The following is a 55563-nucleotide window of genomic DNA, read 5'->3' as shown; positions in this document are numbered from 1 at the left end:
CTCGCGCACCGGCTTGTAGGAGGTCGAAGCGCCGTGGCGCACCGAGACCAGATAGCCTTCGCCGACGAAGATGTGGGTCTCGCCGAAGGCGATGCGGCCCTCGATCAATTGCGCGGTGCGCGCCACGATGAACAGTGCCTCGCCATATTGCTCGATCTTCGGCCGCTGATGGGCGTGGTTGGCGTCCTCGATCGCGAGCTCGTGCAGGTCGAACTGCTTCTGCACCGCGCTGAGCAGCGCCATGTCGGGCTCATGTAGGCCGATCCAGACCACGTGGCCGGGCTTGGCGCGCCAGCTCGAGGCCTCGCTGATCGCGACATTGGCAACGCGCCGGCCGTCGACATAGGCGCCGGCCGCAACGACGCCCTCGGTGGAGACCGGCTCGGCGAGGGAGGCGGGCAGCGACGGGACGTTCATGGCTTCAATCCCGGGCAATCGAACGGCCGAACGGCGTGCCGCCGGCCAATGTGCATGGCCTGTGTACAAGGCCTTCTGCCGAGGCTAGCACTGGTAAAATCCCCGTCAAATGGTTATGTCTCTTCACGAAATGGCCTGTTGGCCAGCCCGATTCCCGTCACCGTCGGAACCTCTGTCATGAAAGCCGCCATCCTCGTCTTTCCCGGAATCAACCGCGAGCGCGACATGGCGCGCGCGCTGAAGCTGATCTCCGGCAGCGAGCCGGCGATGGTGTGGCACGCCGAGACGTCGCTGCCTGCGGGGACTGACCTCGTGGTGGTGCCGGGCGGCTTTTCCTATGGCGATTATTTGCGCTGTGGCGCCATCGCGGCGCGCGCGCCGGTGATGGACGCGGTGCGCGACTACGCGGCCAAGGGCGGCCTCGTGCTCGGCGTCTGCAACGGTTTTCAGATCCTCTGCGAGTCCGGCCTGCTGCCGGGTGTCCTGATGCGTAATGCGCGGCTGAAATTCATCTGCCGCGACGTGCACCTGCGCGTCGAGCGCTCCGACACGCCGTTCACCCGCGGCTACAATGCCGGGCAGGTGATCCGGGTGCCGGTTGCCCATGGCGAGGGCAATTACGAGGCGGATGAGGAGACCATCAAGCGGCTCGAAGGCGAGGGGCGGGTGCTCTATCGCTATTGCTCCGCCGCCGGCGAAGTCGACGATTTCAACAACATCAACGGCGCGGCGCATTCGATCGCCGGCATCGTCAACGACAAGGGCAACGTGCTCGGCATGATGCCGCATCCGGAAAACCACGTCGAAGACATCATGGGCTGCACCGACGGCCGCGGCCTGTTCGCCGGCCTCGTTCAGCATCTGGAAAAGGCCGCGTGATCTCGTTCGCGCTGAAGCGGCTGTCGGTCGCTGTCGCCGCCGTGGTTTTCGCGACGGCCGCGTTCGCCCAGGACTATCCCAAGCGTCCGATCACCATGATCGTGCCGTTCGCGGCCGGCGGCACCTCGGACGTGATCGCGCGCGCGGTGGCCGAGCAGATGGGCATCGCGCTCGGCCAGACCATCGTGATCGAGAACGTCGCCGGCGCCGGCGGCTCGACCGCGCTGGCGCGCGCCTCCCGCGCCGAGCCCGACGGCTACACCATTGCGATCGGCAATGCCGGCACCAATGCCGCGACCTACACGATCTATCCAAAACTGCCGTTCACGCCTGAGTCCTTCGTGCCGATCGCCATGGTGGCGAAGACGTTCGGCATCATCGCGCTGCGCAAGGACTTTCCGGCGAAGGACCTCAAGGAGTTCATCGCCTACGCCAAGGCCAATCCGGGCAAGATCAATCTCGGTCATGCCGGCGTCGGCTCCTCGAACTATTTGATCTGCAAGAGCTTCGTCACCGCCGCCGGGATCGACGCGACGCTGGTCGGCTATCGCGGTGCCGCGCCTGCGCTGACCGATGCCGTCGGCAGCCAGATCGACGGCGTCTGCGACGCGGCGGCTTCCGTCTCGCAGTCGATCAACGAGAAGCTGGTGAAGGGTCTGGTGGTCGGCTCGACCGTGCGCCTCGCCACGCTGCCCGATCTGCCGACCTCTGCGGAAGCGGGCCTGCCCGAGTTCGAGGCGCAGGGCTGAAACGGCCTGTTCGCGCCCAAGGGCACGCCGCCGGCCGTGATCGCCAAGCTGAACGCCGCCGCGCGCACGGCGGTGGAGACCGACGCGGTGAAGAAGCGCCTTGCCGATCTCTCGACCGTCGCGCCCGATGCCAACGAGCACGCGCCGGAAGTGTTGCAGAAGCTCGTGACGCGCGACGTGGAAAAATATCGGAAGATGCTGGCGGATGACGCCAAGTAGTAGCTAGCGCAGCTTTAGCCGCTCCGCCGGCACCGTCATGGCCGCAACGCCGGCCATGACCAGCAGCAGCCCCAGCGCCAGGTTCGACGGCAGGCTCTCGCCGAGCAGCAGCACTGACAGGCCGACGCCGATCGGGATGCGCAGATAGCCTTGCGCGTTCGTGGTCAGCGTGCCGAGCCGGCCGAGGCAGACGTAGAACAGCATCAATCCCAGCGCGCTCGAGACGATGCCCATGACGATGGTGGCAACGATCGCCGTCGGGGTCGGGTGCAGCGTCCAGGGCTGGTCGATGATCAGCGATGGCGGCAGCAGGATGATGCCGCCGAACAGCAGCGAGCCGGCGGCCACCACCATGGGGTCGTAGTCGGACAGGCGCAGACCGAAGATCGTCGCGCAGGCAAAGGAGATGGTGGCGAGCAGGATCGCGATCTCCGCGACGATCTCGCTACTGAGGCCACGTAGCGCATCGAGGCCGACGATGGCGATGGTTCCGGCAAGGCCGAGGATCGCACCGGCGAGCTTGAGCAGCGTTGCCGGTTCGTGCCGCGTGATCAGCAAGGTGATCAGGAAGGCGAAGATCGGCGTCGTCGAGGCCAGCACCACCGTGTTCGACGCCGGCACATATTGCTGCGACCAGGTGATGATCAGGAACGGGAAGGTCGAGTTGATCAATTGCTGGGTCGCGAACAGCTTCCACGCCTTGGCGTCGGTCGGGACCTTGACGCCGCGCATCCACAGGATGGCGAACAGGAAGGCGGCTGCGATCAGCGAGCGTGCCGAGATGAAGGTGATGGGCGGGATGGTGGGAAGCGCGAGCTTGGCCAGCGGATAGGTCGAGCTCCAGCAGCAGGCGAGCGCGAGCAGCAGCGCATAGTCGCGCCAGTTGCGTGCCCCGGTGGCGACGGATGGCAACGGCGCCGATGCGGACGCCGCCGTGCGCCCTGCCTCCGATGTGCTCTGCGGCACCTTGTTCCTGCTCCCCGACGCCAAAAGCGCCTGCTGGGAAGTCTGGGCGAGGGCGCGCGAAAAGGGAAGGCACCGAGCTATGCGTTTGGCTGAGGGAGCGCCTTCCGCTTCATCCGCTTGATCGTGCCGGAAAAGGTCAGCAGCACCCGGTCCCCCGACGTCATCTTGCCGCGCAGGAAGATCAGCGAGCCCCCGGCGCGGGTGACCTCGCCGGTACATTCGATCAGCTCGCCCTCCCGTGCCGCGTCGAGGAATTCGCAGGCGAAGTTGGTCGTCACCGCCCGGCTGTCCAGGACACGGGTGGCGATCGCAAACAGGGAGTAATCGGCGAAGGCCATGTAGCAGCCGCCATGGACGTTCCCGGAGCCGTTGAGGTGCTTCTTCTCGACCCGGAAGGCGCTGCGGACGCTGCCGTCCGCCTCGATCCGGTGCCAGAACGGGCCGACATGGGCCTCAAAACTGTCGCGAATCCAGGTCCGCCAGCCCACAAATTCGCCCTCGGTGGCGATGTGGAGGTCGGGGCGGCGAGGCGGCGGCGCTTTGGTCAATTCGTGCAAGGAAATGGGCCTTCAATTGCGGGTCTTGAGCCCTTAAATCCGATCCGTCGGCGCCGTGCAATTCCTGTTCCCGCCGTCCCCGCCTGCAAAACGTGGGACAGCGGGAAAATGCGCCATAAAGGGCTTTTCCCGGCCCTCCGATCTTCCTAAGAACGGCCAAACGCCGCCGAAAGCCCCGAATCCATGAAGAACGAACCCAAGATCACCCCCGAACTGGTTGCCGCCCACGGGCTCAAGCCCGACGAGTATGAGCGCATCCTGAAGCTGATCGGGCGGGAGCCGACCTTCACCGAGCTCGGCATCTTCTCGGCGATGTGGAACGAGCATTGCTCGTACAAATCCTCGCGTATCCATCTGCGCGGCCTGCCGACGAATGCGCCCTGGGTGATCCAGGGCCCCGGCGAGAATGCCGGCGTGATCGACATCGGCGACGGCCAGGCCGTGGTCTTCAAGATGGAGAGCCACAACCATCCGAGCTATATCGAGCCCTACCAGGGCGCGACCACCGGCGTCGGCGGCATTTTGCGCGACGTCTTCACCATGGGCGCGCGCCCGATCGCGTGTCTCAATGCGCTGAGCTTCGGCGCGCCCGAGCACGCCAAGACCCGACATCTGGTCTCCGGCGTGGTTGCAGGTGTCGGCGGCTACGGCAATTCGTTCGGCGTGCCGACGGTCGGCGGCCAGGTGCGCTTCCACACCCGCTATGACGGCAACATCCTCGTCAACGCGATGGCGGTCGGCCTCGCCGATGCCGACAAGATATTCTATGCGGCGGCCTCCGGCGTGAACATGCCGATCGTGTACTTGGGCTCCAAGACCGGCCGCGACGGCATCCACGGCGCCTCGATGGCCTCGGCCGAGTTCGACGACAAGTCCGAGGAGAAGCGTCCGACGGTGCAGGTCGGCGATCCCTTCGCCGAAAAGCTGCTGCTGGAAGCCTGCCTCGAGATCATGGAGAAGGGCTGCGTCATTGCGATCCAGGATATGGGGGCGGCCGGCCTGACCTGCTCGGCAGTCGAGATGGGCGCCAAGGGCGATCTCGGCGTCGACCTCGATCTCGATGCGGTACCGACCCGCGAGACCGGGATGAGCGCCTACGAGATGATGCTCTCGGAGAGCCAGGAGCGCATGCTCATGGTGCTCAAGCCCGAGAAGGAGAAGGAAGCCGAGGCGATCTTCAAAAAGTGGGGCCTCGACTTCGCGGTGGTCGGCTACACCACGCCGAGCAAGCGCTTCGTGGTCAAGCATGGCGGCGACGTCATGGCCGACCTGCCGATCAAGGAGCTCGGCGACGAGGCGCCGGTCTATGACCGCCCCCACGTTCCCTCCGCGGCGCTGCCGATCGTGCATGCGCGCGAGGTGTCGGCGCCGATGAGCCTCGGGCTAGCGCTGGAGAAGCTGATCGGCACGCCCGACATGTGCTCTAAGCGCTGGGTCTGGGAGCAGTACGACCACGTCATCCTCGGCAACACCATGCAGCGCCCCGGCGGCGATGCCGCCGTGGTGCGCGTTGAGGACGGGCCGAAGGGCCTCGCGCTCACCGTCGACGTGACGCCGCGCTACTGCGAGGCCGATCCGTTCGAGGGCGGCAAGCAGGCCGTCGCCGAAGCCTGGCGCAACATCACCGCGGTCGGCGGCAAGCCGCTCGCGATCACCGACAATCTCAATTTCGGCAACCCTGAGCGGCCCGAGATCATGGGCCAGTTCGTCGGCTGCTTGAAGGGCATCTCGGAAGCCTGCCGCACGCTGGACTTCCCGGTCGTCTCCGGCAACGTCTCGCTCTACAACGAGACCAATGGCCGTGCGATCCTGCCGACACCCTCGATCGGCGGCGTCGGCCTGCTCGACGATTTCACCAAGTCGGCTTCGCTCGCCTTCAAGGCCGAGGGCGAAGCGATCCTCCTGATCGGTGAGACCCATGGCTGGCTCGGCCAGTCGGTCTACCTGCGCGACATCTGTGGCCGGGAGGAGGGCGCCCCGCCGCCGGTCGATCTCGCTGCCGAGAAGCGCAACGGCGATTGCGTGCGCGGCATGATCCATGGCGGCACCGCAACTGCGGTGCACGACCTGTCGGACGGCGGCCTCTTGATCGCGCTCGCCGAAATGGCGATGGCCGGCGGCATCGGCGCAAAACTGCTGGCGGCGCCGACGTCGCTGGTCTCGCAGGCCTATTGGTTCGGCGAGGACCAGGCGCGCTATATCGTCACCGTGCCGGAAACGGAAGCCGGCCGCGTGCTTGCCAAGATGCGCGGCTGCGAGGTGCCTTGCGTGCGGATCGGCACCACCGGCGGCGATGCGATCACAATCGCGGGCGAGGCGCCTGTGGCGATCGACACGCTGCGGACGTCGTACGAGCGCTGGCTGCCGGAATATATGGGCGGCAAGGCGGCCTGAGGCGCTGCCACACACCCCGTCATTGCGAGCGAAGCGAAGCAGTCCCGAGTCTCACCGAGGAGGCAGTCTGGATTGCTTCGTCGCATCAGCGCAAAATCGCTATGCAATTTTGTCGCGAGCTCCTCGCAATGACGCGCGGAAAGAGCTCGGTCTCACAACACGTGCGAGGCCCCCGGAATCCTCCGCAATGCCGCCGTCAGACCCCAGCTCAGGATCACCGTGAGCACGAAGCCGATCGCGGCCTTCAGGATCGCCGGCAGGGTGTAGTCGAACAGCCAATACTGGATCCACAGCGCGATCGGATAGTGCACCAGGAAGATGCCGTAGGCATCCGCCTGCATGCGGTCGAGCAGGGTCGGCCCCGGCGCCTTCGAATGCAGGAAGAAGGCGAGGATCGTGAGCAGGATCGAGGCCGAGAACAGCACCAGGAAGGTGCCGTAGAACACATGGTACCAGTGCGGCAGCGGATCCGGATTGCCGAGGATTTCGCGCTTGATGTAGATCATGCCCCACATCAGGCCGTAGGGGATCAGCGTGACGACGAGCCATAGCCAGCGGTTTTTCGGCAGCTGGCCGTCGGCGCTGAGGATGCCGCGATCGAAGTTCGCCGAGCCGACGCTGGCGCCGATGAAGAAATAGCTGAAGTAGAGCAGGATGCGGCTCGCCTGCACCGAGAACGGCCCGAACTCGAACCATTTGTTGGCGCCGAAACAGACCAGCGCCGGCACGTAGACGAGGCCGCTGATCGCGGCGAGCACCAGCCAGAACGCGGCCGGTTGCTCGAAACCGCGAAGCGAGACGCGGTTGACCGGATCGACCAGATGCGCCGAGACGCGGTAGAGCAGGCTCGCGGTGAGATCGAAGGCGAGCAGCACCCACACGAACCAGATCGGGCCGCTCGGCCACGGGCCCGCCGTCACCGTCTTCCACCAGAATGCCGCGAAGGTCAGCTCGGGCTCGGCCCGCAGCGCGATGGCGTAATAGGCGAGCGGGATGACGGTGAAGGCCGCGATCGCGAACGGCAGCCCGAGCCGCAACAGGCGGTCGCGCAGAAAGACCGACGGTGCCTTGCGCGCGATGCCGGGCCAGGTGAACAGGCCCGACAGGAAGAAGAACATCGCCATGAAGAAGCTGTCGGTGGCGAGCACGATCATGTCGAAACCGGCAAAGGAGGCCGGATCGGTGTGACCGAAATGGGTGTAGGGGATCACCGCATGATGCAGCAGCACCACGAGCGTCAGGAAGGTGCGGGCGCGATCGAGCGAGAGATTGCGCGATTTGCTCTTCGGCGCGGCGTGCGCTTCCGCGCCGATCGTCGCTGAATGTGACATCGTGGTCATGGCCGCCCCGCGCTCCTGCTCCCCGGGCGGGACTGTGCCGCCGGGAACCGGATTCAGCAAGCCTCGTTTGAGCGGGTCTTCCGGCCAGAACAGGGTTAGGAACCAGTTCCGCGCAACGAAGTTAGCATCCGCGAAAAAGGGCGTGAGGGCCGCAGGCGAGCGGCATCAGTTTCGGAGCTGGCGATGACGATTCTGAAATGGGCGCTGATCTTTCTACTGGTTTCGATCGTGGCCGGCGTGCTCGGCTTCACCGGCATCTCGGCCGCCTCCGCCGATATTGCCCGCTTCCTGTTCTACGTCTTCGTCGTGATCTTCCTGGTGCTGCTGATACTGGGGTTGACGATCTTCAGGGCGTAGCCGGGGCTGGATCAGCTCACTCTGTTGTCATGCCCGGGCTTGTCCCGCCTGCGCGGCCGAAGCCGCTTCGGCGAGGCGAAGGCCCGGGCATCCACGTTCTTCTGTACCCGCGATTGGCCAAGAACGTGGATGGCCGGGACATAGGCGAGCGTAAGCGACGCCGTTCTTCGGACAGTTATGCCCGGCCATGACGGAAGCAGCTACCCTACTTCCTCGATCTTCACCTTGTCCGGATAGAAGGCGAGGTGGCCGGAAATTTCGGTCATCGCGGGGAAGGGCGTCTCGTAGGTCCAGATCGCATTCTCGAGCGTCTTGCCGCCGGCCTTGACGCTAAAATAGCTCGCATCGCCCTTGTAGGGGCAGTGGGTGGTGCGCTCGGTGCGCTCCAGCAGGGCCATATTGGTGTCCTCCCGCGGCACATATTGCACCGCCGGATATTTGGCCTCCTTCAGGGTCAGCGCCTTGCCGGTCTCGGCAATGACGATGTCGCCCGCGGTCACACGGACGCGCCGGGGATTTTGGGTGATGGTGATGGGGTGGTCCGGCCCTGGAAGCTTCATGATGTCACGCCTTTTCGATCGATCTGCCGCGCGCGGCACTTCGTCGTGCCTTTATCCTGATGGGATCAGGGATATAGTGCCGGAAGGCGTGACGCAGAAGGCCGTTCACGCTAAGTTTGGTCCTGCCGGCGAGGGGACCCCGGCAGCGATTCGAGCCGAGACTGACTAGAAGCAAGGAGCACGACCCGAATGCCCATGGACGCCCACGATATCGAGGCGATGATCAAGGCGGCGATCCCCGATGCCGAGGTGACCATCCGTGACCTCGCCGGCGACGGCGATCACTATGCCGCGACCGTGATCTCGGAATCCTTCCGCGGCAAGTCCCGCGTCCAGCAGCACCAGATCGTCTACCAGTCCCTGCGCGGCCAGATGGGCGGCGTCCTGCACGCGCTGGCGCTGCAGACCGGGGTACCTGGCGCACCCGGCACCTGATCTGACCAGCGTCACCGGGGGACGATGATGGCTGCGGACAATCCTCGCGGCGCGATGTTTCGCGTCATCGTGCCGGACCAGCACAGCCGCGTCACCAATGCCGAGCTGTTCTTCGACCTCGTCTTCGTCTTTGCCGTCACGCAGGTGTCGCACACGCTGCTGCACCATTTCACGCCGCTCGGCGCGGTGCAGGTCACGGTGCTGTTTCTCGCGGTGTGGTGGGTGTGGGTCTACACCGCCTGGGTCACCAACTGGCTCAATCCCGAGCTGACGCCGGTTCGCATCCTGCTCTTCGCGATGATGCTGGGTGGCCTCGTGCTGTCGACGACGATCCCGACCGCGTTCGAGGGGCGGGGCCTGTGGTTTGCGATCGCCTACGCAACCATGCAGCTTGGGCGGACGGCGTTCTGGCTGTTCGCAACGCCGCGGCATCGGACCGCGGTGCGCCACAACGCGATCCGCATCCTGACCTGGCTCTCGATCTCGGCGGTGTTGTGGATCGCAGGCGGCCTGTCCGAGGGCGAGACACGGCTATGGCTGTGGATTGCGGCCGTCACCTGGGAATACGTCTCGCCGGCGGCTCGCTTCTGGGTCCCGAAGCTGGGCTTCTCGTCGATTGAGGCCTGGGCCGTCGAAGGCGGCCACATGGCCGAGCGCTGCTCTCTCTTCGTCATCATCGCGCTCGGCGAAGCCGTCGTCGTCAACGGCGCGACCTTTGCCGAGCTGGAATGGACCGCGTCCAACATCCTGGCCTTCGTCTCCGCGCTGGTCGGCGCCATCGCGATGTGGTGGGTCTATTTCCACAAGGGGGCGGAGGCCGGCTCCAAACGCATCTCGAAGTCCACCGAATCCGGCCGGCTGGCGCGGCTCGCCTACACCTATCTGCACATGCCGATCATCGCCGGCATCATTCTGACCGCCGTGTCGGACGAACTGGTGCTGAAGCACCCGACCGGACACTCCGATATCAGGACGATCGTGAGCACGATCGGCGGTCCGCTGGTGTTCCTGGTCGGCACGATCCTGTTCAAGCACGCGATCCGTGGCTTCCTCCAGCTCTCACACGGCATCGGCATCATTCTGCTGCTGGCGCTGTGGTGGTTCGCAGCCGACCTCTCGCCGCTCTGGTTGTCGGTCGCGACGACGGCGATCATGATCGTGGTTGCGGTCTGGGAGTCGGTATCGCTGGGGTCGGAGCCGGAAGAGTAGGCGCGGAGGCCTATTCCGCCACCTCCAGAGCATGCACCGAAAACATCCTGGCCGCATCCGTCCAGCTTTCGCGCACGCGCCAGCCCGCACCCTGCGCCAGAGCGGCAAAGCGCTCGATGCTGTATTTGTAGCTGTTCTCGGTGTGGATGCTCTCGCCCGGGCGGAACGAGAAGCTGGTGCCGAGCAGACGCACGGTCTGGCTCTTCCTGCTGATCAGGTGCATCTCGATGCGGTGCCGCTCGCGATTGTAAATCGCGCGATGGGTGAAGGCGGACAGATCGAAATTGCCGCCGAGCTCGCGGTTGATGCGCACGAGAACGTTGAGGTTGAAGCGTGCGGTGACGCCGGCGGCATCGTTGTAGGCGTCGTGCAGCACGCGCTCGTCCTTTTCGAGATCGGCACCGATGATCATCTGGGCGCCGCGGCCGAGAATCTTGCGCGCGCTCTTGAGAAAGGCCTGCGCCTCATGCGGCTCGAAATTGCCGATGGTCGAGCCGGGGAAGAATCCGACCTTCGGCATGGACGCGACCTGCTTGGGCAGCTCGAACGGCGTGGTGAAATCGGCGGCGACAGGGTAAATGCCGAGCGAGGGAAAATCCCGCTTCAGGCCATTCGCCTGCGCCTTCAGGAAGTCGCCGGAGATATCGACGGGCACATAAGCCGCGAACTTGCAATGGTTCAGCAACAGGCGGACCTTCGTGGTCGCGCCGGCGCCGAACTCGACCAGCGCCGCATGCTCCGGAATGATCCTTGCGATCTCGTTGCCGCGCTCCTTCAGGATCGCAAGCTCGGTGCGCGTCGGATAATATTCCGGCAGCTTCGTGATCGCCTCGAACAGCTCCGATCCGGTCGCGTCATAAAAGTATTTCGGCGACAGCTTTTTCGGCTGCTGCGAGAGGTCCTCGATCGCCTCACGGGCGAAGGCGGTGGTCTGCTCGTCGGGAAGATGGGCTTCGGCCAAAGCGCTGGCGTGCACATTCATGATACTCTCCTGAACGCGCTGTCCGGCGCGCATTTGTCGTCGGATAATGTTTATTCGTAGTCGGCGAGCCGCAGCCCCGTGAACTGCCAGCGGTGGTGCGGATAGAAGAAGTTCCGATAAGTGATACGGCTGTGGTCTTCCGGAGTTGCAAGCGAGGAGCCGCGCAGCACCAGCTGGTTGACCATGAACTTGCCGTTGTACTCGCCGAGCGCGCCGTCGATGGCGCGGTAGCCGGGGTAGGGTGAGTAGGACGATCGCGTCCACTGCCAGACGATGCCGAAGGCATCGTTGAGCTGGCCTGTGCGCGCCGCAACCTCCCATTCCATTTCGGTCGGCAGATGCTTTCCGGCCCAGCGCGCGAAGGCGTCGGCCTCGTAATAGCTGACGTGGCAGACCGGTGCGTCGGGATCGACCGGCTTGAGACCGGCGAGCGTCATGACCTGCCATGCGCCATCGACTTCGCGCCAATAGCCGGGAGCCTGCCAGTCGTCCTTGCTGGCCGCGGCGAAGCCGTCCATCAGCCACAGCGTCGCACGCCGATAGCCGCCGTCGCGCATGAAGGCGAGCCACTCGCCATTGGTGACGAGATTGCGCGCCACCTTGACCGGGCCGACCAGGGCGCGATGCGCGGGCTTCTCATTGTCGAAATGGAAACTGTCGTCGACATGGCCGACCGTGTGGATACCCTCGTTGAGTTGCAGCCAGTCATCACCGGTGCGCGTCGCGGAGGGAAAGCGCCAGTCCGGGTCGTAGGCCGGATAGACCGGGTTCTGCGCAAAAGCGTGCAGGATGTCGGTGAACATCAATTCCTGATGCTGCTGCTCATGGTTCAGCCCGACCTCGACCAGCGGCGCGAGCTCGCGAAGCTTGTCCGCGTCCGCCTCGCGGAAGAATTTGACGACGGCCGCATCGACATATTTGCGATAAGCACCGACCTGATCGGCGCTGGGACGGGTGATGTCGCCGCGATGATTGCGCGCATGACGCGGGCCGGCGCTGACGTAATAGGAATTGAACAGGAACGCGAAATAGGGGTGGAAGGGCCGATAGCCCGCAGCGTGCTCGCCGAGGAGGAATTGCTCCCAGAACCAGGTGGTATGCGCCCGATGCCATTTCGTCGGGCTCGCATCCGGCATGGACTGGATCTGCTGGTCCTCCGGCGAGAGCGGGGCGGCCCGGCGTTCGGTCTCGTTGCGGACGGCAATGAACGCGTCCTGAAGCCTCTGGGCGACATCGCCCTGACCGGACGGTGACGAAAGCGGGGCGATGGCCGTAGCGGAGGCTTGTTTCGTCACGTTTTTCTCCAGACAGGACAAGAGAACGTTGTTGGCGTTGCCGGGTTCCCAAACCGAGGTTCGTCCTAGATAGGGGCTCCGTTACGGTATGAAAGTCCTCTCTGGCGATGATATTGATGTCATCAGCCTATGGACCCGGCTGGGGTCAAACCGGCCACCGGGGCGTGTCGCCGCCATTTTACTTTGGATGCACAACGGTTTGCGCTACATATATAGGCAGGTATCGGGTTAGATCGGCTGAGCCGGCCCGAGATGATTGGTGAGGGCTCCGCCCCGGAAGGACATGGAAATGAGCATTGAGGAATTCATCGCCAACGAAGTGAAGTCGAACGACGTGGTTCTGTTCATGAAGGGCACGCCGCAATTTCCGCAGTGCGGGTTCTCCGGCCAGGTCGTCCAGATCCTCGACCATATCGGCGTCGGTTATAAGGGCCTCAACGTCCTCGAATCCGCCGAACTGCGCAACGGCATCAAGACCTTCTCCAACTGGCCGACCATCCCTCAGCTCTATGTGAAGGGCGAGTTCGTCGGCGGTTGCGACATCGTCCGCGAGATGTTCCAGGCGGGCGAATTGCAGCAGCTCTTCTCCGAGAAGGGCGTCGTCGTCGCCGCCTGATCCGTGACCGTGCCGACGCGCCGGATTGGCGGTGCTGAGCTCGACGTCATTGTTGCCGACATCACGACCCTCGGCGTTGACGCCATCGTCAACGCCGCCAACACGTCGCTCCTTGGCGGAGGCGGCGTGGACGGCGCGATACATCGGGCGGCCGGCCCCGATCTGGTCGCCGAATGCCGTATGCTCCACGGCTGCAAAACGGGCGACGCCAAGATCACCAAAGGCTACCGGCTCAAGGCTGCCCATGTGATCCACGCCGTCGGGCCGGTCTGGAATGGCGGCACGCGGGGCGAGGATGACCTGCTCGCCTCCTGCTATCGCCGTTCGATGGAGTTGTGTGGGAAGCACGGACTAACCTCGGTGGCATTCCCCGCGATTTCGACCGGCATTTTCCGCTTCCCTGCCGACCGGGCCGCCGACATCGCCGTGCGCACGACAATCGAAGGGCTCTCTGCCGCGCCGTCCCTTGCTCGCGTGGTGTTCTGCTGTTTCTCCGAGCCGAGCGCCAGGCTGCATGCCGAGGCGATCGAGCAACACAGCGGCCCTTGTGCCTGATCACGCGGTCGGTACACTCCGCCGGACCATGTTCCGGGGAGGGGATATGATTTCACAGTCGGGACTGCGCGCGCTCGTCTGCGGTGCGCTGATGTCGTTCGGCGCGATGTCGCTGGCGCGGGCGGAAGGCACCTACGAGATTCCGGCCGGCGCGCATTTCAACCAGGACAAGCTCGCCAAGGTGAGCGAGTTCTTCAAGAACGAGGTCGCGACCGGCAAGATCGCCGGTGCAACCGTTCTGATCCAGCAGCATGGCAAGTCGGTCTATCACGAAGCCTTCGGCGTGCAGGACGTCGTCAGCAAGGCGCCGATCACCGACAAGACCATTTTCCGCCTGTTCTCGATGACCAAGGCAATCACCTCTGTCGTCGCGATGCAATTGATCGAGGACGGCAAGATCGAGCTCGATGATCCCGTCTCGAAATACATCCCGTCCTTCGCCAATGTGAAGGTCGGCGTCGAGAAGAAGGCCGAGGACGGCACCAAGTCGCTCGAGCTGGTGCCGCCCAACCGGCCGATCACGGTGCACGACCTGATGACGCACACCTCGGGCATCACCTATGGCTTCTATGGCGATAGCCTGGTCCGCAAGGCCTATCGCGAGGCCAACATCTATGCCGGCGATTTCGACCTCGCCGAGTTCGCCGAGCGCATCGCCAAGCTGCCGCTGCACAACCAGCCGGGCGCGCTCTGGCAATACGGCCATTCCACCGACATCCTGGCCCGTGTGATGGAGGTCGCAGCGGGCAAGCCGCTGATCGACATCATGCGCGAGAAGCTGCTCGATCCGCTCGGCATGGTCGACACCGGCTTCTTCGTCACCGTCCCCGAGAAGCAGAAGCTGCTGGCGCAGCCGGTGCCGAACGATGCCGATTTCCGCGTCGGCCGCATCAACGATCCGACGGTGGCCAAGAAGATCATGTTTGCCAGCGGTGGCATGGTCACGACTATGGCCGATTACCAGCGCTTCGCGCAGATGCTGCTCAATGGCGGCAGCCTGGAGGGCAAGACCATTCTCAAGCCCGAGACGTTCAAGCTGATGACGACCGACCAGATCGGCCCGGGCTCCGGCGTCGATCGCGATTATTTCTACTTTCCCGGCGACGGCTTCGGCTTCGGCCTCGGGCTCGCGGTCCGCACCGATCCCGGCAACGCCAAGCCGCCGCCACCCGGCGATCTCGGTGAACTGAAGTGGGATGGCGCTTCCGGCTGCTATTTCGTGATTGATCCCAAGCAGGACATGTTCTTCGTGCTGCTGGAGCAGACCCCGAGCGAGCGCCAGCGGGTGCAGCGGACCTTGAAGCAGCTGGTCTATGAAGCCATGGAGAAGTGACATGAGCGGGCGCCGCGCGTTTCTCGCGGCGCTCGTTCTTCTGCTCGGACTGGTCGGTGCGAAGGCCGGCTCCGAGGAACGCTCAGCCCGCACGCTCTCAGCCGAGGGCCTCGCAAAGGTCTCCGACTTCATCAGGAACGAGGTCACGACCGGCAAGATCCCCGGCGCCGTCCTGCTGCTGCAGCAACACGGCAAGCCGGTCTATTATGCGAATTTCGGTGTTCGCGACGTTGCCACCGAGCTGTCGATGAGTGCGGACACGATCTTCCGCCTCTATTCGATGTCGAAGCCGATCACGTCAGTCATGGTGATGATGCTGGTCGAGGAGGGCAGGCTCGCGCTCGAGGATCCCGTCGCAAAGTACATTCCGGCCTTTGCCGATATGAAGGTCGGCGTCGAGAGGAGGGGCAAGGAGTACAAGGTCGCGCTGACGCTGGAGCCGCTCGAGCGTCCCGTCACAATCAAGGACCTGTTGCGCCATACTGCCGGCCTGCCTTACGGTTCCTATGGCGGCAGCGCGGTGCGCGAGCTTTATGCCGCGGCCGACCTGTTCAATAGCGAGCTTTCCAATGCCGATTTCGTCGCGAAGCTCGCCACGCTGCCGCTTGCCGAGCAGCCGGGCGCGGTGTGGGACTACGGCTTTGCCACCGACGTGCTCGGCCGCGTCGTCGAGGTGGTCTCGGGCAAGACGCTGCTCCAGTTCGAAAAGGAACGGCTGCTCGATCCGCTCGGCATGACCGAGACGGCCTTCTACGTTGCCGACCCCGCCAGGTTTCCGCGCATCGCCGAGCCGATGCCGCAGGACCGCAACATCAGCCCGACGACGCAGGTGCGTGACATCAGACGCCCGACGATATGGGAATCGGGCGGCGCCGGCATGGTCGGCACGGTCGGAGACTATGCGCGGTTCGCTCAGATGCTGCTCAATGGCGGTACGTATGACGGTCGGCGCTATCTCAAACCCGAGACCATCCAATTGATGGCCTCGGATCATATTGGTCCCGAAACCAACATCGCGCGCGACCAGAACTATTATCCGGGCGCCAGTTCCGGCTTCGGCCTCGGCTTCGCCGTGCGCACCTCAGTGCCGCCGGGTACATCATGGCCACTGGGCGAATATCGCTGGGACGGCGTCGGCGGCACCTTTTTCTTCATCGATCCCGAAGACGATCTGCTCGGGATCTTCATGGTGCAGACCCCATCGCAACGCGGCCGGATTCAACTGGCGTTGAAGACGCTGATCTATCAGGCGATGGGGCGGTGAAGCGGCGGCAGTTTGTAGCCCCGATGAGCGAAGCGACATCCGGGATCGCTGCGCGCGAAGTCCCGGGTATCGCTGCGCTCACCGGGCTACGAACTCTCAGCTTACGCTCCGCGCACGATCTCGCGCACGTATCCGATCGTCTCCTCGACCTGGACCGCATTGACGTCGAGATGGGTGCAGGCGCGGATGCGGCCATCCATCATCGCGAGCGTCACGCCGCGCTGGCGCAGCGCCGCGACCATCTTGTCGCCGGCAATTCCGGCGCCGTCGGGCTTGAAGAAGACGAGGTTGGTCTCGGGCTCCTGCACCTCGACGCCGGAAATCTGCGACAGACCGCGGGCGAGCGCGCGCGCATTGGCGTGGTCGTCGGCAAGCCGATCGACATGATGGTCGAGCGCGTAGATGCAGGCGGCGGCGCAGATGCCGGCCTGGCGCATCGAGCCGCCGAGGCGCTGCTTCCATTGCCAGACCGCGTCGATGAAGGCGCGCGAGCCCGCGAGCACGCCGCCGATCGGTGCTCCCAGGCCCTTGGAGAAGTCGATCCAGGCCGAGTCCCAGCCCGCGGTCATGTCGCGCGGGGAGATGCCGCTGGCGACGGTGGCGTTGAGCAGGCGCGCGCCGTCCATATGGGTGACGAGGCCGTGCTGCTTGGCAATCGCGACGATCTCGTCGAGCGCTGCCTTCTTCCAGATCGTGCCGCCGCCGATATTGGCGGTCTGCTCGACGCTGACGGCGGTCTGCGGTGGCTGATAGCGCGTGCGCGGATGCAGAGCTTTCCGGAACGTCTCCGGCGTGAACTGGCCGCCCTCGCCTTTCAGCTGTGTCACCTGGAAGCCGCCGATCGCGGCATGCGCGCCGCCTTCGCGGGCGATGATGTGCGCGGTCTCGTGCGCGAGGATCTCGTCGCCGGGGCGGCAATGCACCAGCGTTGCGGTGACGTTGCACATGGTGCCCGAGGGCATGTAGACCGCCGCCTCCTTGCCGAGCAGATTCGCTACCCGCTCGCACAGCGCATTCACGGTCGGATCGTCGCCGACCTGCTCGTCACCGACCTCGGCGCGCGCCATCGCCTCGCGCATCCCTGCCGTCGGCTTGGTCTGCGTGTCCGAGAGCAGATTAATGCGCACCGGCGGCGCCTTGGGATCGATGGGGGGAGGGGTGTAGAGCATGGCTGATCTCGTCATTTCATCTAGTCGAACAATTGCGACGTATTGCGTGCGCGTTCTGATGACTTGTACTAGCCACGAGAACGTTGACTGACGCGCTGTCGTGCGGCGCGGAGGATTTCGTCTGACGCGTCGGCTGTGAAGATATTGCAATCAGGCAAAGCGAACAGTCCCTGATATCGGCAGATCTGCTCATCGCGGGAGAGGGTTTCCCATGCTCGAAGCGCGGCGTCGGTTGGCGCTGCCGAAGGCAGAGTGTTGGCGGATTGGTCGTCCATGCGAGACATTGATCATACGCTACCAAACAAAAAGGCCCCGGAAAACCGGGGCCTTTGAACGTCGTTCTGCCGAGCCTATCAGCGCGAATAGAATTCGACGACCAGATGGGGCTCCATCTGCACCGGGAACGGCACATCGGAGAGGCCGGGGATGCGGATGTACTTGGCGGTCATCTTGCCGTGGTCGACTTCGAGATAGTCGGGCGTGTCGCGCTCGGGGAGCTGGCTGGCTTCGAGCACATGGGCGAGCTGCTTGGAGGCTTCCTTGACCTCGATCACGTCGCCGAGCTTGAGCTGGTAGCTCGAGATGTTGACCTTGCGGCCGTTCACCTTGATGTGGCCGTGGTTGATGAACTGGCGCGCGGCAAAGATCGTGGAGACGAACTTGGCGCGGTACACGACCGCGTCGAGACGACGCTCGAGCAGGCCGATCAGGTTCTCGCCGGTGTCACCCTTGAGGCGGCTCGCCTCGACATAGATGCCGTGGAACTGGCGCTCGCTGATGTTGGCGTAGTAGCCCTTCAGCTTCTGCTTGGCGCGCAGCTGCACGCCGAAGTCGGAGAGCTTGCCCTTGCGGCGCTGGCCGTGCTGGCCGGGACCATATTCACGACGGTTCACGGGGCTCTTCGGGCGGCCCCAGATGTTCTGGCCCATACGGCGATCGATCTTGTACTTCGCCTCACTGCGCTTAGTCATCGCGTCCTCTTCGGTTGCATGGTTTGAGGAAACGCGCCCTCCTGTGTGACGGGATAGATCCCGGCACCGACAGGTCCGATCCCCAAAGCTTAAGGGAGAGGACCACGGGTCGCGAAACGCTTCGCGGGCCGAAATCGGCCCGCGAGCAGGCGGCTTTTAGGGGAGTTTGGGGCTCGCTGTCAATGCGAATGGCCCCGGAATCAGGTCCTTACCGCTCGGATGGACTTTGGGCCGGCCGTCCCCAATTCGGCAGCGATTTCAGTGTTCAGGACCTGTTCCAGCCGGGACAGGACCCGGGCGATCGGAGCGGCGTCGGTGACCCGGTGATCCCAGCGGATCACGACGTGGATGGTCTGGTCGGGCTCGACCACCCCATAGCTGACGATGAAGGGGCCCGGCGTGACCGGATGGAGCTCGCCGCCGCCATAGGCGGCCACCGAGCTGACCGCGAAGCTGCCGAACCAATTGCCGCGCTGCCGGCCGAAATTCAGGCCGATCGCCCAGGACAGGCGGCGCAGCGGCAGCGGCAGCCGGGTCGCCCGCATGATCTTGCGGAACATCGGGACGTCCTCGATCGGCGCCGTCTTGGCGCGCCGGATCTCCGCATCGACCGCGGCCAGCGCCATGGCCTCGGGGGCCGCGATTCGCTGCGGCATCACGCATTCCTCGCCATCCTCGACCCGGGCCACGGCCACCAGCGCCACGCTGCTGGGCAGCTCGTAGAGCATGGGACGGGGCCATTTGGCGTAGACGGTCCGCAGGATCGGCTCGTCCCTGGCGACCAGGGCGAAGGCCTTGACGAACATCGCGGCCCAGCCGGCGGGCGCCATCGCGCCCGTACGGGCCTCGAGCAGGGGGCGGATATTGAGCGAGCGGGAGAGCGAGACGAATGGCACATCCATCGAAGCGCGCATCAAGTCGCAAATCAGCCGGCGCGGCAGCGAAATGTTCTTGGGTTTCCCGCGCATCGCTCTTTCGGTTCCCGCGGATTAAAATATGTGCAGCGAGCGGGTCTTCCGCTCGCTGTCTGCTCTAGCACGAACCAACCTCGCTGGCGCCAGTCGGTTCGGCGCGCGGCAGAGACAAGCGGTCCGCGCCATAAAAAATTAAAATTACTACGCATTTGCAATTGCTTGGGCCGTTTTTCTTGTGCTGTTTGGCTCTGCTCAGCGCCTGATCCCGTCGAACGCCGCCATGATACCGCGCTGGAACAGCGACCAGTCGAAGCCGAGCGCGATCGCGCGGTAGCCGCGATCGATCAGGGCATTGGCCTGGTCGGCGGTGCGGGCCACGCCGCCAATCGGCACGCCGCTTCTGAGGATGCCGGCCTCGGCGCGGGCGATCAGTTCGAGCAGCTCCGGATCATCCATCTGGCCGCGCTTGTTGATGGACGTGGCGAGATCGCCGGGGCCGATGACCGCGACGTCGATGCCTGATGTCGCCATGATCTCGTCGATGCGATTGACGGCGTCGACATGCTCGATGGTGACCATGCAGATCAGCTCGTCGTCGGCGCTGGCCATGTAGTCCGGCATCGACTGGCCCCACCGGAACGGGGCATGGAAGGGGCCCCACAGCCGATCGCCGCGCGGCGGATAGCGCACGCTGCGCACCGCCTTCTCGGCGTCCGCGCGGCTGGTGATCATCGGGAAGTTGATGCCGAAGGCACCGATGTCCATCGGCGCCTTCGCAAGCCATGGCTCGTTGGCCGCGATCCGCACCAGGGGCGTGCATGGCGTGCCTGTGGTCGCAGCGATCATTGCATGCGCTTCGGTGAGGCCGATCGGTCCATGCTCGAGATCGACGATGATCCAGTCGAGTGAGCGCGCCATGATCTGCACCATCTGCACGCTCGGGATGGTCGCGATCGCGCCGAAGGCGGGGCGCCCCTCGCGCCAGAGCTGGCGAAGACGGTTGAGTGGCGTGGACGGGACCGACATGGAAAGGCCTGCAGCTAGGGGGCGACGGCAAAACCTAGCAGCGCGGCGCCAAGGCGCAAAGTCAGGCCAGCGCGCGGCCGCCGAAGAACGGCGTCAGCGTGGCCGAAAGGCCGTGTACGCGGTTCGAGGTGAAGATCATCTCGGCACCGGCCTGCGCGATTTTGCAGCTAGGCGCACCCAGCAGATCCGAGACGCGCCTGGCGATTGCCGGCGCCGGATCGATCCAGTCGACCGGCCAGGGCGCCAGCCGCTTCAGCCGGTCGAGCAGCAGCGGATAATGGGTGCAGGCGAGCACGACGGTGTCGGTGCGCGCGCCGGCGTCCTCGGCATCGCCGACGAAGCAGGGAGCGAGCTCGGCAAGGATCTCGCCGTCGCTGATTGGATGGCCGCCAAGCGCAGCCTCGGCGAGCGAGGCGAGCTCGGGCGAGCCGACCAGCGTCACCTCGCAGCCTTGCGCGAAATCGCGGATCAGGGCTTTGGTGTATTCGCGCTTCACCGTGCCCTTGGTGCCGAGTACCGAGACGCGGCGGGTCCTCGATTGTGCGCAGGCCGGCTTGATCGCCGGCACGGTGCCGACGAAGGGCACGGAATGAGCGGCGCGCAACTGAGACAGGACCAGGGTGGACGCGGTGTTGCAGGCGATGACGATGAGGTCGGGGTCATGCGTGCCGATCAGCTCCCCCATCAGCGGCACGACGCGGGCGATGATCTCGTCCTCGCTGTGGTGGCCGTAGGGGAAGAAGGCGTCGTCGGCGACGTAGACAAAGTGCGCGTCGGAGCGCGCGGCCACGACCTCACGGAGCACCGTGAGCCCGCCAAGGCCGGAATCGAACACCAGGATGGTCGGGGAATGGGTCACATGGTCACCTTAGAGCGCCATGGTTACCATTCGGTTTTTGGGGCGGTTTTGCGGCGGGGGCACCCGCAAAGACCCGGAGAGCTGACGGTCTCGTGTCCCGGACGCGTTGCAACGCCTCTTGGCGTTGCTGCGCAGAGCCGGGATCCACGCCGTGAGGTCGCTCTTGGAGGCATGGGCCCCGGCTCTGCAGCGCACCGCAAGAAGCGCTGCGCTGCGTCCGGGGCGCGAGAAATGGGCGCCGATTCACATCGCCTCGTCATATGGGCGTTACGTGGTCCCCCGGCGTTCACGCGATCCTGTTCGTCGTGGCTGCCCGCTCGGCGGCCAGTTGGTTCTGCAAGCGATCGATGTTCTGCAGGAGGCGCTGGCTGGTCAGCACCAGGAAATAATAGCCGAACTGCGGATCCTGGAAGTAGATCTCGAGCAGCCGGTCATAGGTGATCGTCAGCACCTGTCCGTCCTCGATGCATTCGATCGTCCCGGTGCGGCGGTTGTCCGGCGTCAGGAAGCCGAGCTCACCCATCAGTGCGCCCGGCCCGATCTCGACGTTGATCTCCTTGACCAGGAACTTGCCGGTGACCGTGAGGAGCATTTCCTTCGCGGGATCGCCCAGCTTGAACAGCGTGTCGCCGCGGCGATATCTGCGCTCGGTCATGAACGGCTTCAGCCATTCGATCGACATGTCGCCTTCGGCGGCATGGCGTGCCTTCTTGACCAGCTTGAGCATCTGCCGCAGGCGCAAGGCGTTGATCGGAAGCATCAGCAGATAGAGCAGGAACGTTGAGACGTTGGCGGAGAGCGCGCCGAAGATGGCAAAGAACGCGCAGCCGATCATGTTGGCGACGCGCAGCGGCACCATCGTCCGCATCAAGAGCGTGGCGACGAAGAAGACCGCCCCGACCACGGCGAACATATTGGCCAGCGTGATGTTGCTGACGAAGATCTCCAGCAGCCGGTTGAAGATCGCGTCGTAGGTGACGTTGTTGGGGTCGAGGCCCATCTGGACCAGGATCTTCGCGATCCTGAGATTGTCCGTGGCCGCGTCGAGAATGCGGTCGAGGATCGAGGAAATGTCTGCGCTGCCGGACGGCATGGTACTAACCCCGCGTAAGGCCTTCAGTCCTGTCGGTATGCTGGCACATATAGCCGTAATCGCATGACGTCCGCCTGAAATGAAGCCTTCGGCCGCCATGTCGCAAGAGGCAAATTTAGCCCGATCGGGCGTTTCGGCAATTGCCCGTTGGCTGCCCATCTGGCCGCGGCGCGGCCGTGATTCGGCCCCGGGGGCGGCGTCGCGGAGGGGGCTGCATGCCCAGGCGGGGGCAACGGACGATCTTCGCCTTACGGCTTGGCGGCGGGCTGCACGACCTGCTGCTCGACGAGGCCAAGATGTCCGGGCAGCGAGCCGGCGCGCAGCAGCATGGCGACGCTGCTCGCTTCCTCCAGCGTGAAGTTGCCGGAGATCTGGCCCGAGCCGGCGGTGATGGGCTCGCGGATCACGGGGGCGGAGATCACCTTGTCGTCGAGCACGATGGCGAACGGCCTTCCGACGTTCTCCGCGGTGATATGGGCGAAGCGCCGCGTGCCGCGGCCGTTGAAGCGGAACGAGGCGATCGGCTCCTTCGTGCCGCTCGCAAATCCGGGGCCTGCATAGCTGATGTCGTCGCCCTCGAGCGCGCTGTCCTTGGCGACGAGATAGGGCTTGTCGTCCTTGAAGCCGAGCAGGACTTCCGTGCCTGCGGGCGGCGTGCCGGATTGCGCCTGCTCCGCCGGCATCGAGAGATCGACCAGGCGGAAGCCGACCTTGACCTTCCTCGCGAAGATCGCGGTGATGCGCTCGGGCTCCGTGGCGCCCGGCAGGAAGATGCGGATGCGATCTGCCCCCTCGGGCTGGACGCTGGCGAGCGTGATGCCGGCATCCTTGAGGCGCTGCTCGATCATGGCGATGGAATCGTCGACCAGCTCGTGCAGCCGTGCGGCGGATGCGGCCTCGGTCGGCGCCAGCCTGATCGGCCCGTCGCCACTGCCGGTGACGGTGAGCGCGTGGGTGGGCAACCCCTCCGCCGCCGAGGCGAGCTTGCGCGTGAGCTGCTCGCGGCCCTTCGCGTCAGGGATATTCACCTCGACGCCGCCGTCGCGGATCGCAAGTCCGGAGAAGGCGATCCGGCCTTCGCGCAGGATCTTGTAGGCGTCGTCGCGCAGGTTCGCGACGACCGCCTCGCGCAAACCATCGCTGTCCACCTTGTAGACGATGCGCGATCCGCCCAGCTTCTCCATCTTGTCGGCGATGAAAGCCGCGATCTTGGCGCGCATCTTGTCGAGCTGAGCGTCGGCCGACGCCGCGCCCGGCATGGCGACCGTCGCTGCCACGGCGAGCGCTACGCTCAGCCGGGTGATGAAGTTGCTCCGATGCGCAGGCATGATCACCTCAAGTCTTGCGGCAGGACGCTGGCCGGCGAATCCGGCGCCAGTTCTTGGTCCCGGAATCGGGTGTGGAGGTTCAATTCTGGTGTCGATCGAGGCCGGCCGCCGCGGCGGGTAGGCCATGGACGAACGGCAAATCATCCCTCATTCTGCGCTCGCTCGACCGGCGATCGGTCGAGGCCTCGCCAAACAAAATGTCAAAAGACAGCGGGCGGGGACATGCATCTGAGGGAGGACGGAATTCCAATGGCGGGTATCCACGCGCTCGATCGGCTTATCGGCAACGACTATCCGGAACTTTTGACGGACGCGGACGTCCGCGCTTTCGAGCAGGTCCCTTATGCAGAGCGCGTTGCGGCCGAGAGCACCTATGACGCCATCAAGCTGGGTGCTGAGCGCAACCCCGACGGCGCGGCGATCCAGTTTCTGCAGAATGCCGATCCCGCCGACACGCCGGTCGTGGTCCCGTACCGCGACTTCATCGCGCGCGTCACGCAGGCCGCCAACATGTTTCATGCGCTCGGCGCAGAGAAGGGCGACGTCATCAGCTTCATGCTGCCGCTGGTGCCCGATGCCTTCGTGACGCTGTTCGGTGCGGAGGCCGCCGGCATCGCCAATCCCGTCAATCCGCTGCTCGAGGCGCACCAGATCGCGGAAATTCTGGAAGCTGCCAACACCAAGATCCTGGTGACGCTTGGCCCAATGCCGGGCAGCGACATCTGGCAGAAGGTCGAGCAGATCCGCCCGCAGCTCAAGCACCTCAAGGCGATCGTTCAGGTGTTCGGCGGCGGCGATCCGGACAAGGGCATCTTTGCCTTTGGCGACCTGATCAAGCAGCAGCCGTCGGACCGGCTTGTCAGCGGGCGCAAGATTCTCGGCAGTGACATCGCCGCCTATTTCCACACCGGCGGCACCACCGGCACACCGAAGCTGGTACGGCACACCCACGCCAACCAGGTCTACCAGGCCTGGGCGCTCAATCTGCTGCTGAAGGCGAAGCCCGGCGCCAATTTGCTGTTCGGCATGCCGCTGTTTCATGTCGGCGGCTCGCTGACGCAAGCGCTGCTGATGCTGTCGAGCGGCGGCTCGCTGGTCGTGCTGTCGCCGAGCGGCTGGCGCAATCCGAATGCGGTGAAGAATATCTGGGGACTGGTCGAGCGCTTCAAGCCCGAGGCGCTGTCGAGCGTGCCGACGGTGCTGGCCGCGGCGCTCGCGGTGCCGCCGGGCAATGCGGATATCTCCAGCCTGAAATATGCCGCCGGCGGCGGCTCGGCGATCCCGGTCGCCGTGGGCTCGGCGATCCAGGACAAGCTGAAGCTGCGCGTGATCGAGGTCTACGGCATGACCGAGACATCGAGCGTGCACACGCTCGCTTATCCCGGCCGGCCGATCCGGCTCGGCTCGGTCGGGCTGCCGATGCCCTATGCACGCGTGCGCATCGTGCAGCTCGATGCCGACGGCCGCCTGATCCGCGACTGCAAGCCGGACGAAATCGGCGTCGTCATCATGGCGGGACCCGGCGTGTTCAGCGGCTATCTCAATGACGAGCACAACAAAGGCGCCTTCGTCGACGAGGTCTGGGTCAATTCCGGCGATCTCGGCCGTCTCGATGCCGAGGGCTATCTCTGGATCACCGGCCGCGCCAAGGATCTCGTGATCCGCGGCGGCCATAACATCGACCCGGCACCGATCGAGGAGATCATGTTCCGCCATCCCGCGGTCGGTTTCGCCGCCGTGGTCGGCCAGCCCGACGCCTATGCCGGCGAATTGCCGGTGGGATATGTGCAGTTGAAGCCCGGCGCCAAGGTCGAACCGGGCGAGTTGGAGACGTGGGTGCGCGAGCGTACCCCGGAGCGCGCCGCCGTTCCGGTGCAGGTCATTCCGATCGATCCCATGCCGGTGACGGGCGTCGGCAAGGTGTTCAAGCCGCAGCTGCGCTGGGACGCCGCGGAGCGCGTTTTCACCAAGGTGCTGGCGCCGCTGGTCGAGCGCGGCATCGACTGCAAGGTCAAGGTCGGCGCGCACGGCAGTCACGGCTCGATCGCGATCGTGACGCTGACGGGGCTGGCGGAGGATCAGCGCGAAGTGGTCGCGGGCGAGGTGCACACGCTGCTTGCACCGTTTGTGATGCGCCACGAGGTGGTGCAAGTGTAGCCCCGCCAGAATCTGGCCTCGCTGAGTTGGACAGGAGGGCGACGCTTCGCACGTTATCCATATCGTCATCGACAGCCTCTATGTGATAGACATCACATAGGAAGGATTGGAAATCGGCGACGCTGGCGAATAGTCTCATGGGATTGCATCCGGGGGGACGCAAGTGATTCCGCTTCGGCTATTTGCTTTGTTGATGTTGGCGATGGGCTTTGCCTGTGGACCGGCGCATGCCGACCGGCGGGTGGCGCTCGTGATCGGCAATTCCGCCTACAAGAGTGCCCCGAAGCTCGGCAACCCTGCGAACGATGCCACCCTGGTGGGGGGCATGTTCAAGAAGGCCGGCTTCGATTCCGTCGACGTCCGGCTGGATCTCAATGCCAGCGAGATGCGGCGCACGTTGCGTGAGTTCGCCGGCAGGACGCGCGATGCGGAGATGGCGGTCATCTACTACGCCGGACACGGCATCGAGCTCGACGGAGCCAATTATCTCATTCCGACCGACGCGACGCTCGAGACTGACGGCGACGTTCTCGACGAGACCATTCCGGTCGAGCGTGCCTTGTTCGCGGTCGAGCCGGCCAAGCAGCTGCGCCTGATCATCCTGGATGCGTGCCGCGACAATCCATTCTCGAAGACGATGAAGCGCACGCTGGCCTCGCGCGCGATCGGACGCGGCCTCGCCAAGGTCGAGCCGACCAGTCCCAACACGATGATCGCTTTCGCGGCCAAGGCGGGATCGACCGCATCCGACGGCGATTCCCGAAACAGCCCGTTCGCTGCCGCTTTGGTCGAGCACCTGCCGAAGCCGGGCCTGGATCTACGCAAGGCCTTCGGCTTCGTGCGCGACGACGTGCTCAAGGCCACCAGCTACAAGCAGGAGCCTTATGTCTACGGCTCGCTTGGCGGCGACGACGTGCCCCTGGTCCCAGTCAAGCCGGCCGCGACCGGCCCGCAGGCCAATCCGCAGGAGGCCGTGCGCAGGGACTACGAACTCGCGCTGCAGTTGGCCACGCGCGACGGCTGGGAGGCGTTCTTAGGAGCGTATCCGGACGGATTTTACGCCAATCTCGCCAAGGGCCAGTTGAACAAGATCGCTGCCGAAGAGGCGCGCGCTGCGGCTGAGCAAAAGGCAAAGGCGGCCGAACAGCAAAAGGCGAGGTTGATCGCCGAGCGCGCCCAGAAGGCAGAGCAGGAGAAGGCCGCTGCGGCTGCTAAGGCCGCCGAGGAGATGCGGATCGCGGCGGAGAAACAGAAGCAGATCGAGCAGGCGAGGGCTGAGGCGGCCGAGCACCAGCGCAAGCTGGCCGAGGCGGCCGCGGCGAAAGCATTGGCCGAGAAGCAGGCGGCGGAGAAAGCAAAGGCCGAGCTTGCTGCAAAGCAGGCGGCCGAGAAAGCCGAGCAGGGGGCAAAGCCTTCGACCGATCGGCAAATGCCCGAAGCCGAGACCCAGAAAGTGGCCGCGCTCTCGCCTGGCCCGACCTCGACATTATCCGCAGCTGACCTCTCCAAGTCCGTCCAGAGCGAATTGCGCCGCGTCGGCTGCCTTGCCTCGGCGGCGGAGAGCGAGTGGACCTCGGCCGCGCAACGCTCGCTGACACTGTTCAACAAATATGCCGGCACGCAATTCGAGGCCAAGACCGCCAGCGTCGATGCGCTCGATGCACTGAAGGCAAAGCCCGGCAGGGTCTGTCCGCTCGTCTGCAATTTCGGCTTCAAGGCCGATGGAGACCAATGCGTCAAGATCACCTGCCGTGCCGGCTATCGCGTCGGCGACGACAACGAATGCGAGAAGGTGCCGGAGAAGAAGCCGGTTGCGGCGCGCGATGACGCGAAGAAGCGGGATGCTGAGCGTAAGCAGGGCGAGTCCTCGCCGCCATCGTCTCAAGCCAAGTCATCGGGACAAATCTACTGCAACAGCGCTGGCTGTCGTCCCGTTCGACCGGGCTGTCGTCTGCAGGCCGGCACTTCCCTTGCCACTTCGGCGGAAATGCGGATCTCCGGTGTAGAGATCTGCAACTGACCACCCGGGCGCTGGGCCCGTAGGATTAGTGAGCGTAGCGCAACCCACTACTTGTATAACCGCGGAGAGTAGAGGGGATATGCTGACGCTAACCACCTCACGAAGCTGACACACCGGACGACGCTAACCTGCCGGCATCCGCGTCTCAACCAGACGCACCCAGAACGACGCGCCGTGGCCAAGGATGTTGTCGTTGAAGACGTAGGCCGGGTGGTGGCACTCGTTGCCGTCGCCCATGCCGACCAGCACCATCGCGCCGGGACGCGCTTCCAGCATGAACGAGAAGTCCTCGGCGCCCATCATGGGGATGAACTTGTCGTTGACGCGATCAGCGCCGACGATGTCGCGGGCGACGTCGGCGGCAAGGCCGGCCTCGCGCGCATGGTTCATCGTCACCGGATACATCCGCGTGTATTTCGTCTCGGCCGAGCCGCCATAGGCGCGGGCGACGCTGTCGGCGACTTCGCCGATGCGGCGCTCGACGAGATCGCGCACTTCAGGGTCGAGCGTGCGCACGGTGCCGCCGAGCTCGGCGACCTCCGGAATGATGTTGAAGGCCGTGCCGGAGTGGAATTGCGTGATCGAGATGACGGCTGACTTCAGCGGATCGACGTTGCGGGCCACGATCGATTGCAGCGCACCCACGATCTGCGAGCCGATCAACACGCTGTCGACGGACTTGTGCGGACCCGCGCCGGCGTGACCGCCCTTGCCGTGGACCGTGATCTGGATGTTGTCGGAGGAGGCGAGCATCGCGCCGGGCGTGGTGGCGAAATGGCCTTCCGGCAGACCCGGCATGTTGTGCATGCCGTAGACCTCCTGGATGTTCCAGCGCGACATCAGCCCGTCCTCGACCATGGCCTTGCCGCCGCCGCCGCCTTCCTCAGCGGGCTGGAAGATCATGATCGCCGTGCCGTCGAAATTGCGCGTCTCGGCCAAGTACTTTGCCGCGCCGAGCAGCATCGCGGTGTGGCCGTCATGGCCGCAGGCGTGCATCTTGCCGGGGACCTTCGAGGCATAGGGCACGCCCGAGGTTTCCATGATCGGCAGCGCGTCCATGTCGGCGCGCAGGCCAATGGTCTTCCCGGAGGCGGATTTGCGGCCGCGGATCACCCCGACCACGCCGGTGCGGCCGATGCCGGTCACCACCTCGTCGCAGCCGAACTCGCGCAAGCGATCGGCGACGATGCCGGCAGTGCGGTGGACCTCGTAGAGCAGCTCCGGGTTCTCGTGGAAGTCATGGCGCCAGGCGGCCATTTCGTCGGAGAGGGCGGCAACGCGGTTGACGATGGGCATGCGGGTGGGGTCCGTTTTTGTTGTTGCTCGTAGGGTGGGTTAGCCCTGCAGATGCGCAACGCGCATCTGCTCGGCGTAACCCACCGCTGTTTGTCTCCGTGGACTCGAAAGAGGTGGGTTACGCCCAGCGGACTGCGCTTCGCGCAGCCGCAAGGCTAACCCACCGTACGATCCTAAGATTCCCCGAACACGCGCTTGAAGATCGTGTCGACATGCTTGAGGTGGTAGCCGAGGTCGAACAGCTCCTCGAGCTCGGCGTCGCTGAGATATTTCTTCACCTCGGTGTCCTTCTTCAGCAGCTGGAGGAAGTCGCCTTCGCCGCGCCAGACCGGCATGGCGTTGCGCTGCACGAGCTTGTAGGAATCCTCGCGGCTTGCGCCCTTCTGCGTCAGCGCCAGCAGTACGCGCTGCGAATGCACGAGGCCGCCGAGGCGGTCGAGGTTCTTCTGCATGTTGGCGGGATACACCAAGAGCTTGTCGATCAGGCCGGCGAGGCGCACCAGCGCGAAGTCGAGCGTCACGGTGGCATCGGGGCCCATCATGCGCTCGGCCGAGGAGTGCGAGATGTCGCGCTCGTGCCAGAGCACGACGTTCTCCAGCGCCGGCGTCACATAGGCGCGCACCATGCGGGAGAGGCCGGTGAGGTTTTCCGACAGCACCGGGTTGCGCTTGTGCGGCATGGCAGAGGAGCCCTTCTGTCCCTCCGAGAAGAACTCCTCGGCCTCCAGCACCTCGGTGCGCTGCATGTGACGGATCTCGACCGCGATACGCTCGATCGAGGAGGCGATGACGCCGAGGGTCGAGAAGTACATCGCGTGGCGGTCGCGCGGGATCACCTGGGTCGAGATCGGCTCGGGGACGAGGCCCATGGCTTTCGCAACGTGCTCTTCGACCCGGGGATCAATCTGCGCGAAGGTGCCGACGGCGCCGGAGATGGCGCAGGTCGCGACTTCCTTGCGCGCTGCGATCAGGCGCTCCTTGGCGCGCGTGAACTCGGCATAGGCGTAAGCGAGCTTGAGGCCGAAGGTCACCGGCTCGGCATGGATGCCGTGGCTGCGGCCGATGGTCGGCGTCATCTTGTGCTCGAAGGCGCGCTTCCTGAGCGCGGCCAGCACCTTGTCGAGGTCGGCGAGCAAGAGGTCAGCGGCACGGGTGAGCTGGACGTTGAGGCAGGTGTCGAGCACGTCAGAGGAGGTCATGCCCTGGTGGACGAAGCGCGCCTCGGGGCCGACGATCTCGGCGAGGTGGGTGAGGAAGGCAATGACGTCGTGCTTGGTCTCGCGCTCGATCTCGTCGATACGGGCGACGTCGAAGGTGGCATTCTTGGCCTTGGCCCAGACCGTCTTGGCGGCCTCCTTGGGGATGGTTCCGAGCTCGGCGAGGGCGTCCGCCGCGTGCGCCTCGATCTCGAACCAGATCTTGAACCGGGTCTGCGGCTCCCAGATCGAGGCCATTTCGGGACGGGTATAGCGGGGGATCATCGGGCGGCTCCAGGAAGGTGGGCGGGCAACCCAAGGAATGGTCCAAGGGGCGGCTCCGGCCAGAATGTTTTTTACGCCGTGATTTAACAGAGCAGGGAGAGCGAAACAAACGATCCGACCCACGGAGCGGGGTCCGGGGACGGCTAATCCACCGGTGGGGGCCGACCGGCCGGCGGATGGCGAAAAATTGGCTGTCAATCACGGATCATTGACTGACAGATATTGAAATCTGTCAGCGAGACGTGTATATCCGTTGTCGGACGCTCCGATTGGGCGTCCCGCGACAAGCCCCGGCGAGCCCGACATCCGAAGCGGATTGGAGGGCGGATTCAAGAGCGGGGAGCGCGGACGAATGGAGACTTAAGACGATGACGACCGAAATCCTCAATTTTACCGGCGCGATTGGGCATTGGCTCAATTTGCTGGTGGCGCGCCAGATCGCGGCGCAGGCTGCAAAACTGCCTCATTAAGGCATAGGCTTTCCGAGACGACCGGCCAGGGCGCTTCGGAAGCAGCCCTACTGCCGGGAGACTGAGCCCTGAACGGGAATGGTGCTGGCATGAATGAAGCTGTTGTCTTGACGCCGGAGCGGATCCTCGAAGTGACCGAGGACGTTCTCAGGCGCTTCGGACTTGCCAAGGCCACCGTGGTGGACGTCGCCCGTGCGCTCGATGTGAGCCACGGCAGCGTCTATCGCCATTTCCCGAGCAAGGCCTCGCTGCGCGAGGCCGTCGCCAAGCGCTGGCTGGACCGCATCGATGCGCCGCTCCTGGCGATCGCCAGGGAGCAGGGACCGGCGGCCGACAGGCTCGACCGCTGGCTGCGCACCCTGTTCGCCGCCAAGCGTTCGCGCGTGCTCGACGACCCCGAAATGTTCGAGACCTATCTAACCCTGGCGCGCGAGGCCTGTGCGGCCGTCAAGTGCCACAAGGACACCATGATCGACCAGATCGCGGCGATCCTGGCCGACGGCGTGAAGCAGGGCGTGTTTGATGTCGCCGACGCCAAGGTCACGGCGCGCGCGATCTTCGATGCGACCGTCCGTTTCCACCATCCAGCCCATGCCGACGAGTGGAAGGATGCCGATCTCTCCGCTCGCGTCGACGCGACGCTGGCGCTGCTGCTGCGCGGGTTGAAGGCGGCCTGAAGCCGCAGGGCTCAATCTATTCGCCGGCGGCCAATCAACCTCTCGCCTTGTGAAGAAGGGCACCGTCGCGAAGCGAGGGCGAGGAAGCCGAGTGTCTTCGCGCGTGAAACGCAGGATCAGACGACGGCACGACCGGCGGACTCTCCGGATAGACATTGACGGCGATTTCGACAGCGTCCTTTGACCGCTTGCGAAGATGGTAGAAGGTTAGCTCCTGATCGAGCATTGGACAGCGGAAGTGGACGACGGCTGTGTCCGGCAGGCGGCAAAGTTCGTCGATGAGCTCGCCGACAGTGATGATGGGGGGGATGGTCGACTGACTTGTGATGACCCTTACTCATGACCCTTGACTCCTTCACTGCCGTACTAACCGGCAGCGGACGAGCTCCGTTCCAATTTCGTTCGGCAGATTGAGTAACTTCGAGGAGGGCAGTGCGGCAGCTCTGCTGCTAGATCCTGGTCAGCCCGCACGTTGCGGCCAGCCGCACCAGCTGCGCATCGGTACGTGCGCCGGTCTTGGTCTTGATCAAATAGTGATAGTTCTGCACCGTCTTCACACTGAGGTTGAGATGCGCCGCGATCTGCTCGGTTGTGGCGCCACCGGCGAATTGGCGCAGGATCTCGATCTCGCGTTCGCCTAGTTGATCCAGAGCTGAGCCCGCCGACAAACTGTCCTCGGCCAGAATATGCGCGATGTCGTCGCTCATGGCGCGCTCGCCACGAGCGACGCTGCGGATCGCGGAGACGACGGCAGAAGGCTCGCTGCTCTTGGTGACGAAGCCGCTGGCGCCAGCGCTGAAGGCGGCTTTCACCAGCACGGCCTCGTTGTGCATGGTAAAAACCAGGATCCGCGCCCGCGGGCTGCGCGCGCGGATGTTGCGGATCGCCTCCAGCCCGCTCGCGCCGGGCATCGAGATGTCGAGCACGACGACATCGGGGTCGTGCGCCTTGAACGCGCCATAGGCGTCCGCGGCATTGTCGGCTTCCGCGACGACATGCAGATCGCCCTGGCTTTCCAGCACGCGCCGGTAGCCCTGCCGGACGATCGGATGGTCGTCGACGAGCAGCACGGAGATGCCTGTTGCTGCCACCTCGCTCATGTCGGCCTCACGCGGCGAGCGGGATGGTGGCGGCGACACTGAGGCCGCCGCGGGCAGGCAGGATCGACAGTGTTCCGCCGGCCGCCGTGACGCGCTCGCGAATCCCGGTCAGGCCGAAGCCGGTCGATTGCGCGACGCGCTCCGCATCGCCGCCGCCGTCGTCCTCGACGCGGATCAGCAAGGCGTTGTCGTCGCCGGCACGGCGTTCGATGCGCAAAGAGATCTCGCGCGCCGCACTGTGACGCAGCGCGTTAGTCAAGCATTCCTGTGCCACGCGATAGGCCGTGGTGGCGGCCGGGCCCCGCACGTCCGTCAGGTCACCCCTGAGGTCGAGCTGGATTGTCGGCCGCGCCGCGCTCTGCGAGCGCCAGCTATCAACCAGATTGACGAGGCTCGCCTCCAGCCCAAGCTCCTCGGGCAGGGGATTGCGCAGCCGCTTCAGCGCATCGCGGAGCGAGGCCATCAACTGATGCGTGGCCTGCGAGATCATCCGCGCATCCTGCGCGATCCCGTTATCCTTGTTCTGCTTCGCACTCGCCGTCTCGATCGTGTTGGCGAAGGCGAGAATGGCGGAGAGATTCTGCCCGAACTCGTCATGCAGCTCGCGGGCGAGCGCGCGGCGCTCATCGTCGCGGATTTCGATCAGGCGCCGCGTCAGCGCAGCGCGCTGCTCGGTGGCTTCCTCCAGGCGTCCGCCAAGCTCGCCGACGGCGCTGCCGATCATCGCCAGCTCCATCGAGCGGAAGCGCGGCAGTTTGGTGCGATACTGGCCGCGCGCCATGCGCTGCAAGGCGGTCACGATCGCGCGCGCTGGGGCCAGCGCATGCGCGATCGCCAGCGATGCCAACAGCGCGATCGCCGCCGCCATCAACAGCGCGACATCGATCACGTTGAGGATGTACTCCCAGGCGAGCGAGATCGCGGCCGCGGCATCCGGCGTCGCGACCACCGTGCCGGCAGAAGCGGCGCGGGGACTGACCGGTCGTACCACCTCGGCGTGGCTGCCAAGGAAGATTGGGACGATCGATGCGAACCAGCGCGGCGGCGTCTTGCCCAGCCCCTCGCTCTGGCCGCAAAGCGGCTTTTCAAACGCGATGGCCGGCTGGAACTCGACGCAGACGCCGGGCGAGATCAGCTTCATCGTCTCCAGCGTGCGCCAGTCCGGAACCGGCAAAAGCTGCTCGCGCGTTCTGCTGCTGCGCAACAAGAACTCATGCCAGTACAACGCCTGAAGCGCCTGCGCGACCCGCTGTGCGGACGCCGCAGTCGCTCTATCGACGTTGCGATAGGCGTCGAACGTGGCCCATATGGTTGCCGCGCCAAGGCAAAGTGCCACGATGAGCAGCAGACGGGCGACAAGCTGAAGCACGAGGCGCATGCGATCACCCCCGACGTTTGATAAGGTCAGCCTAACAACGCCGCCGCGCCTTGCCAATTGCCGGGTGTGGCAAGATTGCAGCTCGGGCAAATTTCCCAAGCCGGATTGGGCATGGGTCTTTGGACCTGATACGGCGGCTTTGATCTAATCGGGTGGAAATCTTTATGGGCCGATCGTTGCGGCCCGAGGAGCGGTGCGGCATGAGTTCGATGACGATTGGACCGATCGCAGGATCTGCTGCCGACCCATCCGAGCGCAGCGCGCTGCTGTTCTGGATGATCTTCACCGGGCTCTCGATCTTCGCCGTCGTGCTGCTGTGGCGGTTCGGCCTGATCCATCTGATGCTGACCTCGGACCGCACCTACATTTCGAGCGTCATCGCGGTGCTCTATGTTGTCACCTGCGGCCATTGCTTCCTGCGCACGCGGGCGATCGCACGGGAGGGGGCGGCCGCTCGGCGCTGCCGGGCGGCACTCGCGGCGCCCGACGGCGGCAAGGTCCTCGATGCGCGTGCGACGGCGCTGCCGCGCGGGCTGGTGCGGGATCATATCGAAAGCCTGGTGACCAAGGCCGCCGCGCAGGACTACCGCCCGGTGGATCAGACGCTGTTGCTGCGAACGCTCGCCGATCGCCTGCGCGGCTCCAACGGATTCGGCGCCTTCGTCTCGGACACGCTGATGAAGCTCGGCCTGCTCGGCACCATCATCGGTTTCATTATCATGCTGGCGCCGATCGCGGGGTTGGATGCCGCCGACAAGGTCGCGATGCGTTCTTCGATGGGGCTGATGAGCGACGGCATGGCGGTCGCGATGTACACGACGCTTGCCGGCCTCGTCGGCTCGATCCTGGTCCGCATCCAGTATTACATGCTGGATGCCGCGACCCAGCGGGTGTTTTCGGATGCGGTGGTGCTGACCGAGACCTATGTGACGCCGGTGCTGGAGCGCAAGGGTTCTGGAATCAAGGGTTCTGGAATCAAGGGTGCCGGAACCCCGTCATGATGGATGATTTCGGTCTCTATCCGCGCGAGGAGCCGTTCGACCCGCTGGGCGTGATGCTGTTCAAGGCGCTCCAGGTGATCGCGTTCCTGTTCTTCCTGGCGCTGCTCGCGGTCTCTCCGGACGCCAAGGACGGCAAGATCGACTCCAAGGCGGAGTTCATGATCACGCTGGACTGGCCGGACAATCACCCCGACGATCTCGACCTGTTCGTGCAGGATCCCGCCGGCAACATCGCCTGGTATCGCCACCGCGAGGCCGGCTTCCTCACCCTCGACCGCGACGATCGCGGCGGAGCCAACGACTTCATCATGGTCGCCGGCAAGAAGATCGCCTCGCCCATCCGCGAGGAGATCGTCACCCTCCGCGGCATCCTGGCCGGAGAATACACCGTCAACGTCTCGCATTTCGTGGCGACGACCGGTGAGCCCGTGACGGCCAATGTGAAGGTGCAAAAACTCAATCCGACGGCGCAGGTGGTGTTCGACAACAAGTTCACGCTCGATCACACCGGCGACGAGAAGACCGCGGTGCGATTCCGGCTCGATGCCGAAGGCAAGGTCGTCAACGTGGACCAGCGGCCGAAATCACTGCTCGAGACGTTCCGCAGCGGCTGGCGCAACGGCGCCGATCTCGACCCGAGGACCGGTGTGAGCAAGAACGCTACGAGGATACGCCGTGAGTAACCTGCAGACGGTCATCCTGACGCTGTCGGTCGCCTACGCCGTGATCGGCGCGCTGCTGCTGGTCGTGCTGGTCTATGCGCGGCTGCACTGGTCGCTGAAGGCGGTCGCGGTGGTCGTGACCAGCGCCTTCTATGTCGTCAGCTTCACCGAAATGCGCGGGCTGCTTGGCTGGGCCAGTTCCGACCGGCTGCCGGCGACCTTCAAGCTGCTGAAGGCTCGCATCGTCGAGCCGCATTCGCTTGAGGGCGATCCCGGCTCGATCTATCTCTGGGTCGAGCAGCTGGACGAGGACAATCGTCCGAGCGGTATCCCGCGGGCCTTCCGTGTGCCCTACAACGATGGGCTCGCCGACAAGACCCATGCCGCGGAAAACGAGATCGCTCTGGGACATCCGCAAGGCGGACGTGCCGCCGATTTCGGCGGCGGCGATGGGAGCCTCATCGACATGGTCCGCGAATATGTGACGCCCAAGACGATCATGGAGACGAGCGGCGGCGATTCCTCGACGGGCGAGTTCATCGCGCCGCCGGCCGGCGCGCAAGGCGCGGTGTTCACCCCGCTGCCGCCGCCCCGGATGCCCCCGAAAGACGAGCAATAGGCTCTCCGCCATCGTCCGCGGGGCGCTGGTAATCGGGGCGGCGCTGGCGCATGGTCTTGACCTCCCTCAATTTGGCCGTATCGGGCTTCAATAAGAATTGAAGGGTGGAGGGTGCGTGCTTCTCGCTGTCTTTTCGGATATTCACGGCAACCGGCAGGCCTTCGAAGCCTGTCTGAAGGTCGCCCGTGCGAAGGGCGCGGAGCGGTTCGTCCTGCTCGGCGATTTCGTCGGTTATGGCGCCGATCCCGAATGGGTGGTGGATACCGCGATGGAGTTCGTGGCCCAAGGTGCCATCGCCGTGCGCGGCAATCACGACCAGGCGGTCAATTCCTCGGCAGAGACCATGAACGCCGAGGCGCAGGTCGCGATCGAATGGACCCGCGGCCGGCTTGACGCGGCGCAGCGGCGATTCCTGAGCGAATTGCCGATGCTGGTCCAGGACAGCGATCGGCTCTTCGTGCATTCGGAAGCCTCTCACCCCCAGCGCTGGCACTATGTTCGCTCCACTGTGGACGCCGCCAAGAGCCTGATTGCGACGCCGGCCCATGTTACGTTCTGCGGTCATATCCATCGCCCCGCGCTCTATTCGATGTCGGTGACGGCGAAGATGACGAGCTTCGTGCCGAAGACTGACGTCCCGGTGCAGCTTCTGCGTGGACGGCAATGGCTCGCCGTGCTCGGCTCGGTCGGCCAGCCTCGCGACGGCGATCCGTCGGCAGCCTTCGTCTTGTTCGACACCGAGTCGTGCCAGATCACCTATTGCCGCGCGCCCTATGACATCGCGACGGCGGCGGGCAGAATTCGCGACAACGGTCTGCCGCATTGGCTCGCCGATCGGCTCTCGCAGGGGCGCTGAAGGCAATGCCGAAGCCTCTGGTCAAGTCCGGCGCGGTGATCGATGGCTACACCATCGGTGAATGCGTTCATGCCGGCGGCATGGCGACGCTGTGGACGGTCACCCATCTCGGCATCGACGTGCCGCTGCTGATGAAGATACCGCGGGTCTCCGAGGGCGAGGACCCCGCCGCGATCGTCTCCTTCGAGATGGAGATGATGATCCTGCCGCGGCTCGCGGGCCCGCACGTCCCGACCTGTTTCGGCACCGGCGATTTCGCGCACCAGGCCTATGTCGTGATCGAGCAGATCTCCGGCACCACGCTCTACAAGCGACTGCCTGACCTGCCGCTGCCTTATGACGAAGCGCGGCTGCTCGTTGCCAGGATTGCAACCGCGCTGGCCGATCTGCACCGGCAGAACGTGATCCATCACGACATCAAGCCGAGCAGCATCATGTTCCGCGAGAGCGGCGAGGCGGTGCTGATCGATTACGGCCTGTCACATCACAACCACCTGCCGGATCTCTTGCAGGAGGAGTTCCGCCTGCCTTACGGCACCGCGCCCTACATGGCACCCGAGCGGTTGTCAGGGGTGCGCGACGATCCGCGCAGCGATCTGTTTTCGCTCGGCGTGCTACTGTATTTCTTCACCACCGGCGAGCGGCCGTTCGGCGAGGGCGAGACGCTGCGCGCGATGCGGCGCCGTCTGTGGCGCGATCCGCATCCGCCGCGAAGCTTGCGCGCCGACTATCCGCCCTGGCTGCAGGAGGTGGTGCTGCGGTGTCTCGAGATCGAGCCGGTGTGGCGCTATCCGACGGCGTCCCAGCTCGCCTTCGATCTCGCCCATCCCGACCAGGTCAAGCTCTCCACGCGCTCGGAGCGGGTCAAACGCGACCCGCTCAGCGTCGCCTGGCGTCGCCGGTTCAATCTGGGCGTCATGGCCCCACGCGCGAAATCGGATGTCGCGGCGCAAATCGCATCGAGCCCGATCCTCGCTGTCGCGCTCGACACGGTGGAAGGCGCACCGGAGCTCAACGAGGCGCTACGCGTGACCACCCAGCGCATCCTCGCCACGCTGCCCTCGGCGCGGCTTGCCTGCGTCAACGTGCTCAAGCTGAACAGGATCGCGATCGACCGTACCCTGGACGAGCAGGGGTCCAACAAGCATATCGACCGCCTGGTCGCGCTGCGGCATTGGGCGACGCCGCTCAAATTGGATGAGAGCCGGCTGTCGGCTCATGTGCTGGAGGCGGTTGATCCCGCCGCCGCGATCCTGGAGTTCGCCGAGGTCAACCAGGTCGACCACGTCATCATCGGCGCGCGGCAGGGCTCGTTCCGCCGCACGCTGCTCGGCAGCGTCTCGGCCAAGGTGGCCTCGGAGGCAGGCTGCACCGTCACGGTGGTAAGGCCGCCGCGGATGGACGGTGATGTCGGCGAGCCCGATGCCGGCGAAGGACCGGGATAGGCCGCCTGCCGACTTGAAGGGGCGATCAGGCCGCGTGGGCGGAGTGGGCGGCGCGCTTGCGGCGGATCGGCCAGGAGAATTGCGGGCCGGGCTCGCCGTGATCCGCGCTGCCGCCGAAATACTGGATGATCTCGCGGCAGGGCTCGCAATTGAACAGGTTACGCGACGCGGATGCCTTGATCATTTCCTTCAGGCAGTTCGGGCAGTGCGGTTTCATGGAGCGGTCCGGTCAGAAGTCTCAGTGTCGGCGTTGCGAAGCAAACGAATGGTCGAGGTCCGAGTTGTCGAGCCCGGCATTGTCGTCCATCGTGCCATCGGTGCGCTCGAGGCGGCCGAAGAAATAATCGAGGCCCGGGTGCGGGCGGCGCGGGATCCGGCACCTGCGCTTCGGCCGACGCTTGGTGAGTGCGATCTGCATGGCGCTCAGCCCCGCCGACGGTGAAGGTGGATGATGCGGGCGGAAGCCTCGGCCTTCACCGGTCGCGCCACGTAGAGGCTGCGAGCCGCAATCGCCGCATTGAACGCTAACCACAACGCTACGCCAGTCCAAACCAGGGTCGTCGTCATGATGTCCTCCCGTCAAAAACAGGCAGGAATCACTTGCGGTGATTTGCGCGAATCAGTGAAGTCCGGATGAGTACGGATCAAGACTGCAATTTAAGGCATTGCGCGTTGCAGCAGCCGCAAAAGCCGCGGGATTTCGCCTCGTCCGCGTGCGCGCTTGCTCCGGCTCAAATCGCTTCGCCGCGAGCCCCTAGCGCCGCGTTGCGGATCGCGGCGATGTTGGTCTTGTAGGCCTCCTGCGTGCCGCCCCGGAATACGGACGTGCCGGCGACGAAGGCGTTGGCGCCGGCCGCGGCGAGCGCGCCGGCGACGTCTGGGCCGACGCCGCCGTCGACCTCGATGTCGATCGGGCGTCCCGCCGTCATTGCACGGATGTCGCGGATCTTTCCGATCGCGGAGGGAATGAAGGCCTGGCCGCCGAAGCCGGGATTGACCGACATCACCAGCACGAGATCGACGAGGTCGAGGACGTATTCGAGCGCGCTGACCGGCGTGCCTGGATTGAGCGAGACGCCGGCCTTCTTGCCGAGCGCGCGGATCGCCTGCAGCGAGCGGTGCAGATGCGGACCGGCCTCAGCATGTACCGTGATGTGGTCGCAGCCGGCTTTCGCAAAGGCCTCGAGATAGGGGTCACAGGGCGAGATCATCAGATGCGCGTCGAACACCTTCTTCGTGTGCGGGCGCATCGCCTTGATGATGTCGGGGCCGTAGGAAATGTTGGGAACGAAGTGACCGTCCATCACGTCGAGATGGATCCAGTCGGCTCCAGCCGCGTCCACGGCGCGCACCTCCTCGCCGAGCCTGGAGAAATCCGAGGCCAGGATCGAGGGGGCGATGGCCAAAGGGCGGGGGGCGAAGGCTTGGGTCATGACGCAGTTTCCCGTGGCGGCCGTGAAAGATGGGCCTCGCCTAACATGGGCCTCCGTGGCGGGCAATGCAGGGCAGCCGTGCTTCCTGTGGGCGGAAGATTCTGCCGCGACCGGCACGAATTGCCGGTGTTCCCGGGCCGTCCAAGGCGCGGCGGTGGCGGATTTCATTGAACTTTTTGCGCTGGCACGACGCTTGCTGACATCACCTGCAGGACATTGGCCGCGGCATGCCGCATCGGTTGGAGTTGTGCAATGTTGTTTGCCCTTGGTGCCGTGTCGAGCGCACTCGACGCTATTCAGTCGCTGACGAACTCGAAATCGTCCTCCTCGACGCACAAGACAGGGTCTGCGCAGGGCGCGGCCAATCCATTCGCGATCGACAGCGCTAGCAGCAGCACGACCAGCGGCGCGACCTCGTCGGTCAACTCGGGCAAATATCCGCAGATCGCGCCGGAGACGATGAACGCGTTGTTCGCCGCGCAAAGCCAGTCCTCCGACACCAGCACGGCCAACTCGACCTCGTCGAACTCCACGTCCTCGACGTCGACTAGCCGAAATGCTGCACTCAAGGATCTGTTCTCGCAGATCGATGCGGACGGCGACGGCAACATCACCAAGTCCGAGTTCGAGGACGCGCTGGGCGCAGGCGGGACCAACCTCGCGCAGGCCGACGACGTGTTCTCCAAGCTGGATTCGAATTCGGACGGCAGCGTCAGCCTTGACGAGATGTCGAAGGCGCTGAAGAGCGGTCACCATGGCCACCATCACGCGCAAGGTGCCGGCGGCTCGGGTGATGGATCGGATTCTTCGTCCTCGTCGAGTGGCGGATCGACCTCGACCACGACGACCGCCGCCGACGGCTCGACCACCATCACCGTCACCTATGCCGACGGCTTCAAGATGTCGACGACCGTGCCGGGCGCCTCCAGCTCCTCACGCAATTCGGCTTATGATCTGTTCGCGCAATTGATGCAGCAGCAAGGCGGTCAGGGGCAGGGCGCTTCGGCGGCTGCCGGTTCCTCGATGTCGATGAGCGTGTGAGCGACATCCGAGATTAGCCGGCATATTCGTGCGTGATGTCACGATAGACGTAGCGGTCACGGATTTCGTGGTTGAAGAACGCTCCCTTTGAGCGCGCTTCCCTGAACGCTGTGGCGACCTCGGATGGAACATCCTCGTAGACATAGAGGCGTCCGCTGACGAAAGTCACCTTCAGCTCCCGCGTGTCGGGCGCATAGCGGAAGAACCGGATCACGGAAGACGGCATGGCAGTACACCTGAGGCCGCCAAGGTAACGCCGTATCAGCCGTTTCGTTTCTAACCGAATCTGTCCTTCCACGCCGGCTGTGCCTCCGGGAACGGCAGCGCGGTCGCGCTGTAGATGGCGCGGCCGATCGCGCGCGCGACCACGTTGGCGGCGACCGTGCCGAGCTCGGTGAGGCCGACCAGCGGCTCGATCTGCTTCTCGCCGGTCGCTGCCGCAAACAGCACGTCGCCATCGGTCGGTGCGTGCACCGGATAGATGGCGCGGGCGAAGCCGGTGTGTGCGATCATCGCCAGACGCTTGGCCTGGGGTTTGGTCAGCACCGCGTCGGTGACGACCGCGCCGATGGTCGTATTTTCGCGCGCGCTCGCCGCGGGACCGCCCTTGATGCGCATGCGGAGCATGTCGTCGGTGAACTTGTCAGGCAGGCCGCGCCCGCCGAACTCGCCGCCGACCTCGAACGGCGCCGCCCAGAACCACGGCCCGTTGCCGACGGTCACGCTGCCCACCGCGTTGACGGCGACGATCGCCGCGACCTTTACGCCGTCAGGTGTCACCGCCGAGGCCGAGCCGAGCCCGCCCTTGAACGTCGCGGTGGTGGCCCCTAAGCCGGCGCCGACGCTGCCGATTGCGAAGTCGGTGCCGGCGGCAGCCGCCGCGGCGTAGCCGAGGTCGCGATAGGGCGAGAAGCGTCCCCAGGCCTTGTCGCCGCCGTTGAGCAGATCGAACAGGATCGCCCCCGGCACGATCGGGATCAGGGCCTCGCGAACCCTGAAGCCGCGCCCCTGCTCGGCGAGCCAGGCCTGGACGCCGCCGCCGGCATCGAGACCGAAGGCGGAGCCGCCCGATAGCGCGATCGCGTCGACGCGCTCGACGGTGTTGGCGAGATCGAGCAGCGCGTCCTCGCGCGTGCCGGGACCGCCGCCGCGCACGTCGATCGCCGCGACCGCGGGGGAATCGAAGATGATCGCGGTCGTGCCGGTGGCGACTTTGGCATCCTCGGCATGGCCGACGCGGACCCCGGCAATGTCGGTGAGCAGATTCTTCAAGATGGCCTCGCGCGCTGAAAGGAGCTCGCCTTGCGATAGCGCAAGGATGCCGCAGGCTCAACTCGCCAGTGCCGTCCTGAGCATCTTGGCGAGTTCGGACTTGCGGTAGGGCTTTGCCAGCAGCAGCACGCCGGAATCGAGTCGGCCGTGATGGACGATGGCATTCTCGGTGTAGCCCGAGGTGAACAATGTCTTCAGGTCGGGACGGCGGCGAGCGGCCTCGTCGGCAAGCTGGCGGCCGTTCATGTTGCCCGGCATGATGATGTCGGTGAAGAGCAGGTCGATGGTCTTGTCGCTGTCGATGATGGTCAGGGCCTCCGCACCGTTGGCGGCCTCAAGCGCGGTATAGCCGAGGCTCTTGACCTGGGTCACCACATATTGCCGCACCAACGCGTCGTCCTCGACGATCAGGATCTTCTCGTTGCCGCCGGTGATGGGCGCATTCTGCAGCGCCTCGAACTCGGTCTCCTGCACGCCGCTCGAGCGCGGCAGGTAGATCTTCACGCTCGTGCCGTGGCCTTGCTCGCTGTAGATCTTGATGTGACCGCCGGATTGCTTGACGAAGCCGAAGACCATGCTCAAGCCCAGCCCGGTGCCCTTGCCGACCTCCTTGGTGGTGAAGAAGGGATCGAACACGCGGTCCATCAGCTCCGGCGGGATTCCGGAGCCGGTGTCGCTGACGGCGATCATCACGTAATTGCCGGCGACGACGTCGGGATTCATGCTGGCATAGCCGTCGTCGAGGAATATGTTGCGGGTCTCCAACACCAGCGTGCCGCCGTCGGGCATGGCGTCACGTGCGTTCAGCGCCAGATTGAGGATCGCGGTGGACAGCTGGCCGGGGTCGACCAGCGTCGGCCAGGCATCCTCGGTGAGCTGTGGCACGATGGTGATCTGCTCGCCCAAGGTCGGGTGCAACAGCTTGGCGGCTTCGAGCGCCAGCGCGTTGACGTCGATCTCGCGCGGCTGGAGCGGCTGCTTGCGGGCGAAGGCCAGCAGATGCTTGGTCAGCTGCGCGCCGCGCTCGGCGGCATCGTCGATCAGCTTGGTGATCGCCGCCAGCTCAGGGCGGTCGGCAACCGCGTCGGCCAAGATGCCGATCGTGCCGGTGATGACGGTCAGCACGTTGTTGAAATCGTGGGCGACGCCGCCGGTCAACTGGCCGATGGAGTCCATCTTCTGGACATGCCGGAACTGGGCTTCGGCGGCCTGCTTCTCCGTGAGATCCCGGCCGATGAAGAAATGGCGCTTCACGGGCTCGGACCAGGTGCCCATCCAGTTCAGCGTGACCTCGTGACCGTCGTAGTGATAATAGCGCGCCTCGAAGCTGCGCTTGACCGCGCCGCGCCGCGCCGCCCGCATTTCGTCCCGCGTCTTCTCGAGGTCGTCAGGGTGGATGAACTCGGTCGCGCTGTGCCCGATCATGTCGTCCGGGCTGAAGCCGAGGATGTCCTTCACGCTCGGGCTGACCTGGACGAAATTGCCGAAACCGTCGGTGACCAGGATCAGGTCCTGCGAGGTCTCGAAGATGCGCCGGCGCTCCTCGGTCTCGCGGTGCAGCTTCTCGCGCGCCTGTTTCTCCTCCGTGATGTCATGGGCGATCTTGGAGGCCCCGATGATCTCTCCGTTGTCCGATCTTAACGGAGAAACGTTCAGGACGACGTCGAGCGCGCGGCCGTCCTTTCGAATCCGCACCGTCTCGTGCTGGGCGATCGTCTCGTTGCTGGCAACGCGGTTGAGGATGCTCCTGACTTCGTGCTTTCGGTCCGGCGGCACGATGATGTCGATCGATCTGCCGACGGCCTCCGCGGCGGAATAGCCGAACAGATGCTCGGCGGCCTTGTTCCAGCTGGTGATGATACCGTCGAGCGTCTTCGTGATGATGGCGTCGTTGGAGGATTCGACGACGGCGCCGTACAGGGCGAGGCGCTTGCCGTAATAATCGCGTTCCGAGGCCGATTGCTGGCGCAGCCTGCCGACGAGGCCAACGGTGTGCACCTGAAGGCGCACGTTCTCGATCAGCAGTACCGCAAGCACGAAGCTCGACGCGCAGAGGCCGTAGAGACGGCCGGCGTAGAAACCGAGATCGAAGCGCGCGACGTTGACGATCGCAGAAAGAGCGATGTCGAACAGCCATGCGCACATCACGACCATGAGCCAGATGTCGATCACCGAATGCGGGCGGCGAAACCACAGCGAAACGAGCGCGGCGAAGCTCAGCGACCACACGAAGGACACGACCCCGATCATGGTCGGTGTGTAACGGCCGTCGCGGAGCAGAACCGGCAACAGATCGTGCTGGGCTGTGACGATCCAGGTGAAGGCGGCCATGGCCGCGACGACGCCGAGCACGATCGCGTAGATCGCCTTGCTGGTCGCGCCCCGGATCCGGGGGCCGCCGTCCTTTTCCTTCAGCCAGGCATAGCCCAGCACGAACAGCGGGAAGACGCCGTGCCAGATCATATAGAGCCAGACGGTGGTCTGGCTGCCCGCGCCAAACAGCCCGGTCGGGGTGAACAGGCCGGGGAAGGTGAGGGCATGGACCAGCGCCGCCGCGGCTGTGAAGAGATAGCCGGTCGACAGCCACAGCAGCGCGCGGGTTCGCAGCACCGAAAACTGCGACAGCAGCAGCACTGCCGTGATGATGTCGCTCACGGCCAGGGCTGATTGATAGCTCGCGACGAAGGCCGGGACCGGCGGCAGCGCGATACCTGCGAACGGAACAGCCAATGCGAACAGGATCGAGGAGACCCCGATGATCCACAAAGCCGCGGTCCGGTCGGTCGAGGTGGCCGGCAGAGTAGAAAGAAATGTGCTTCGGTCGATCGCAGGCGCGTTCATCTCGTGCAGACCCGTCTTAAGCATCTCCGCAGTTCCAAGATCTGGCAGTCTTGACCTCCACGGTAGCCCGTTCGGGGCGCATGTCGTGAATTGTTGCGCGACGACTCAACCGAAGGTTACAACTTACTTAATTTGGGTGGGAACGCGGAATAGGGTTCAGGTAAGATGCGCTTTACTAGGCGGTGTCATAATGCCCTGCCACGGTGCCGAGTTCCAGGTCCGAATCATATCATTTGATCAATCTGCGGGAGTTGTTCCCATGCGTCGCGTTCTCATCATCGACGACCAGAAGAACGTGCGCGCGATGGTCGCGATCGTGCTCCGGGTCAACCATTACGAGGTTGCCGAGGCCGACAATGGCGCGGTCGGGCTCAAAATCTTCGCGGAAAGCCCGTTTGACGCGGCGATCGTCGACATCTTTCTTGGCGACGTCAGCGGTGTCGACGTCATCGCGGCCCTGCGGGAGCGTGCGCCGGGGCTTCCCATCGTTGCGGTATCCGGAATGACGGCCCTGGATTTCATGGAGCAGTCGCCCCACCTCGCCAACGTGATTTGCCTGCAAAAGCCGTTTCGGCCGAACGATCTCCTGCAGGCGCTTCGCAAGGCCCAGGCCGCGATCGCTGGCGAGTTGCCCGCAGCGGTCTGATCCTGCCGCAAAAGAAAACGCCCCGGGTAAGCCGGGGCGTTGGTGAGGATCGCATGGCGGGGGACGAGGCCCGAAGCCGCGCTCAGGTGCCGTTGCCCTTGATCTCGGCGTAACCGCCCTTGGCGTCCCATTTGTAGACGACGTAGTCGATCTGCTTGATGTCGCCCTTGGCGTCATACTCGATCGGGCCGATCACGGTGTCCCACTTGCCGGCCTTCATCGCTGCCATGACCTTCTTGGCGTCGGTGGTGCCGGCCTTCTTGGCCGCCTGCGACCACACCTGCATCGCCGCATAGGTGTAGAGGGTGTAGCCCTCCGGATCGATGTTCTTGGCCTTGAAGGCCTCGACGATCTTCTTCGCGGTCGGCTTGTTGCGCGGATCGGGACCGAAGGTGAACAGCGTGCCTTCGCCGGCGGGGCCGGTGATCGAGGCGTACTCCTTGTCGGCGAGTGCGTCGCCGGCCATCAGCACGGTCTTGAGGCCCTGGTCGCGCATCTGACGCAGGATCAGGCCGCTCTCCTGATGGTAGCCGCCGACATAGACGAGGTCGATGTTGTCGCGCTTCAAGCGCGAGACGATCGCGTTGAAGTCCTTGTCGCCTTTGTTGTAGGACTCGTACATCTTCTCGGTGACGCCGGCCTTGTTGAGCGCCTTCTTGGTCTCGTCGGCGAGACCCTTGCCGTAGGTGGTCTTGTCGTTGAGGATCGCGATGTTCTTGCCCTTGAAGTTCTTGGCGATGTACTGCGCCGCGATCAGGCCCTGCTGATCGTCACGGCCGCAGACGCGCGCCACGTTCCAGAGCTTGCGCTCGGTGAACAGCGGGTTGGTCGAGGCCGGCGTGATCTGGAGCACGTTGCCGTCGGCATAGGCTTCCGAAGCCGGGATCGACGACGATGAGCAATAGTGCCCAGCCACGAACGGGATCTTCGCGCCGGCGATCTTTTCGGCGATCGAGCGCGCCTGCTTCGGATCGCAAGCGTCGTCCTCGACGGAAAGCGCGAGCTTCTTGCCGTTGACGCCGCCTGCGGCATTGATATCGGCCACGGCCATGTCGGCGCCGTTCTTCATCTGGCGGCCGAAGGCGGACTCGCCGCCGGTCATCGGGCCTGCGACTGCGACGGTGACATCCTGCGCGAACGCCGCGCTCGACAGCGCGATCGATACGCCGAATGCCAGACCGATGAGCTTCAGTGATTTCATGAGATACCTCGCGGGTGGTCGCCTGTGGAAGTTGCCGGGCATGCCCGGTCCAAACCGGCGCCATTCTCGAATGAAATTGCCGAGAAGTCACCGGCAAAATACGGGCATGGGTGCAGATATCTCGCCACATTCGACCGCACGCAGGGATGGCTTGTGGCTCGGTCAGCCGTGCCGGCCGCCTTCCAGATAGGCGGCGCGAATCTCGGGGCGCTGCAGCAATTCGGCGCCGGTGCCGGCCAGCGTGATCAGGCCATTGACCATGACATAGCCGCGATGGGCGAGCTTGAGGGCATGGTTGGCGTTCTGCTCGACGATCAGGACGGTCAGGCCGTCCTGCCGGTTCAGGGTGCGGATCGCATCGAAGATCTGGCGCGCGATCAGCGGCGCCAAGCCCAGCGAAGGCTCGTCGAGCAGGAGCAGGCGGGGACGGCTCATCAAGGCACGGCCGATCGCCAGCATCTGCTGCTCGCCGCCGGACAGGGTTCCGCCGCGCTGGGCATAGCGTTCCTTCAGCCGCGGAAACAGCGTGAAGACGCGCTGGAGCGTCGCTTCGCGTTCGGCCTCGGTGCATCCGGTGGCGTCCGCCCCCATCTGGAGGTTTTCCGCCACGCTCATGCGCGGGAAGACGCGACGACCCTCCGGCGATTGCGCGATGCGCAAATGGGCGATCTCGTGGGTGGGGACTTCGGTGATGTCGCGGCCTTCATACAGAATCTGGCCGGCCCGGGCGCGCGGCTTGCCGAAGATCGTCATCATCAGCGTCGACTTGCCGGCGCCGTTGGCCCCGATCAGTGCTACGATCTCGCCGGCATTGATCTCGACGTCGACGCCCTTCAGCGCCTCGATCTTGCCGTAGGCGGCGCGCAAGCCCCGGATCGCGAGCAGAGGAGAGGGTGCCGGGGTCACGAGCCGCCCTCCATCACGGCAGCCGCCTCTTCCTCGTCGGCGCCGAGATAGGCGGCGATCACCTTGGGATCGTCGCGGATCTCGCGCGGCGTGCCTTCCGCGATCTTGACGCCATGGTCCATCACCACGATCTGGTCGGAGATCTCCATCACCACCGACATATCGTGCTCGATCAGGAGGATCGAGGTGCCGAGTTCGTCGCGGATCGAGAGCAGGAGCTCGCTCAAGGCCGCGCTCTCTCTCGCGTTGAGGCCGGCGGCGGGCTCGTCCAGGCACAACAGCGCGGGCTCGGTGCACATTGCGCGCGCGATCTCGAGCCGGCGCTGATCGCCATAGGCGAAATTGCCGGCGGCATCGTCGGCGCGGTCGAGCAGGTTGACGCGCTTGAGCCAGTCGGTGGCGAGGTCGATGGCGCGTTTTTCGGCGTCACGGTAGGTAGGAACGCCGAGCAGACCGAGGAGAGTGAATCCGGAGGCGCGCATCAGTGTGTTGTGCTGCGCCACCATCAAGTTTTCCAGCGCGGTCATGCCGGGAAACAGCCTTATGTTCTGGAAGGTGCGGGCGACCTTGGCCTGCTTGGCAATGCGGAAATCGTTCAGCCGCTCGAGCGCGACCGTCCTGCCGTCGTCATGGGTGAGGCGGATGGCGCCGCCGCTCGGTTTGTAGAAGCCGGTGATGCAGTTGAACACGGTGGTCTTGCCGGCGCCGTTCGGTCCGATCAGGGCGGTGATCTTCTTCCGCGCCGCCGAGAACGACAGGTCCTGCACGGCGACGATGCCGCCGAAGCGCATGGTGAGCCGGTCGACGCCAAGAATCTTTTCGCTCATCTTGTCGCCGCTCATCCATGCCCTTCCTTGACGAGGTCGGAGGAGATCGCCTGCGCCTTGGTCAGATAGACGGTCGGGGCGCGATGGCCGATCAGGCCACGCGGCCGCCAGATCATGATCAGCACCATGGCCATGCCGAACACCAGCATGCGATAGGTCTCGAGGCTCCGGAACAGCTCGAAGCCGCCGATCATGGCGAGCGCCGACAGCGCGACGCCGAGCTGCGAGCCCATGCCGCCGAGGACGACGATGGCGAGCACCAGCGCCGATTCCTGGAAGGTGAAGGATTCCGGGCTGATGAAGCCCTGGCGGGTGGCGAAGAAGGCGCCGGCGAAGCCGCCGAACATTGCACCCGTCGCGAACGCCGTCAGCTTGGTGGTCGTGGTGTTGATGCCGAGCGCGCGGCAGGCGACCTCGTCCTCGCGCAAGGCTTCCCAGGCCCGCCCGATCGGCAGGCGGCGTAGGCGGATCGTCGCCCAGTTGGTGAGTAGCGCAAGCGCCAGGATCAGATAGAACAGGAAGACGATGCGGTGCGTCGGCGAATATTCGATGCCGAGCCTGGCGGCGAGGCCGTCATCGCTGTTGTCGAGCGGGATGCCGAAGAAGGATGGGCGGGGAATGCCGGAGACGCCGTTGGGGCCGCCGGTGAGATCCTGCCAGTTGATGATGACCAGGCGGATGATCTCGCCGAAGGCGAGCGTCACGATGGCGAGATAGTCGCCGCGCAAGCGTAGCACGGGGAAGCCGAGCAGGACGCCCCAGAACGCCGCGAGGATGCCGGCGAGCGGCAGGCAGATCCAGAACGACCAGCCGAAATTGGTCGCAAGCAGCCCGTAGGAATAGGCGCCGACCGCATAGAAGGCGACGTAGCCGAGATCGAGCAGGCCGGCGAGCCCGACCACGACGTTCAATCCCCAGCCCAGCATGACGTAGGTGAGCACGAGGATCGCAAGGTCGAGGATGTAGCGCTGGTCATAGAAGATCACCGGCACCAGCAGCGTGAAGATCAGCAGAGCCGGCGCGAGGTAGCGGCCGATGAACGATATGCCGCTCTGCACCGCCGGCGGCACCAGTTTCTCGGCGCCGGTCGGGCCGATCCATTGCCGCAGCAGCTCGATCACGATCGAGCCGCCGAACACTGCAGCGACGAGGGAAGCGAGGTCGCCGAAGCGCGTCCAATAGGTGAGCTGGCCGGAGGCGCCCGCCTCGGTGCGGATGCCGACCATCAACGAGAACAGCACCAGCGCGACCAGCGCGTTGACGAAAGCCGTCTTCAGGATGGCGGGGATGCCTATTGCAGGTTTGGCGGTCATAGGTGAGGAAGCTGCCACGCGCGACCGTCAGACTTTTTCGACTTCGGGACGACCGAGCAGGCCGGTCGGCATGAAGATCAGCACCACGATCAGGATCGAGAACGCCGCGACGTCCTTGTATTCGACCGAGAAATAGGCCGACCAGAACGTCTCGATCAGGCCGATCGCAAGGCCCCCCAGCATGGCGCCGGGCAGCGAGCCGATGCCGCCGAGCACGGCGGCTGTGAACGCCTTGATGCCGGCGACGAAGCCCATGAAGAAATCGACCAGGCCGTAATAGAGCAGGTACATCAGGCCCGCGACCGCGGCGAGCGCGGCACCGATCACGAAGGTCATGGAGATGGTGCGGTCGACGTTGACGCCGAGCAGCGCCGCCATGGTCTGATCCTGCTCGCAGGCGCGCATGTCGCGCCCGAGCCGGGTGCGCGATACCAGCCAGGTGAAGAGGCCCAGTAGCACGATGGTGGTGACGACCACCATGATCTGGATGTTGGAGAGCTGAATCACGAAGCCGTCCGCGCTCTCATGCAGGGTGTAGCCACCGGTGATGAAGGGCGGGATCGGCTTGACGCGCGCGCCTTGCGCAACCTGCGAATAATTGGTCAGCACGAAGGACATGCCGATCGCGGACAGCATCGGCGCGAGGCGAAAGGAATGGCGCAGCGGCCGGTAGGCGATGCGCTCGATGGTCCAGCCATAGAGCGCGGTGATCGCCATCGAGACCAGCAGCACCACCAGCAGGATTAGCGGGATCGCGGTCAGCCCGAGCGAGATCAGGATCAGGAAGGTGATCAAGGCAATGAAGCCGCCGATCATGAAGACGTCGCCATGGGCGAAGTTGATCATGCCGACGATGCCGTAGACCATCGTATAGCCGATCGCGATCAGGCCGTAGATCGAGCCCAGGACGAGACCGTTGATGAGCTGCTGGGTGAAATAGTCCATGGGCTGCCGTACCAAACCTGACGCGGGCTCCAAGGGAGCTCTTAGGAGAGTGGGGTGGAGTGTGGTTTTCTTGGGCCCCGGCAGCCAAAGCGTTCTTTCCGTTTTGTAACAGGAGGGAACTGACGGCTGCAACAGCTCACGCGGCGGCACGAGGTCTTGTACAGAGGTCATTTGGCTTTCGGGTTCCGCAGTTGCGAGGAACCAGGTTCCGTCGGCAACCAAAATGGGCGGTGGCCGTTGTCTCGTCTCTGACGTCCAACAAGGGAGTTCCCCGAATGACGAAGCAGCAGAACCAGAATCCGGGTCAGCAGAGTCAGAACCCCGGCCAGCAGCGCCCTGGGCAGCAGCAGGGCGGTGGTCAGAAACCCGGACAGCAGCAGCAGAACGACCCGATGCGTCAGGGCGATCGCCCCGGCCAGCAGCAGGGCGGCCAGCGCGACCAGGAATAGAGCGTTTGGGAGCCGAGGAGTAAGAGGGTGAGGGGCCCCGCCGAAAGGCGGGGCCCTTTTTCTTAATGAGGAGTCATTCCGGGCCGGTGCTGGCGCACCATCCCGGAATGACGACGTTTGCGGGCCAGTTAAGGTAAACAAAGGGTTTAAATTGCCGGCCCGGTCTGATGCGAGTTAGCTCCCCGCAAAGCCTTCGATCGAGGGCGAACGGCAGGCGAAGCGGGAAGCGGCATGTTCAGGAATTGGCGGATCGGTTCGGTCAACGGCGCGCTGCTCGCGGCTTATTTCATCCCGGCCTGGGCCCTTGTCGCCTTCAATATCATTGTCGCACCGGTGCACGGCCTCTACGAGCGGCCGAGCGTTGCGGTTGCCCTGTACCTGAGCGACCATCTTCAGATGGCTGGCATGGACACGGTGCGCGCCGCGTGGCTGCTTGCGCTGGGCCGGCTGACGGTCGTGGCGTTCTTTGCGATCTATCTCGTGCTGCTCTGCATTCCTCGCATCCGCAAGAATGGCGGCAGCGACGAGGCGCTTGGCATTGCCCTGGCGATCGGCAGCCTGATCTCGTTTGCCAGCATGGTCATGGCTTCGAAGGTCGGCGAGATGGCCGCGCTCCGGCTGCACGCCACCGAGCTGCTGCTCTTGCTCGGCGCCGCCATCGTGGTGGTGATCGAACGGCCCGAGGCCGCGCCGAAGACCGTCGAGATCGCAGCCCCCCTAGGGCTTGAGCAGGCCGAGCTCCTGCACAATCGCTGAGGCTTCCTTGACGGCGTGGTTCACTGCCGGCACGCCGCAATAGATCGCCTGCTGCAGCAGGATTTCCTTGATGTCGTCGGGCGTGAAGCCGCCTTCGGCAAGCGCCGCACGCACGTGCAGGCGGAATTCGTCCCATTGCCCGAGCGCGACCATGGTGCCGATCACCAGCACCCGCCGTGTGCGCTCGTCGAAATGCGGCCGCGTCCAGATCTCGCCCCAGGCGTAGCGCGTGATCATGTCCTGGAAGTCGGTGTTGAAGGCGTTGCGGTTCGCGATCGACTTGTCGACCCACGCATTGCCCAGCACCTTTCGGCGAACGTTCATGCCGGCATCGCGGCGCTTCTGGTCGTCCATTTTTTCCTCCTCTCGTCATTGCGAGGAGCGAGCGACGAAGCAATCCAGGGTCTCTCCGCGGAGGGATTCCTGGATTGCTTCGCTGCGCTCGCAATGACGATAGCTGTTAGCGCTGCGTCAAGAATCCCACCACGGCATCCGTGAACGCGTGCGGCTGCTCGACATTGGAAATGTGCGCGGCGTCGATGATGGTCATGCTGGCGCCGGGAATGTTGGAGCGGATCAGCTCGGCAGCCGAGATCGGCGTCGCCACGTCGTGGCGGCCGGCGATCACCAGCGTCGGGCTCTTGATCTTCGGCAGCAACGCGCGCTGGTCGAGCGTCGACAGCGCCTCGCAACAGGCGAGATAACCTTCGACGGGCGAGGCGAGCAGCATCGACTTCATCTTTGCGGTGATCGCAGGCTCGCGCTCGCGAAAATCCTGCGTCAGCCAGCCTGCGATCACGGCGTCGGCGACCGCGGCGATGCCGCCCTTCTTCACGGCGTCGATGCGCTCCAGCCATTTGGTCGGCTCGGCATAGTAGCAGGAGGTGTTGGCGAGAATGAGCTTGCCGAAGCGTTCCGGCGCGTTGGCGCCCAGCCATTGCCCGACCATGCCACCCATCGACAGGCCGCACCAATGCACCTTCTCGATGTTGAGGTCGTCGAGGATCGCGAGCACGTCGCGGCCGAACCGCTCCATCGTGTAGGGGCCGGGGGCTACGGTTGACTTGCCGTGGCCGCGGCGGTCGTAGCGGATGACGCGGAATACCTGCGTCAGCGCCTTCATCTGCGGCTCCCACATCTGCAGCGTGCAGCCGAGCGAGTTGGACAGCATTAAGGTCGGCCCGCCGTCGCGGCCCTCGACGGAGACGTTGAGCAGGCAACCGTCGGCATCGATCATGGGCATGCGGCGTCTCCGTCGTATCTTGCGGTTCTCATTCGCGGTCGAGGCTGTCGAGCAGCCGATCGATCAGGGCTTGGGAAGCCCCTTGATAGGCCATCGGCTCGAACAATGCCGCAATTTTTTCCGGCGAAAGCTGCGCAATGACCTGCGAATCGGCCGACAGCACCTCGCGCAGATGCTTCTTCTCGGCGACCGCGCGCTTGCTGGCGGCCTCGACGAGATGATGCGCATCGCTTTTGCCGATCGTCTCGGCCAGCGCAAAGGTGACCGCCTCCGGCATGATCAGCCCGTGCGTCGCATCGAGATTGCTGCGCATGCGCGCGGTGTCGACGTCGAGGCCCTCCGCGATGTCGACGATGGCGGCGAGCGTGCCCGAAGTGACCAGCATCAATTGCGGCAGCGTCGGCCATTCGGCATGCCACGGGCCGGCGCTGCGCTCGTGGTCCTGCACCTGGGCCGCGAAGATCGTCGCCGCAAGCTGCGGAGCCATGGTGGCGGCGCCCAGCGCGCTTGCGGCAGCGACCGGGTTGCGCTTATGCGGCATGGTCGAGGAGCCACCGCGGCCTTCGCCGGCCGGTTCGAACGCTTCGGCGACGTCGGTCTGCATCAACAGCGAGACGTCGCGAGCGATCTTGCCGCAGCTTCCCGCGAGAATAGCGAGGTAGGAAGCGGCCTCCGCGATCCGGTCGCGATGGGTGTGCCAGGGCGCTTCGGGCAGCGGCAGATCGAGCTCCCGGGCGAGACGTTGCGCCACGGCAAGCCCCTTGTCGCCGAGGGCCGCGAGCGTGCCGACGGCGCCGCCGAATTGCAGCGCGAGGCCCTCGCGGCGGAGCCGCCGCAGCCGGCAGCGGGCGCGGGCAAGGCTCGAGGCATATTCGGCGGCCTTCAGGCCGAAGGGCATCGGCAGCGCGTGCTGAAGCCAGGTCCGTGCCACCATCGCAGTATTGCGATGGCTGCGCGCCAGTGCGGCAAAGCCCTTGATGGCGCGGCCGAGGTCGGCGTCCAGCGCTTCGATGCCGGCGCGAAGCGTGAGCATGGTTGCGGTGTCGATGACATCCTGGCTGGTGGCGCCCCAATGCACGTAGCGCGCGGCCTCCTTGTCGGCCTTGCGGACATCGGCGGTCAGCGTCTTGACCAGGGGAATCGCGAGATTGCCCGATCGCGTCGCGGCCTCCGCCAGTGCGGCCATGTCAAAGGAATCGGCCTTGCACGCGGCCTCGATCGGGCCCACGGCGGATGCCGGAATCACATCCGCGGCGGCCTCGGCGCGTGCCAGGGCTGCCTCGAAATCAAGCATGTTCTGCAGGGTCGACCGGTCGTCGCAGACCGCGCGCATGGCGGCGCTCGACAGCATCGGTGCGAGCAGGGGGGAGAGGGATGTGCTCATTGTGCGCGCGACCTAATCATCATGGCCCGGCCGTGCCAATCCCCAACCGCCCGCACACTTCTTTTTGCAGTTGCGAATATGCATTGCACATGACCGGGCTCCGGCCTTTCCTTTGCCGCGTCCCTGCGTTACTTGATCAGCACAATAGTTACGCGATCCGGGAGGCACCCATGGCCATGACAATGAACGGCGAAGTCCAGCTTGCGGCGCCGCGTGAGGCCGTGTGGGCCAAGCTCAACGATCCGGAGGTGCTGAAGGCCTGCATTCCCGGCTGCGAAGAGCTGGAGAAGACCGACGACGGCGGCTTTCGCGCAACGGCGAAAATGAAGGTCGGCCCGGTGTCGGCGCGCTTCAAGGGCAAGGTCACACTCAGCGATCTCGATCCGCCGAACGGCTACAAGATTTCTGGTGAGGGCGAGGGCGGGGTCGCCGGCTTCGCCAAGGGCGGCGCGGCGGTCAAGCTGGCGGAGAAGGACGGCGGCACGCTGCTCTCCTACGACGTCGAGGCGCAGATCGGCGGCAAGTTGGCGCAGCTCGGCCAGCGCCTCATCAATGGCGCCGCCAAGAAACTCGCCGACGAGTTTTTCGCGAACTTCGCCAAGGCTGTACAGAGCTGAAGGTCATCGCCTTCGGCATGGCGCCTTGCGTCCCAGGCGA

55 protein-coding genes and 1 pseudogene (1 of these 56 running past the window's edge) are annotated in these 55563 nt (G+C 64.9%); 23 read left to right on the top strand and 33 right to left on the bottom strand.

Features of this window, described 5'->3' with window-relative positions:
* Positions 1-417: the beginning of a magnesium and cobalt transport protein CorA gene (locus tag UNPA324_RS17130; protein ID WP_128920823.1), read on the bottom strand. It extends 600 nt beyond the left edge of the window; 417 of the gene's 1017 nt are visible here — the first part of the coding sequence; the start codon lies at positions 415-417; the stop codon falls past the left edge of the window.
* 177 nt (positions 418-594) lie between these two features.
* On the opposite strand from UNPA324_RS17130, the gene purQ reads away from it, so the two are divergent.
* Together purQ and UNPA324_RS17120 are read left to right on the top strand one after the other, a co-directional pair.
* Entirely contained in the window at positions 595-1296 is a 702-nt protein-coding gene (purQ, locus tag UNPA324_RS17125) for a phosphoribosylformylglycinamidine synthase subunit PurQ (RefSeq protein WP_128920824.1), read from the top strand.
* A pseudogene (locus UNPA324_RS17120) lies at positions 1293-2264 on the top strand (tripartite tricarboxylate transporter substrate binding protein BugD). The gene purQ and the pseudogene UNPA324_RS17120 overlap by 4 nt, the downstream one beginning before the upstream one ends.
* A 3-nt stretch (positions 2265-2267) precedes the next feature.
* Here the strand turns inward: UNPA324_RS17120 and UNPA324_RS17115 are convergent.
* Both UNPA324_RS17115 and UNPA324_RS17110 read right to left on the bottom strand, forming a co-directional pair.
* On the bottom strand, positions 2268-3230 hold the full coding sequence (locus tag UNPA324_RS17115; RefSeq protein WP_141935182.1) for a DMT family transporter: 963 nt from the start codon (positions 3228-3230) through the stop codon (positions 2268-2270).
* Positions 3231-3307: 77 nt separating this feature from the next.
* Complete coding sequence (locus UNPA324_RS17110) at positions 3308-3787, bottom strand: PaaI family thioesterase (protein ID WP_181769421.1); 480 nt, start codon at positions 3785-3787, stop codon at positions 3308-3310.
* 183 nt (positions 3788-3970) lie between these two features.
* Here UNPA324_RS17110 and purL point away from each other — a divergent pair, with 183 nt between their 5' ends.
* Positions 3971-6181, top strand: a complete 2211-nt coding sequence (purL, locus tag UNPA324_RS17105) for a phosphoribosylformylglycinamidine synthase subunit PurL (protein ID WP_128920827.1) — start codon at positions 3971-3973, stop codon at positions 6179-6181.
* Between the two features lie 152 nt (positions 6182-6333).
* Here the strand turns inward: purL and UNPA324_RS17100 are convergent, their stop codons facing one another.
* Positions 6334-7521 carry an acyltransferase family protein gene (locus UNPA324_RS17100; RefSeq protein ID WP_141935180.1) on the bottom strand — a complete coding sequence of 396 codons (1188 nt, stop codon included), beginning with the start codon at positions 7519-7521 and terminating at the stop codon, positions 6334-6336.
* Between the two features lie 183 nt (positions 7522-7704).
* Here UNPA324_RS17100 and UNPA324_RS17095 point away from each other — a divergent pair, with 183 nt between their 5' ends.
* Positions 7705-7878, top strand: a complete 174-nt coding sequence (locus UNPA324_RS17095; protein WP_007612121.1) for a DUF1328 domain-containing protein — start codon at positions 7705-7707, stop codon at positions 7876-7878.
* A gap of 200 nt (positions 7879-8078) precedes the next feature.
* Here the strand turns inward: UNPA324_RS17095 and UNPA324_RS17090 are convergent, their stop codons facing one another.
* On the bottom strand, positions 8079-8438 hold the full coding sequence (locus tag UNPA324_RS17090) for a DUF427 domain-containing protein (protein ID WP_128920829.1): 360 nt from the start codon (positions 8436-8438) through the stop codon (positions 8079-8081).
* Positions 8439-8627: 189 nt separating this feature from the next.
* Here UNPA324_RS17090 and UNPA324_RS17085 point away from each other — a divergent pair, with 189 nt between their 5' ends.
* Together UNPA324_RS17085 and UNPA324_RS17080 are read left to right on the top strand one after the other, a co-directional pair.
* Positions 8628-8873 carry a BolA family protein gene (locus UNPA324_RS17085; RefSeq protein ID WP_128920830.1) on the top strand — a complete coding sequence of 82 codons (246 nt, stop codon included), beginning with the start codon at positions 8628-8630 and terminating at the stop codon, positions 8871-8873.
* Positions 8874-8900: 27 nt separating this feature from the next.
* Positions 8901-10082 carry a low temperature requirement protein A gene (locus tag UNPA324_RS17080; RefSeq protein WP_164936430.1) on the top strand — a complete coding sequence of 394 codons (1182 nt, stop codon included), beginning with the start codon at positions 8901-8903 and terminating at the stop codon, positions 10080-10082.
* Positions 10083-10092: 10 nt separating this feature from the next.
* Here the strand turns inward: UNPA324_RS17080 and egtD are convergent, their stop codons facing one another.
* Complete coding sequence (gene egtD / locus UNPA324_RS17075; RefSeq protein ID WP_164936431.1) at positions 10093-11064, bottom strand: L-histidine N(alpha)-methyltransferase; 972 nt, start codon at positions 11062-11064, stop codon at positions 10093-10095.
* A gap of 50 nt (positions 11065-11114) precedes the next feature.
* The gene (gene egtB / locus UNPA324_RS17070; protein ID WP_128920833.1) at positions 11115-12359 is read right to left on the bottom strand and encodes an ergothioneine biosynthesis protein EgtB; all 1245 of its coding nucleotides are present in this window, start codon (positions 12357-12359) and stop codon (positions 11115-11117) included.
* 289 nt (positions 12360-12648) lie between these two features.
* Between egtB and grxD the strand changes: the two genes are divergently transcribed.
* From grxD to UNPA324_RS17050, 4 genes are read left to right on the top strand one after another with little or no spacing between them, the layout of a single operon-like run.
* Positions 12649-12975: a Grx4 family monothiol glutaredoxin gene (gene grxD / locus UNPA324_RS17065; protein ID WP_181769420.1), complete on the top strand. Its 327-nt coding sequence runs from the start codon at positions 12649-12651 to the stop codon at positions 12973-12975.
* Between the two features lie 3 nt (positions 12976-12978).
* Entirely contained in the window at positions 12979-13530 is a 552-nt protein-coding gene (locus UNPA324_RS17060; RefSeq protein WP_128920835.1) for an O-acetyl-ADP-ribose deacetylase, read from the top strand.
* Positions 13531-13576: 46 nt separating this feature from the next.
* Positions 13577-14863: a serine hydrolase domain-containing protein gene (locus UNPA324_RS17055; RefSeq protein ID WP_164936433.1), complete on the top strand. Its 1287-nt coding sequence runs from the start codon at positions 13577-13579 to the stop codon at positions 14861-14863.
* 1 nt (position 14864) lies between these two features.
* Positions 14865-16127 (top strand): serine hydrolase domain-containing protein, encoded by a 1263-nt coding sequence (locus UNPA324_RS17050; protein ID WP_181769419.1) that lies wholly within the window; start codon positions 14865-14867, stop codon positions 16125-16127.
* Positions 16128-16228: 101 nt separating this feature from the next.
* Here the strand turns inward: UNPA324_RS17050 and UNPA324_RS17045 are convergent, their stop codons facing one another.
* From UNPA324_RS17045 to UNPA324_RS17015, 7 genes are all read right to left on the bottom strand, one after another.
* Positions 16229-17296 (bottom strand): threonine aldolase family protein, encoded by a 1068-nt coding sequence (locus tag UNPA324_RS17045; RefSeq protein ID WP_164936435.1) that lies wholly within the window; start codon positions 17294-17296, stop codon positions 16229-16231.
* 353 nt (positions 17297-17649) lie between these two features.
* Positions 17650-18267, bottom strand: a complete 618-nt coding sequence (gene rpsD / locus UNPA324_RS17040) for a 30S ribosomal protein S4 (RefSeq protein ID WP_128920839.1) — start codon at positions 18265-18267, stop codon at positions 17650-17652.
* Positions 18268-18467: 200 nt separating this feature from the next.
* Complete coding sequence (locus UNPA324_RS17035) at positions 18468-19235, bottom strand: acyltransferase (protein WP_128920840.1); 768 nt, start codon at positions 19233-19235, stop codon at positions 18468-18470.
* 198 nt (positions 19236-19433) lie between these two features.
* Entirely contained in the window at positions 19434-20207 is a 774-nt protein-coding gene (locus UNPA324_RS17030; protein WP_128920841.1) for an HpcH/HpaI aldolase family protein, read from the bottom strand.
* 61 nt (positions 20208-20268) lie between these two features.
* Positions 20269-21066, bottom strand: coding sequence for a glutamate racemase (gene murI, locus UNPA324_RS17025; RefSeq protein ID WP_128920842.1), 798 nt, complete (start codon positions 21064-21066; stop codon positions 20269-20271).
* A 286-nt stretch (positions 21067-21352) separates the two neighbouring features.
* Entirely contained in the window at positions 21353-22159 is an 807-nt protein-coding gene (locus tag UNPA324_RS17020; RefSeq protein ID WP_128920843.1) for a Crp/Fnr family transcriptional regulator, read from the bottom strand.
* Positions 22160-22407: 248 nt separating this feature from the next.
* Positions 22408-23487 (bottom strand): SecDF P1 head subdomain-containing protein, encoded by a 1080-nt coding sequence (locus UNPA324_RS17015; RefSeq protein ID WP_141935178.1) that lies wholly within the window; start codon positions 23485-23487, stop codon positions 22408-22410.
* Between the two features lie 249 nt (positions 23488-23736).
* Here UNPA324_RS17015 and UNPA324_RS17010 point away from each other — a divergent pair, with 249 nt between their 5' ends.
* Both UNPA324_RS17010 and UNPA324_RS17005 read left to right on the top strand, forming a co-directional pair.
* On the top strand, positions 23737-25644 hold the full coding sequence (locus UNPA324_RS17010) for an acyl-CoA synthetase (RefSeq protein ID WP_128920845.1): 1908 nt from the start codon (positions 23737-23739) through the stop codon (positions 25642-25644).
* Positions 25645-25846: 202 nt separating this feature from the next.
* Positions 25847-27664, top strand: coding sequence for a caspase family protein (locus UNPA324_RS17005; protein WP_128920846.1), 1818 nt, complete (start codon positions 25847-25849; stop codon positions 27662-27664).
* A gap of 123 nt (positions 27665-27787) precedes the next feature.
* Here the strand turns inward: UNPA324_RS17005 and UNPA324_RS17000 are convergent, their stop codons facing one another.
* Both UNPA324_RS17000 and purB read right to left on the bottom strand, forming a co-directional pair.
* Positions 27788-28960, bottom strand: coding sequence for a M20 aminoacylase family protein (locus tag UNPA324_RS17000; RefSeq protein ID WP_128920847.1), 1173 nt, complete (start codon positions 28958-28960; stop codon positions 27788-27790).
* A 173-nt stretch (positions 28961-29133) separates the two neighbouring features.
* Positions 29134-30441, bottom strand: coding sequence for an adenylosuccinate lyase (purB, locus tag UNPA324_RS16995; RefSeq protein ID WP_128920848.1), 1308 nt, complete (start codon positions 30439-30441; stop codon positions 29134-29136).
* Positions 30442-31000: 559 nt separating this feature from the next.
* Between purB and UNPA324_RS16990 the strand changes: the two genes are divergently transcribed.
* A complete protein-coding gene (locus UNPA324_RS16990) occupies positions 31001-31588 on the top strand; it encodes a TetR/AcrR family transcriptional regulator (protein WP_128920849.1) in 588 nt (195 codons plus the stop codon).
* 449 nt (positions 31589-32037) lie between these two features.
* Here the strand turns inward: UNPA324_RS16990 and UNPA324_RS16980 are convergent, their stop codons facing one another.
* Both UNPA324_RS16980 and UNPA324_RS16975 read right to left on the bottom strand, forming a co-directional pair.
* Positions 32038-32688: a response regulator gene (locus UNPA324_RS16980; protein ID WP_128920851.1), complete on the bottom strand. Its 651-nt coding sequence runs from the start codon at positions 32686-32688 to the stop codon at positions 32038-32040.
* Positions 32689-32695: 7 nt separating this feature from the next.
* Complete coding sequence (locus UNPA324_RS16975) at positions 32696-34066, bottom strand: sensor histidine kinase (RefSeq protein WP_128920852.1); 1371 nt, start codon at positions 34064-34066, stop codon at positions 32696-32698.
* A gap of 200 nt (positions 34067-34266) precedes the next feature.
* Between UNPA324_RS16975 and UNPA324_RS16970 the strand changes: the two genes are divergently transcribed.
* From UNPA324_RS16970 to UNPA324_RS16950, 5 genes are all read left to right on the top strand, one after another.
* Positions 34267-35067: a MotA/TolQ/ExbB proton channel family protein gene (locus UNPA324_RS16970; RefSeq protein ID WP_128920853.1), complete on the top strand. Its 801-nt coding sequence runs from the start codon at positions 34267-34269 to the stop codon at positions 35065-35067.
* Positions 35064-35750 carry a DUF2135 domain-containing protein gene (locus UNPA324_RS16965; RefSeq protein ID WP_128920854.1) on the top strand — a complete coding sequence of 229 codons (687 nt, stop codon included), beginning with the start codon at positions 35064-35066 and terminating at the stop codon, positions 35748-35750. The genes UNPA324_RS16970 and UNPA324_RS16965 overlap by 4 nt, the downstream gene beginning before the upstream one ends.
* The gene (locus tag UNPA324_RS16960; RefSeq protein WP_128920855.1) at positions 35743-36348 is read left to right on the top strand and encodes a hypothetical protein; all 606 of its coding nucleotides are present in this window, start codon (positions 35743-35745) and stop codon (positions 36346-36348) included. The genes UNPA324_RS16965 and UNPA324_RS16960 overlap by 8 nt, the downstream gene beginning before the upstream one ends.
* A gap of 115 nt (positions 36349-36463) precedes the next feature.
* Entirely contained in the window at positions 36464-37204 is a 741-nt protein-coding gene (locus UNPA324_RS16955) for a metallophosphoesterase family protein (protein ID WP_128920856.1), read from the top strand.
* Between the two features lie 5 nt (positions 37205-37209).
* On the top strand, positions 37210-38649 hold the full coding sequence (locus UNPA324_RS16950) for a serine/threonine protein kinase (protein WP_141935177.1): 1440 nt from the start codon (positions 37210-37212) through the stop codon (positions 38647-38649).
* 25 nt (positions 38650-38674) lie between these two features.
* Here UNPA324_RS16950 and UNPA324_RS35175 read toward each other — a convergent pair whose 3' ends face one another.
* The 4 genes from UNPA324_RS35175 to rpe form a co-directional block, all read right to left on the bottom strand.
* Positions 38675-38866: a hypothetical protein gene (locus UNPA324_RS35175; RefSeq protein WP_164936436.1), complete on the bottom strand. Its 192-nt coding sequence runs from the start codon at positions 38864-38866 to the stop codon at positions 38675-38677.
* A 21-nt stretch (positions 38867-38887) separates the two neighbouring features.
* Positions 38888-39067, bottom strand: coding sequence for a hypothetical protein (locus UNPA324_RS35170; RefSeq protein WP_164936437.1), 180 nt, complete (start codon positions 39065-39067; stop codon positions 38888-38890).
* 5 nt (positions 39068-39072) lie between these two features.
* Positions 39073-39216 carry a hypothetical protein gene (locus UNPA324_RS35165; protein WP_164936438.1) on the bottom strand — a complete coding sequence of 48 codons (144 nt, stop codon included), beginning with the start codon at positions 39214-39216 and terminating at the stop codon, positions 39073-39075.
* Between the two features lie 164 nt (positions 39217-39380).
* Positions 39381-40082 (bottom strand): ribulose-phosphate 3-epimerase, encoded by a 702-nt coding sequence (gene rpe / locus UNPA324_RS16940; RefSeq protein WP_128920858.1) that lies wholly within the window; start codon positions 40080-40082, stop codon positions 39381-39383.
* Positions 40083-40334: 252 nt separating this feature from the next.
* On the opposite strand from rpe, the gene UNPA324_RS16935 reads away from it, so the two are divergent.
* Complete coding sequence (locus tag UNPA324_RS16935; RefSeq protein WP_141935176.1) at positions 40335-41123, top strand: EF-hand domain-containing protein; 789 nt, start codon at positions 40335-40337, stop codon at positions 41121-41123.
* Positions 41124-41136: 13 nt separating this feature from the next.
* On the opposite strand, the gene UNPA324_RS16930 is transcribed toward UNPA324_RS16935, so the two are convergent.
* Genes UNPA324_RS16930 through UNPA324_RS16920 form a run of 3 tightly spaced genes read right to left on the bottom strand, consistent with a single transcriptional unit; the run spans position 41137 to position 45260 of the window.
* Entirely contained in the window at positions 41137-41349 is a 213-nt protein-coding gene (locus UNPA324_RS16930; RefSeq protein WP_128920860.1) for a KTSC domain-containing protein, read from the bottom strand.
* 50 nt (positions 41350-41399) lie between these two features.
* Positions 41400-42395, bottom strand: a complete 996-nt coding sequence (locus UNPA324_RS16925; RefSeq protein WP_141935175.1) for a P1 family peptidase — start codon at positions 42393-42395, stop codon at positions 41400-41402.
* Between the two features lie 57 nt (positions 42396-42452).
* Entirely contained in the window at positions 42453-45260 is a 2808-nt protein-coding gene (locus UNPA324_RS16920; RefSeq protein ID WP_128920862.1) for a PAS domain S-box protein, read from the bottom strand.
* A 235-nt stretch (positions 45261-45495) separates the two neighbouring features.
* Between UNPA324_RS16920 and UNPA324_RS16915 the strand changes: the two genes are divergently transcribed.
* Positions 45496-45882, top strand: a complete 387-nt coding sequence (locus tag UNPA324_RS16915) for a response regulator (protein WP_164936439.1) — start codon at positions 45496-45498, stop codon at positions 45880-45882.
* 82 nt (positions 45883-45964) lie between these two features.
* Here the strand turns inward: UNPA324_RS16915 and UNPA324_RS16910 are convergent, their stop codons facing one another.
* The 5 genes from UNPA324_RS16910 to UNPA324_RS16890 all read right to left on the bottom strand — a co-directional run bounded on the left by UNPA324_RS16910 (position 45965) and on the right by UNPA324_RS16890 (position 51074).
* Positions 45965-47083 carry a branched-chain amino acid ABC transporter substrate-binding protein gene (locus UNPA324_RS16910; protein WP_128920863.1) on the bottom strand — a complete coding sequence of 373 codons (1119 nt, stop codon included), beginning with the start codon at positions 47081-47083 and terminating at the stop codon, positions 45965-45967.
* Between the two features lie 162 nt (positions 47084-47245).
* A complete protein-coding gene (locus UNPA324_RS16905) occupies positions 47246-47989 on the bottom strand; it encodes an ABC transporter ATP-binding protein (protein WP_128920864.1) in 744 nt (247 codons plus the stop codon).
* The gene (locus tag UNPA324_RS16900; protein ID WP_128920865.1) at positions 47986-48831 is read right to left on the bottom strand and encodes an ABC transporter ATP-binding protein; all 846 of its coding nucleotides are present in this window, start codon (positions 48829-48831) and stop codon (positions 47986-47988) included. The genes UNPA324_RS16905 and UNPA324_RS16900 overlap by 4 nt, the downstream gene beginning before the upstream one ends.
* Entirely contained in the window at positions 48828-50129 is a 1302-nt protein-coding gene (gene livM / locus UNPA324_RS16895; RefSeq protein ID WP_128920866.1) for a high-affinity branched-chain amino acid ABC transporter permease LivM, read from the bottom strand. The genes UNPA324_RS16900 and livM overlap by 4 nt, the downstream gene beginning before the upstream one ends.
* Before the next feature lie 27 nt (positions 50130-50156).
* Positions 50157-51074 carry an ABC transporter permease subunit gene (locus tag UNPA324_RS16890; RefSeq protein WP_128920977.1) on the bottom strand — a complete coding sequence of 306 codons (918 nt, stop codon included), beginning with the start codon at positions 51072-51074 and terminating at the stop codon, positions 50157-50159.
* A 275-nt stretch (positions 51075-51349) separates the two neighbouring features.
* On the opposite strand from UNPA324_RS16890, the gene UNPA324_RS35160 reads away from it, so the two are divergent.
* Together UNPA324_RS35160 and UNPA324_RS16880 are read left to right on the top strand one after the other, a co-directional pair.
* Positions 51350-51523 (top strand): hypothetical protein, encoded by a 174-nt coding sequence (locus UNPA324_RS35160; protein WP_181769418.1) that lies wholly within the window; start codon positions 51350-51352, stop codon positions 51521-51523.
* 231 nt (positions 51524-51754) lie between these two features.
* Positions 51755-52279: a hypothetical protein gene (locus UNPA324_RS16880; protein ID WP_128920867.1), complete on the top strand. Its 525-nt coding sequence runs from the start codon at positions 51755-51757 to the stop codon at positions 52277-52279.
* Here the strand turns inward: UNPA324_RS16880 and UNPA324_RS16875 are convergent.
* From UNPA324_RS16875 to UNPA324_RS16865, 3 genes are all read right to left on the bottom strand, one after another.
* A complete protein-coding gene (locus UNPA324_RS16875; protein WP_128920868.1) occupies positions 52241-52633 on the bottom strand; it encodes a carboxymuconolactone decarboxylase family protein in 393 nt (130 codons plus the stop codon). The genes UNPA324_RS16880 and UNPA324_RS16875 overlap by 39 nt on opposite strands.
* 106 nt (positions 52634-52739) lie before the next feature.
* Positions 52740-53522 carry a 3-oxoadipate enol-lactonase gene (gene pcaD, locus UNPA324_RS16870; protein WP_128920869.1) on the bottom strand — a complete coding sequence of 261 codons (783 nt, stop codon included), beginning with the start codon at positions 53520-53522 and terminating at the stop codon, positions 52740-52742.
* Between the two features lie 28 nt (positions 53523-53550).
* Positions 53551-54906: a 3-carboxy-cis,cis-muconate cycloisomerase gene (locus UNPA324_RS16865; protein ID WP_141935174.1), complete on the bottom strand. Its 1356-nt coding sequence runs from the start codon at positions 54904-54906 to the stop codon at positions 53551-53553.
* A 170-nt stretch (positions 54907-55076) separates the two neighbouring features.
* On the opposite strand from UNPA324_RS16865, the gene UNPA324_RS16860 reads away from it, so the two are divergent.
* Positions 55077-55523 (top strand): SRPBCC family protein, encoded by a 447-nt coding sequence (locus tag UNPA324_RS16860; RefSeq protein WP_126260910.1) that lies wholly within the window; start codon positions 55077-55079, stop codon positions 55521-55523.
* Positions 55524-55563 lie beyond the last annotated feature (40 nt).

The organism is Bradyrhizobium sp. UNPA324 (assembly GCF_006658635.1).
Taxonomy (GTDB): domain Bacteria; phylum Pseudomonadota; class Alphaproteobacteria; order Rhizobiales; family Xanthobacteraceae; genus Bradyrhizobium; species Bradyrhizobium nanningense.
Note: the sequence above shows the minus strand (reverse complement) of the source record. Positions and strands in the feature narration are given on the sequence as shown.

Coding starts and splice junctions, on each gene's coding strand:
- purQ (WP_128920824.1), top strand. CDS start 595: ATGAAAGCCGCCATCCTCGTCTTTCCCGGAATCAACCGCGAGCGCGAC.
- purL (WP_128920827.1), top strand. CDS start 3,971: ATGAAGAACGAACCCAAGATCACCCCCGAACTGGTTGCCGCCCACGGG.
- UNPA324_RS17100 (WP_141935180.1), bottom strand. CDS start 7,521: ATGACCACGATGTCACATTCAGCGACGATCGGCGCGGAAGCGCACGCC.
- UNPA324_RS17095 (WP_007612121.1), top strand. CDS start 7,705: ATGACGATTCTGAAATGGGCGCTGATCTTTCTACTGGTTTCGATCGTG.
- UNPA324_RS17090 (WP_128920829.1), bottom strand. CDS start 8,438: ATGAAGCTTCCAGGGCCGGACCACCCCATCACCATCACCCAAAATCCC.
- UNPA324_RS17085 (WP_128920830.1), top strand. CDS start 8,628: ATGCCCATGGACGCCCACGATATCGAGGCGATGATCAAGGCGGCGATC.
- UNPA324_RS17080 (WP_164936430.1), top strand. CDS start 8,901: ATGGCTGCGGACAATCCTCGCGGCGCGATGTTTCGCGTCATCGTGCCG.
- egtD (WP_164936431.1), bottom strand. CDS start 11,064: ATGAATGTGCACGCCAGCGCTTTGGCCGAAGCCCATCTTCCCGACGAG.
- grxD (WP_181769420.1), top strand. CDS start 12,649: ATGAGCATTGAGGAATTCATCGCCAACGAAGTGAAGTCGAACGACGTG.
- UNPA324_RS17055 (WP_164936433.1), top strand. CDS start 13,577: ATGATTTCACAGTCGGGACTGCGCGCGCTCGTCTGCGGTGCGCTGATG.
- UNPA324_RS17050 (WP_181769419.1), top strand. CDS start 14,865: ATGAGCGGGCGCCGCGCGTTTCTCGCGGCGCTCGTTCTTCTGCTCGGA.
- UNPA324_RS17045 (WP_164936435.1), bottom strand. CDS start 17,296: ATGCTCTACACCCCTCCCCCCATCGATCCCAAGGCGCCGCCGGTGCGC.
- rpsD (WP_128920839.1), bottom strand. CDS start 18,267: ATGACTAAGCGCAGTGAGGCGAAGTACAAGATCGATCGCCGTATGGGC.
- UNPA324_RS17035 (WP_128920840.1), bottom strand. CDS start 19,235: ATGCGCGGGAAACCCAAGAACATTTCGCTGCCGCGCCGGCTGATTTGC.
- UNPA324_RS17030 (WP_128920841.1), bottom strand. CDS start 20,207: ATGTCGGTCCCGTCCACGCCACTCAACCGTCTTCGCCAGCTCTGGCGC.
- UNPA324_RS17020 (WP_128920843.1), bottom strand. CDS start 22,159: ATGCCGTCCGGCAGCGCAGACATTTCCTCGATCCTCGACCGCATTCTC.
- UNPA324_RS17015 (WP_141935178.1), bottom strand. CDS start 23,487: ATGCCTGCGCATCGGAGCAACTTCATCACCCGGCTGAGCGTAGCGCTC.
- UNPA324_RS17010 (WP_128920845.1), top strand. CDS start 23,737: ATGGCGGGTATCCACGCGCTCGATCGGCTTATCGGCAACGACTATCCG.
- UNPA324_RS17005 (WP_128920846.1), top strand. CDS start 25,847: ATGGGCTTTGCCTGTGGACCGGCGCATGCCGACCGGCGGGTGGCGCTC.
- UNPA324_RS17000 (WP_128920847.1), bottom strand. CDS start 28,960: ATGCCCATCGTCAACCGCGTTGCCGCCCTCTCCGACGAAATGGCCGCC.
- purB (WP_128920848.1), bottom strand. CDS start 30,441: ATGATCCCCCGCTATACCCGTCCCGAAATGGCCTCGATCTGGGAGCCG.
- UNPA324_RS16990 (WP_128920849.1), top strand. CDS start 31,001: ATGAATGAAGCTGTTGTCTTGACGCCGGAGCGGATCCTCGAAGTGACC.
- UNPA324_RS16980 (WP_128920851.1), bottom strand. CDS start 32,688: ATGAGCGAGGTGGCAGCAACAGGCATCTCCGTGCTGCTCGTCGACGAC.
- UNPA324_RS16975 (WP_128920852.1), bottom strand. CDS start 34,066: ATGCGCCTCGTGCTTCAGCTTGTCGCCCGTCTGCTGCTCATCGTGGCA.
- UNPA324_RS16970 (WP_128920853.1), top strand. CDS start 34,267: ATGAGTTCGATGACGATTGGACCGATCGCAGGATCTGCTGCCGACCCA.
- UNPA324_RS16965 (WP_128920854.1), top strand. CDS start 35,064: ATGATGGATGATTTCGGTCTCTATCCGCGCGAGGAGCCGTTCGACCCG.
- UNPA324_RS16950 (WP_141935177.1), top strand. CDS start 37,210: ATGCCGAAGCCTCTGGTCAAGTCCGGCGCGGTGATCGATGGCTACACC.
- UNPA324_RS35175 (WP_164936436.1), bottom strand. CDS start 38,866: ATGAAACCGCACTGCCCGAACTGCCTGAAGGAAATGATCAAGGCATCC.
- UNPA324_RS35170 (WP_164936437.1), bottom strand. CDS start 39,067: ATGCAGATCGCACTCACCAAGCGTCGGCCGAAGCGCAGGTGCCGGATC.
- UNPA324_RS35165 (WP_164936438.1), bottom strand. CDS start 39,216: ATGACGACGACCCTGGTTTGGACTGGCGTAGCGTTGTGGTTAGCGTTC.
- rpe (WP_128920858.1), bottom strand. CDS start 40,082: ATGACCCAAGCCTTCGCCCCCCGCCCTTTGGCCATCGCCCCCTCGATC.
- UNPA324_RS16935 (WP_141935176.1), top strand. CDS start 40,335: ATGTTGTTTGCCCTTGGTGCCGTGTCGAGCGCACTCGACGCTATTCAG.
- UNPA324_RS16930 (WP_128920860.1), bottom strand. CDS start 41,349: ATGCCGTCTTCCGTGATCCGGTTCTTCCGCTATGCGCCCGACACGCGG.
- UNPA324_RS16920 (WP_128920862.1), bottom strand. CDS start 45,260: ATGCTTAAGACGGGTCTGCACGAGATGAACGCGCCTGCGATCGACCGA.
- UNPA324_RS16915 (WP_164936439.1), top strand. CDS start 45,496: ATGCGTCGCGTTCTCATCATCGACGACCAGAAGAACGTGCGCGCGATG.
- UNPA324_RS16910 (WP_128920863.1), bottom strand. CDS start 47,083: ATGAAATCACTGAAGCTCATCGGTCTGGCATTCGGCGTATCGATCGCG.
- UNPA324_RS16900 (WP_128920865.1), bottom strand. CDS start 48,831: ATGAGCGGCGACAAGATGAGCGAAAAGATTCTTGGCGTCGACCGGCTC.
- livM (WP_128920866.1), bottom strand. CDS start 50,129: ATGACCGCCAAACCTGCAATAGGCATCCCCGCCATCCTGAAGACGGCT.
- UNPA324_RS16890 (WP_128920977.1), bottom strand. CDS start 51,074: ATGGACTATTTCACCCAGCAGCTCATCAACGGTCTCGTCCTGGGCTCG.
- UNPA324_RS35160 (WP_181769418.1), top strand. CDS start 51,350: ATGACGAAGCAGCAGAACCAGAATCCGGGTCAGCAGAGTCAGAACCCC.
- UNPA324_RS16880 (WP_128920867.1), top strand. CDS start 51,755: ATGTTCAGGAATTGGCGGATCGGTTCGGTCAACGGCGCGCTGCTCGCG.
- UNPA324_RS16875 (WP_128920868.1), bottom strand. CDS start 52,633: ATGGACGACCAGAAGCGCCGCGATGCCGGCATGAACGTTCGCCGAAAG.
- pcaD (WP_128920869.1), bottom strand. CDS start 53,522: ATGCCCATGATCGATGCCGACGGTTGCCTGCTCAACGTCTCCGTCGAG.
- UNPA324_RS16865 (WP_141935174.1), bottom strand. CDS start 54,906: ATGAGCACATCCCTCTCCCCCCTGCTCGCACCGATGCTGTCGAGCGCC.
- UNPA324_RS16860 (WP_126260910.1), top strand. CDS start 55,077: ATGGCCATGACAATGAACGGCGAAGTCCAGCTTGCGGCGCCGCGTGAG.